We start from the raw sequence: 57671 nt of genomic DNA on the forward strand, positions 1-57671 counted from the left end.
GTGCTTTCTTGATTTCGTCAATTCCGATTTCATCATCATCATTATACTGGTACTTATGCAGACTTTCCGGCCATTCACCATTATTAATAAGATTCCAATAGTAATTTTCAAGCAGATCGTCATCTGTCCCAGCTAAAATTTGGGATTCAAAGCCTGTATACTCGGATTCAAATGGATAATGTACTGCTGCTTTAATTTTTTCCAACTGGGCAGGGTCTTGTTTGTCAAAAACAGCAAAAACAATTTTTCCCAACGACCTAAAGTATTCCCCAAAGTTGGCGATTGCTGTATCCGATCCCGCATCAAATACAGCTATTCCCATCTCCTCAAGTGAGGAGTATTTATCACCTTTTAACTCATTCAATCTTCGGGCTGCAGCGCCGTAGCCATTAGCTTCTGTCGTACCTTCCGTTAAAAGTATACGTTTTGCCAATAGCGATTCAGCAAATCGCAAACGAAACTCCCTGCTGTATTGCTTGGGTTTGATATTTTTAGGAAAACGTATAAACTGACTTTCCACTATTCCATCGTGGGAACGTTGTATAAGGACGATTTGCTTAGGGGGAAATTCTTCCAATACAAATGGTGAGTGGGAAGTAAATATTGCTTGGGAGGATTTATTCTTGATACTATCAACAATCCTCTTTTGGGTGTATGGTGGAATGGCTATTTCCGGTTCTTCCATAGCAAAGATTACATTCTTTTTCAATTCAGCTATCATTGATAACAAGGCAAGCACCATTGTATTGATCGTACCGGTACCCTGATGATGAAAAGGTGCATGATAAGACCCAGGACCAGTTGACATAAACACAGTGAGTGTTTTACGCAAATGTTCCCGGGTCAAATCGGAAACCCTAAGAATGGGCTCGGAGCCCCAGTCAGATGGCACATATTCCTTCAGTGCGTTTTGTACTCCCTCCAGAACACCTTTAATGCCAAGTTCAGGGTCTTCCGCCACTTCAGTATGCCTCAACTGCGACAGGACATTTTCCCACATTTTTGGGCGTATTTCCTTGATACGTAAAATAATATCGAGCAGTGAACCGCGCTCCATACTCAACGCTCTTGAACCAGTCCGCAGTGCCCGTAGATACAGGAATCCGCACTCTCTTTTATCGCCTTTTGCAAATTTTGTCAGCGTATCATCTTCATTGATAGGCCAACAAAAAAAAGTTTCACCGCTAAAATCATCATCGTCGACATTGTAATACCCTACGAATTTAACCCGCAACGCAGGAACTATATGTGGGAGATCTACCTCATCAATGGAACCTGGTTGCAGAATAATTTTACTGTCTTTATCCCAAAACTCTGTATGATTTTTAAACCTGTTGTGCTGATCGGGTTCCAATTCTGTTATGACCAATTCTATTTCGATCTTGGGGTTGTCGCCTTCTTCAACGAAATATCTTCCATTAAAAAAGTCATGTTCATCGATGACAGGTAATCTACTTAATCTATCGGGTCCTAAAACCAAATCAATGGCTTCAAACACGGTGGATTTTCCGGCGTTATTGTCGCCAATTAAAACTGTGTGGCTATTAAATTCGATTTTTGCCTTGGCGATTCCTCGGAAATTGGTTATGTCAACGTATTCAATTCTCATACTTAGTTTATTCTGCTTAAGTGGGTTAAATATGCTGGATTAATTGGTTTCTAAGATAATCAGAAACATTAAAAAAACATTGAATAATAACATTTTACGATGATTTATTATTTTTCAGTTTCCCTTCCTCACCACCAAGTGGCTCAATCCCGGATCGTTCAGCAGCCGTTCCATTTCCGACTGGATAATGTCCTGCACGTCCTGTTTTACCTGTAAATAATTGCGCTGTACCATGCCGTTATCCAGCTTACGGATGACGGCAATATCCTGATAGCCGTCCTGCTCTTTCTTCAACGCTTCGTGGTCGTTGATGATCTCGCAATGAAAGGCTTTCAGGTCAATCTTATTGTCCGGGTCATCAGCCACCATGCCCACGAACTCGCCGGAACTCAATCCCGAAATCCGGGACGGCGGTATAGCGGCCTCCAACTGTTTAGAGCGACTGATGGACGTATCACCGCTATTAATAGAATAGCTTTCCCTGTCCTGCATGATCTTCCCGAAACGCTCGGAAAGCTGCTTGGCGGTGTCGCCCGTAACCTGTCCGGCAACAATGTTTCCGGTGATGTTCATGATGACATCGGCCTGTTCACGGCCATAGTCCTTGCGAAGCTGGCTAAAGTCCTGTATGCCCAGACAGGTGGACACCTTATTGCTCCTTGCGGTAGCAATAAGGCTGTCCATGTTGTTCAGGTAAATGGTCGGGAACTCGTCAAAAATTAGGCTGCTCTTAACCTTACCTTTTTTGTTCACCAGCCTGACCAGACGGGTCACGTACAGCGATAGCACGGCCCCGTAAATCTGTATCTTCTGCGGATTGTTGCCCATGCAGACGATCTTCGGATCATCGGGATTATTGATGTCCAGATTGAAGTCATTGCCCGACAAAACATAATACAACTGCGGGGATGAAAGCCGGGCCATCGCTACTTTTGCAGCGGCAATCTGTCCCTCCAGTTGTTCCATCACATCATTGAGGTAGGCGTTCACAAAAGGGTTGATGAGTACCTCGATTTCTTTCTCGGTGCGGAGCAACGTAAACAGGCTGTCATAGTCCGTCTGCATCAGTTCAATGACATGAGGCAGGGTGCAGAACTCCCCGTCCTTGTACCGCCGCAGGTACCATATGACCGCGGTCAAGAAATTGATGGGGCTTTCCACGAAAAAATCGCCCTGACGCCTGATCCACTCCCGGTTCAGCCCCATTAAAATCGTCCTTGCGCTTTCTGCCGCATCGGTGATGTCGGTCATGGCGGACGGTTCCAACGGATTGCAGCGATGGCTGCGTGTCAGGTCGTCAAAATTGATGACGTAAAAAGCCGGTGGTTTGCTGTATCTATGCCTGTTCTTCAACCAGGTATTGTAGGCGATTTTAGATAGGTCGTCAAACTTAAAATCGTACACGAACATCGTAAATCCCTTGCGGATATGCTGTGTGATGACATGCCGTATCACGAAGTAGGATTTTCCCGAACCCGGTGTGCCCAATACCATGACGGCACGGAAGGGATTGATGATATTGATCCAGCTTTTGCGCACTTTGTTTTTCAGCAAATACCTTGCGGGCAGGTTAATGGAATACTCGTTTTCCAGCAGCCGTTCCTCCTGCGGGAAGGTTTCGTTTTCCTTATTGAAAATATCCTTGTTGTTGAACTTGTTTTTAATGATGCGGGATAATAAGGTGCCGCCCGAAAGCACCAGCAAAAAGCCGATGGAAGTGATGCCGATATAAATGGCCGCCTTTTCCCGAATGCCTACCTTCAGCGCCAAAGAAAGATAGCTAACAAAGTACAGCAGCAAGCCCGTAAGGATATAGGCAAAGGCCGTTCTGTAATTCAACTTTTCATCCTTGCGCCCTCTTGCCCCCAGCAACGAAATGGCCAGAAAACCCAATGCGATCAGCTTGGAGCGATGGAAGCTGCTGAACATTCCGGTATTGCGGATATTGCCCAGCAGACGGTCTGAAAATTCGCTGACCAGTCCCCATGCGGCAAATGCGCCATAGCAGTAATAATAGAAATGGATGACTAAAATCACGATGCCGATCAGCCTGGTCATGTCCAGAATTTTCCTGAGCGCCTGTTCGTTTTCCCCTGTCTGCATAGCCATAGCTTTCAAGTTTTATTGGTTATTGGACTGGTGCTGCTTTTTCTTCTTCCTGCGCTTCCGTTTCAGCTGATTGGCCAGATAGTCGGCAGCCTGTTCGGGCTGCATCAGCGCATCAAGCAGGTTGCCGGTAGCCGCTGGCAATGCCTGTGGCTGCAGGTCGTTGGAAACGGCTTTGGTTTCTGCCGTCGCCCCGGCGAAAGGCTGTAACCCAATGTCCGGTTTCAGGGCTGGATGCGGCAGCGATTCCTGCGCTGGAACCGCTTTCCCCAAGCATCTTTCCGTTATCGCCCTTGCGCTGTAAGCCTTTCCCAATGCGCTGCCGTTGAATACACATTGCGTACGATGATCCACATAGGTAATCCCATAGAGCAGCCCCTCTTCATTTTTCCGGAGTACCATATCAATGCCCCGCTTCTTTAATACCTGTACCAATTCCTCGATGGGCAGTGTTGTTTTATGGAGCAAAGCCATGTCAACGGCATTCTTTACCCTTGCCCGGTGCGGCAGCCGTCTGGCTTCGTTGCCCTTAAATTTTGTTTCCAGAAATTTCAGCGTAGGCTTGTTGTAAAAGTCGCTGGCCTTAATAGGCACACCGATGGGATTGCCCTGCTCGTCCAATACCCGATAGACCAAACCGCCACTTGTAAAAATCCTCGAATTTTCGCCGCCCCGGTCGGCCAGCACATTGTACTGGCGAAGGACGGCATTGAGTTCCGGCAGGCTGGTATAGCGGTATCTTTCCAGCACCGCATCCAGTACGTTTGTGATCGCCCGGCGGGTGTCGGTACGGCCGTACTGCACCTTGCGCACATCGACCGGTTTCAGGCGGAAAGCCTCCCGTTTTTTACGGTCATCGGCCACTACCAGGCCGAAGGATTTTTCGATCTCTTTGCGTGCCTTTTCCGACTGGTTGCGCCCGATGTTCTGCGTGTCGATGCGGCTGCCGTCCTCCCTTACTTTCACGCTGACCAGATGGATGTGCGGATGCCCCGCATCGAAGTGTTGGTATACTAAATACGGCTGGTCGCCAAAGCCGATTTTGCGCATATAGGTATCGGCGATTTCCATCAGTTTTTCTTTGGTCAGTCCGGTATCCGAAGCATCAAAATTCAGCGAAACATGCACGCTGTTACGTGTTACGTTCTCGTTCAGTGCGGCCTGTTTCAGCAGGCGGTTCAGCTTCATCGTACCGTTCATTTTCTCTACGTCCACCGGGTAATTTCCGGCACCGATGCACTCGGCCACGCCCTCCTTTACCTTGTTCTCGTTATAGTTGAAAATGCGGTGGATGGAGTGCCCGGTTTTAATTACTGTAACCATGTTTCCGACATTTTCTGGATGCGGTTTTTGACCTCATCCACCTTATTGAACAATGTTTTTTTCTCCACTTCGTAGGCAATCAGCCAGCTTTTAAATTCGGCAATCTGATGGAGCGTGTGCAGCTTTTTTACGGCCTGGTTGAAGTTGTTTCCGACTGCGTTCAACTCGCCCCGAAGCCGTATCATCTCTGCCATAAAGTCATCGAGGGAACGGTTGCGATAGGTCGTCACGATGGGCTTTTCAAAGAGGCTCCGCCGCACATATTCACTTAGCTTGCGGCAGGTTGAAGCCCGCCATTTCTTTTCGATTTTCGCATACTCATGGGGCGTCAAACGCAGCCCGATGATGCGTGTCCTGTTTGCATTCTCCTTTTCCATCACTTGTCATTTTATCACATTTACAAACTGTATTTCTTCCCATCAGCAAAGCCAGCGAGTTCCTAGCAAAAGGGCTTATAAAATCGGTTGTTAAACAACCGGACATCTTGCCGATTGCAGGAACGGTGCAATCTTTCAGCCTTTTCCATGTTCCAGAGGACTTTAAATAGGTTTTAAAGTGTTCCGGGAGGTAGCAAAGCCTTTCAGCTTGCGGGAACTTTTCCGCTGGCACCATCTTCATAACTTTGGCTTTAACTGTTTCTTTACCGGCTTGCCGAAATTCACTGCCCAATCATTAAAGTCTTTGTAGTGCCGGTACAGGCTGCTTTCGTCCCTGTATTTTTCGCTCAACGAAAGAGCGTAGCGGCTGTAATTCTGTCCGGCCGTGTCCCTATCCAGATAAAGCCGGATGGCCTCGTGCCGTTCCATGAACGGGCGGGCTTTTTCAAAAAACGAAACGGAGTTGAGCACGGCAAAATCAAAGCGTTCTTCCGGCTCATTCCGGTGGATGCTTTTGAACGAAAGGAAGTCCGTGAAGCCCTCGAAAACAACGACCTCATCCGCATCGTTGTCAAAGGTGGTCATGCCCTTTGGGGAGCTGCTTGCTTTGAAGTAGGCGTTGCGGATTTCGTAGCCGCCCAGATCGTTTTTGAAGCCGATGCCGTAATAGGTTTTTCCGCCGAGTTCATAATGCACCTCCCGGCAGTAGCGGTCGGCAACCTCAACGGATATGCGCCGCTGGCTGAGGTAGTGCAGCAGGGCATACGATGAGAGCGTACAGTCCCGCAGGATCGTGATCCGGTTTTCGGCTTCTTCCACCTTTAACGGTTGGTGGAAGACAGGCTTTTGAAGGGAAAGATTACCGCTGAGGCTTTGCAGCAGTTCACCTACGGTACAGCCGTGGTAGCGGATGGCAAAATCAATGAGGTTGCCGCCCTTGCCCAGTCCGTGATCGTACCAGCGGTTCAGCTTCCTGTTGACTTTAAATGAGGGTGTCTTTTCGTCCCGCAACGGGGACAGGTACCAGAAATCATTGTTCCTGATTTTTGAAGGCTCGTGGCCCAATGCGGACAGGTAATTTACCATGTCCATTTCTTTGGCTTCTGCAATGGAAAGCCGGTTGCTTCTGAAATCCATAACCGCACGTATTCGTTCTACACTGTTCAGTTTAACAATGCGAAGTTAAACAGCCGTTACGGCATCTGCCCATCCTCTACATATTTTGAGGGGGATGCAGGTTTGGTGATAAGCAAAAAAAGGGCTATATCAGCCCCTCGTCCCGGAATGAATAATAACCCTCCGGCGTTACGATCAGATGATCCAGTACCTGGATGTCCAGCAGTTTCCCTCCTCCGGCTATCTTTAAGGTCAAACCTTTATCGGCCTCGCTGGGGTTCAGGTTGCCCGAAGGATGATTGTGGGCGAGGATAATTCCCGAAGCGTTGGCTTTCAGTGCGGCCGAAAATACCAGCCTGGGGTCAGCCACTGTAGCTGCTACCCCTCCCGTAGAAAGCTCGTAAATTCCCAGCACCCGGTTTGCCGTATTCAGGAGCAATACCTTGAACTGCTCGACAAACTCGATCCGTTCTTCATCCCAGCCAGCAAGCAATACTTCATAGGCGATACGGGATGAGGTTACCTTTGGCCGTAGGGATGGCTTAACGGCAGTCCGGTAAACGAGGGCGATTTCTGCCACGCTGTACAATTCCTGATTTTTGATAACGCTTTCCATAATTGATAACTTTTAAGTGAACGAAGAATTAATTATGGTGCGTCCTGCGGCAGGTGGCGAGCAAGTCCAAAAAGCAACGCAATAAATGAAGGGCATGTGTGCCGGCCATGTGTTTATGGCGGAATTTTTTGGAACGCCCCCGAAGCCACGCTGCCGAACTTTGTAGCGGAATTAAGGCTTATCAACTGTAAGCATGGCAGCGAACCTATCCCCTACATATTTTGAGGGGGATGCGAAACGGTCTAATGGTTAGCTTTGTAGCGTGAAGAATGGTTTAATTTAAAACGTGTGCTATGCTTACAACGAATGATGTGGCCAGGGTGTACGATACGATATTGAGTATCCCCGGCATGAACGAAACAGTGAAGATTGATCTAAGGATTTCACGTAAGAACGTCCTGCTCTTGAACCAGGTCATTGAACGTGGCCTGTCGGCAAAGGACGATGACAAGGGTGCCGATCTCCTGGGCAGTGTGCCCAAAGAAAACCTGGAGGAGCTGAAGGCACTGGCGGACGACTGCCTGCAAAAAGCAGGGCTGACCGACCTGAGCGATAAGCTGAATGCGCTCGGTGCAGGTAAGTAACCGGAATGGAAGTAACGCAGCCCTACTGCGTTACCCATCCATCCAGTTTGCGGATGTCGGGGATATTGTGGGCGGACAGCCATTCCCGGAAATCATCGGGATCATTGGCCGTAAAATGTACGATGTCCCCATCGTCCAGCAGGATGGTAAAATAATTGGAAGCGGCAATAAACTGGTACAGTTCCTTTGCAGCATACTTAAAGCCAGGATAGCGTTGCGAGGTGTCCATATTTTTTTATCTAAACAGTTTTTGTTCTTCCCAACCTCCGCCAAAAAAGAGGCGCAGGCAACGACTTACCGAACTGAGGTCTTAGGATAACCCGGCAACAATAAGTGCGCCCACGCCATAGCTGGGCGTCTTTCACTTATTATCCCATTGCCTTTGAAAGTTCCTAAGTTTCAGTCCGGGATTTAAAGCAAAAACGCTTTACAATATTTTTATCCGCACAAAAATATCATTAATCACATGAAAATGATAACGGAATTCGCATTTGTCCGTTCATCCATACGCTTTTTTGCACCCACAAAGCCAGATTCGCTTTACGTTTACAAAAAATTAATATTTGGGTAATATTTAAACTGCAACTTTGCACTGGTTAGTTATGTTCCGATGAATTATAAGCAGGCATCAGATATAGAGTTGTGGCAATCTTGTCGGAAGGACGACAAGAAAGCACTTGCTGAGTTGTTCGACCGCTATTTCCCGAAGGTCTATGCCCTCACGTCACGCAACATAAAAGATAGCATGGCCGCCGAAGAACTGGCGATGGATCTGTTCTTCAAATTATGGCAGAAGCGGGAACAAATCACCATCACGGATAACGTACCTGCATACCTGCTCCGCTCGGCCAAAAACATGGTCATTAACCATCTTCAGAAACAAACCATCGTCTGCGTACCTGTGGATGCCCTGCATGAAGAAAGCCTTGTCGCACCGGTACAGGCCGATCAAGGTATCCTGACCACGGAAATCGAACATAATTACCGCAATGCCCTTGATGGGTTAAGCCCGCAGCGCCGGGAAGTTTTCGTTTTGAGCCGGGAGGAAAACCTGACTTATTCCGAAATCGCCGAACGCATGGATTTGTCCGTCAATACCGTAAAAAACTATATTACGGCTGCGCTTACGGATATGCGCAAGAGCATGAGCGATTACACCGCCGTCACGGTATTGCTGATCGGACTTCTGTACGCTGCCTCCCTTTAAGCCACAAAAGGTTTTTTTCATTCATCTTTCTCTTGCTTTTTTGAAATTTTTATTACTCATTTTCAATAGCTTACAGTTATTTTTTGTTTTTTTTAATTTTTCCATAGGTAGGGGTACTTGCTTTTCCCTGTCATATATAGTAGAAGCATAGCACAACTATGGACGAATTTGAAAAAAAACAGTTGCTAAGAAAATATCTGGACGGCGGGTGTTCGGAAGAAGAACTCCGGCAGGTGGTGTTGCTTCGGGCACAACCCGGCATCGAAAAACTGTGGGACGAACTCATCACGGAACGTTCGGGTAGCGACTGGGCTTCGGTAAGCCAGCCCAGCCAGCGCATACTGGATATTACCGCTAAACGGAAAGCGGAGCTACTGGCCAAAATTGACGAAACCGAAGACATCGACCGGAAAAAAAATGATGAACGGCCGTTAAGGAAAATCCGTATTCTACGTTATGCTGCAATTTGGGCAGGCTTTATCATGTTTGCATCAATAACACTCTGGCAGGTAAAACGATCTTCTACCGGCAGTGAGATTGCCGCCACCATCGAAAAAACAAACCCGCAGGGCGTCCCGGTACGGTATGTACTGCCCGATAGTTCAGAAGTGTTTTTAGGGGCAGGCAGTACGCTCCATTACCCGGAATACTTTATTGGTGATGCCCGTGAAATCCAACTGGCAGGGGAAGCATTCTTTCAGGTAGCCCACAATCCGGACAAACCTTTCATCATCCATACCGGACACATCAGGACAAAGGTACTCGGTACATCGTTCAAGGTGGAGGCTTTAGATGGTCAGGAAGTGATGGTGGCCGTTGCCACCGGAAAGGTCGATGTAAGTTCGGTAGCGGACGGACAAACCAAAAGCCTTGCGCTGCTCACGCCCGGACTGAAAGTAACCTGGAACGGACAAAACGGTAAAGCCGTGCAGAGCAAAGCGGACATCGCAAGCCTCGAACAATGGAAAGCCGGGGATATGATATTCGATGAACAGCTATTGGGACGTGTGGCCGGAGAACTGGAAAGACGCTACGGCGTACAGATTGTTTTCAGGGATAAGGATTTGGCAAACAGCCGTGTGGGGGGAACATTCTCTGCGGGGGAACCAGTGACCAGCATCCTGAAAATGCTAAGCGTGGTTGGTGAGTTCAGTTACGAAAACAAAGACGATAAAACATTTACCATTTATAGATAAGTATATGCGGAAAAAACAATAACGACAATATAAAAAGCGACCCCGACGGCAATCGGGATCGCTATTAAAAAACAAAAAGCCGGAAGATTTTGCGGATCAAGGCGGCTTCATGCAGAAATCCTATCCCGGTGATTACCGGAACAGGGTATAATGAATTATTTAAAGAATAAATAACCCATAATTATTACAAACATATGCAAAAAGTAGTACAACTACTTCGTATTAAGCGATTTTTAAAGTTACGAAAGCGATCATTCATCTTTTTGCCATTGGTTTTCAGCCTGTTTGTTTTGCAGGTCAGTGGTCAGGACATACTGGATAAAAAGATAAACCTCAATCAGCAGGATGCATCCATCAAAGATGCGCTGCTCGATGTCCAGAAACAAAGCGGCGTTAAAATCATTTATGGGGAATCAATCAATGGATACCCCGAAGTTAAAATCACCGCCAAGACCGACAATATTACGGTAAGGGAGGCCATAGAACTGATCCTGAAAAAAACCAATCTTCAGTATGAAGTGACGGGAACCCACGTCATGATCATCGAACGGAAAACGCCTAAACCTACTACCAACCCAAACGGCGCGGCCGGTCAGGGGCAACAGGGAAGCGGAACCCTTAAAGGCCGCATCGTGGAGTTTGAGACTTCACAGCCCCTGCCCGGCGCATCTGTAAATATTGTAGGCACATCCATCGGCGGACAGTCGAACGAAAGCGGTTACTACACGCTCACCGGCGTACCGGTTGGAAACCGGACACTGGAAGTATCCTTTATCGGCTACCAGACAGAGCGTATTTCGGTTAATGTAAACGCAGGCCGCGAGACGACCTATGATGTACGTTTGCAGGGTGACGATAACTCGTTGGAAGAGATAGTCGTATCAACGCCACGAAGCACGTTTACCAGTGAGCGGCAGCTTATTGACGAAATTAAGCAGTCCAGAACAATTATTTCTGGAATTTCGAACGAGCACATTTCCCGTTTGGCGGATCGTAACATGGCCGATGTGGCAAAACGCATTACCGGTGTAACGGTTGTGGACGACCGATTTATCGTAGTGCGTGGAATGGCCCAACGTTATAATATTACATATTTGAACAACAATATTGCGCCGTCGACAGAGCCCTACAGCCGCGCTTTTGCTTTTGACTTGCTCCCCACACATATTGTAGATAAGGTTATCGTAAACAAATCACCAGTAGCCAACCTTCAGGGCGACTATTCGGGTGGAGCAGTTCAAGTATTTACTAAACAAACAGCAAATGCCAAAGGGCTTAATATAGGCATTCAGACAACAGCTCGGTCGAATTCTACTTTTGGTAATGGAATGATGTACCGGCAAGGTGGGTTAGATTGGTTAGGCTTTGATGATGGCTCTCGCCGTTTGCCGCAAAACAACTTGGTCAAAAAAAGCGAGGGTGCTCAGTCGATCGAACAGGAGAACATCGGTTCATTTTCGGATAACTGGACTTACGGTCCGCGCAAAGTCACTCCCGATATACAAGCTTTTGTCAATTATTTTGATAATTGGCAACTGGGCAGTTGGCAATTGTTTAACCTTTCTTCATTGGTTTATACGAACGAGAACCGTTTTGTTAAAAGAAATGTACAGGTGGGCAACACCTGGTCCTATCAAATCGGTCCAATGCCCGTAGCGGTAGAACAGAACAATACCCAAGGGGTTGAACAGATAAGCGGGCAGACCGCTAAAATCAGTGCCATGCAAAATTTTGCTTTACGCATTCATGACGGGCTTCGGTTAAACTGGAACAATTTTTTTCTTAATGAAGGACGCGGTTCAACCGTGTTATACTTTGCGAATCCGAATATTCACCCGGAATTGCGAAATTCAGATGTCCGCCGAGACCAAAAAAGAACATCTTTGATTTTTGAGCAGCGATTGCTTTACAATGGCAATTTAGGCGGCAGCTGGGAGTTTGATAAAAACAAGGAGCAAAGGCATCTTATCGAATGGAATATGGGCTACACGTATGCCAAACAGTATTCCCCCGATCTACGCATAGCCAATTACCAGCGTCAGAAAAATGAAGATAATTCAGATAATGCCTGGGAGGTCAACTTTGGAAGCGATGCCTCGCTTTACTTTGGTATGTTGAGCAGACTCTTCATCTCCAATGACGAACAGATTTATAATATTTCAGGAGATTATGCATTTCATGCCGGCAAAAATTTTGTTTTCAAATTGGGTACGTTTCATCGGTATAGTCTGCAGAACGTGGATCGTCGCTTTTTCAAGGTTTTACCTGGGTTTATGACCGGAAATGAAGTGACCATTGGTGGATGGGGTTACGAGGAGTTCGCAAGAAATATGGCAAAAATCAGCCCCCAACTTTTGCGTTTCGGGGAGCAGGATCTGGCCTGGCTGTGGGATAAGCGGTACTTTCCCGAAGACGGAACCGGATTGAAATTATATGATGTCTCCAGTCCGGTGGATCGCTATAAAGCGAGCGAACAGAACAACGCAGCGTACCTGTTGGGCGAATGGAATTATGAAGAAAAGCTGATTGTTAATGCGGGGCTGCGCTTTGAATATAACCTGAAGAAGGTAGGAGGTTCCGGAAACCGGGGAACTCTTTACTTCCCCATTCCTGTCCGTTTGGAAACTCGGAATTGGCTGCCTTCGGGTGCTGTCAACTATTGGTTTACTCCCAATATCGCCGTTAAGGCAAGTTTGGGAAAATCCATTAACCGGCCCGAATATCGGGAGATATCCCCATTTTCTGATTTCAACTTTATTGACAATGAACAAATCAGTGGTAATGTGACTCTTAAAGAAGCTAAAATAACCAATTATGATGTACGGGTTGAATATTATCCGGAGCAACACCCCAATGAGATGATCAGTGCCGGCCTGTTTTTTAAACGCCTTAAGAACCCTATTGAACGGCTACGTTTCGAAAGTACCGGATCCGTTAACGCAGCGGCCTCAATCTTCCCTTCCATTTCGTTCTTTAATCCGGATAAAGCCCGGGTTTACGGTCTTGAAATTGATATCAAAAAATCGCTTGAGTTCATTCCGCTCAGTTTTTCAAGAAATCTGTCGGCTGTGCTCAACGGGGCATGGATACGAAGCAGCGTTTCCAATACCCTGATAGAACGGACAGAAGAACAGCGGAGGCAATATGGAGCGAGTTCTGGGTCGGAACTGGGTACCTTTTCCGGTCGTCCGCTGCAAGGACAGCCTCCATATGTCATTAATGCCGGCCTGTTTTACGAGAATCCCGGGAAGGGTACTAAGGTGGGACTAATCTATAATCGGTCAGGTGATAACATCTACGCTATTGGGAACGGGAACAGGGACACTATACAATATCTAAAAGACCGGTTGCTGAGCGGTGAACAGCTGTCAAATACTGAGCTGGTTAAGCTGAGCAGAAGGCCGGGATTAATGGAATTAGCCCGTCAATCCCTAGATATCACTTGGACTCAACGCATTGTGAAAAGTATGCAACTCCGTGTGACGGCTCAGAACATTACCAATACAGCTGTTCGAATTGTCGAAGACCAAAACTGGAACTACCGATATGAGCCTGAAATCGAGAAAAAAGCGAATAATAACCGATCGTATTACGAAGGAGATAATATTTTCCGCTCATTCAAACCGGGTGTAACATTCAATCTTTCCGTAACCTATTCATTTTAATCAATATGAGATTTCGTTTTATACACGTTAGTCGAATGGAGGTGGATAAAAATTTATCCCCTATATTTTATTTACTGTTTGTATTGGGAGCTATTATCATTGGTGGCTGCTCGAAGGCCGATTTGATACCCAAACCGGAAGCAAAATTAAGTTTTTTCAATGGCTCTTTCCGTCTGATTGAAGAGGTGAAATCAAGCTATAATAAACCGGCCTTCATTCATCTATTGGACGAGTATGGTGAGCGCACAAAAAACAATGAGGCGCGTTTTGATCAGATTGCCTGGGATGTCTTTCCGAGTGGCAGATTGACCATTAAAGATCCTTTATGGCAGACTTTTATGCGCATTGATCCTGGAGATTATAAGGTTCTTTTTCACGACACCGATTCCATTCCTTTGGTTTCCACAGATATCCGGTTGAATGACCAACAAAGATACATGATATACTTGGTGGACAGTCTGCGACATTGGCGGACCTATGTAACCGATGATAACATACTACCTGAGAACGGAATTATACGACTGCGCATGGTGCATTTGTCGCCGGATGCAGGACCGATATGCATACAGATTAATAAAGAAACCGTCTGGTGTACCCAACATTACCTGGATGACAGCGGCTTTCTAACCATTGTCCCGAAGGCGGATTCTCAACGCATGCTGATTGAAGTGCTGGCTGCAGATGATTTAAACAAACGTTATGCCCGATACACCAGTGAATTTTACTCCGGACATAATTACACAGCAGTTTTTATGGGACATTCCAATCAACATCCAGCGCATGATCAGCAAGCTGATGCACAAATATCCATCATCCGAAACAATTAAAGAATATCATGAAGAGAACATTGTGTTTTTTTATCTGGTCGATCTGCTTTTTGACTTCCGCCTGTAAAAAGGTAGATGAGTATATAACCCAGTTGGATGAATCGCCGAGCATTCAGCTTGAACAGATGTCTTTATGGGATTTTCCTAAGTCAGGCGATATAACACGCGTGTATTACCCTTCCAAGGTAACACCGGGTGAATCGGTCACACTTGCCGGTCGAAATATCTCTTCTTCGGGAACCCGGATTTTTCTTGGCGATTACGAATTGTCGTTTTCACTCGTTGGCATCGATACCGTATCCGATTATACAAGTCGTTATGAAATAGCGGTGGAGGTTATCCGGTTTTCCGTCCCCTACGATATTGATGCAGGCCTCAAGGCACTTTCTGTCCGTAAACCGTCAGGAGAGCTTTTTAATTTCCCGGAAATAGATGTTGTTTCCATCGCCCAGGTAGGGGGGACGGACACCTTGCTGAGGGTCTCCTCTGTATTTGATGATATCATACCGGACTTTGAAATGCGATATGCTCAGCAAACCTCCAGCCGATATATAACGGCTTCGTCGGTAACAGGCGATGGGACCATCTATATTCAGACCAAACTTGACGTTTACCGGCTCAAAGAGGGGGTGCTACGAACTGTTATTCGTTCAGGAGAACTAATTTACATAAATGGAAAAGCGTTGCAGATACGTGAAATCCTTGGTTTTCATGCCACTAGGGATGGAGGAGAATTTTACCTGTCTGTTGATGCGGTGGACAGTAATCAGTCGGATTATGACGGATGTTGGCTTTTGTTAAAAGGTTCAACGTCATCATTTCCCTTGAATTTTTCACCTTTAAATATCACCTATTATCGCAATAGAGGATCGGCTCAACTAGCCGCATTGCCCTCATCAAATGCTCTGAACGGAGCAGCAGAACTACAGGCTATAAGGGCAACTTATCTGTCCGAAGACCTGAGCGGGAATCTTTATTTCATCCGTCAGACAGGAACCTCCGCTTATGACGCATACCAACCGGAAATAGCCCGACTTGATTCTTCGGGAGAGATGACCACCATATTGGCGGCCCGTAACGGATTGGAGTATTGTGATGTCTTTTTAGGCTATGCGCCGGATGGAAACAGTTGCTACTTTACCCATGAACGGCAGAACAGCTACCCGTACAGCTCAGGACTCACTTACTATGATTTGGCTTGGGAAATTCCGCTGGCCATGGCACCTTCGCGGACTGAATTTCAGCAGGTCTCTTTTGCCAGCGACCCTTCCCTAGGATTCACTTCGCCGTTTAAGATTTTTAACCGTGTACTCCCATTATACAGCGAAACCTACTACTACGGGAAGTTCATGGTTATGCCCTCCGGTGAATTGTTAATGGTTGATGATCGGAGTTTGCTCGCCGTGAATGCGGATAAACGTTCTATTTATGTCTATGCAGGAAGAGAGCGGTCGATGTCTAGTCAACGGAACGAAACGGGGTCGGCACTGGACGTGAATTTTTATGATGTACAGTTGCTAGGGATCGACGATCAGCATAATCTGTATTTCGCTCGGGAGGGAGGTTATCGTCAGGGTGTTCCGCTCCCATTCAGAGTATTTAAGTTAAGTCGCTAATTGTCAAAAGAAGTAAAAATTGGTTTAAAAAAGAAATTATTAAAATTAAATGGTTATGAAAAAAACAGTCAAATTTTGCTTGGTAGCTTTTTTATCGTTGTCTTTTTTGGTGACATCTTGTAATAAAGATAGTCCGTCTCCTCAGGAGCAGGAAATTCCTGAACGAATCAGCATTGAAAAGTTGAAAACCGACTTTTCGGGAAAGGGGATCATCTCTTCTGATTCCAGATTTTTTGTTACCGGCGTAGTGATAACAGATGCTCAGGAGAAGAACATCGAAAATAACAGGTTTATTGTACAGGACGGGAATACAGGGCAAGGCATTGTGGTGGAGACACGATCCGCACACGGATTCAGTTTCGGCGACTCGGTCAAAATCAGCATTGCCGGAGGCGTTATCGAAGCGGCTAGCGAGGAAATATTCAAGCTTGCATCCGATCAGCGGGCTGAAAAGGTCGGAACGGGTACTATCACGGCCAGGTCGGTTACAGTGGAACAGCTTTTGTCCGGCACCCAACCTTGGCAATCTACTCTAGTTAAACTCGGTCCCGGTTCCTTTTCGGGGGGCGAAGGTTACTATTCCGGAAAACTAACCTATGATGATGGGACTGGCAGTGTTCAGTCGAATATTATGGATGAAGCGGCTTTTCGGGGACGGGTCTATCCGTTGAGCGTTGTACAATTTACCGGGGTGGTCAGGAAAATAGCAGATGAATGGCGTGTCGATATTGTCAGGCAATCACTTGTAGAACAACCAAATGACTTACCGGGCATCACTTACATTTATACCGAGAATTTTCAGGAACTAGAAGCCGGAACATCTATTGCCGGTAACCGACCTTTTGAAGGTCTTTCGTTCATAAGTGGCAATAGTAATAGTTGGCTCATGAATTACGGGAATATGGACTTCCGTGTGACAGGGGGAAATAGCGAACCATCTGATCAGGCTTTTCTAGAGAATAATCGGACGTACTTGTACGGCGGAGTAGTCGGAAGGAGTTTTACCACAGAGTCAGGTGGACCGCTATTTGTAAACATAGAAAAGCTTAAAGGCGCAAAGATGATTGCCATCAATTTGGCGAACAGTTTTAAGGATACTTTCGACGATTTCCCGGAAACGTTGGATCTCTTCGATCCGGAGAAACATGCACTACGAGTAGTAACGATCGGACTTACTGGAAATTGGGGAAAAATTGTCTCCCTGGGAGATACCGTACGGATTAATGATCAGGGAAAATTCCATCGGATCATGACCACTATACCGGATAAAGAAGGACTGATCGAGTGCGGATTTACGGAGTCCGAAGCGGATGCTTTCTTGTCAAATCCCTGGGTAGGTTTTCGGTTAATTACATCGTTGAGGAGTACGTTTACAACGGGAGGTATTAGACAAATGACCACACCGGTAGTGGTAAAAAGTATAGAAATCGGTTATGAGCAGCGTCCGGATTGGGCAAACTAAAAAGGATCATAAATGCAGCCCCTAAGCGAACGGAAACACAAAGCCCTGATATCGGCCTTGCAGCAGTTGCACAGATTGATGGAGGAAGACCTCGGCCTTTCCAAACTCCGCAACTTTGGAAAGGGAACGGATGACATTCGGCAACTGGAAGAACTGTATGACCGTTATCAGCAGCTGATGGCCGAGCTTGGGGACTGCATTGGCGCGTACCATGATCTTTACAAGGACTTAAAGATAAACGTACTCGCACCGCAGGTGCGCCATATCCGGCACCGGATGGATCAGCGTTCGGCGGAGTACCATACCTTGAAGACGCACCTTGTAGCGGTCAGGTCGTATTGATATTGTAGGGGCTACCCTTGCGGTCGCCCATGATAAAAGGAGTTTTCATTATCTCCATCATATATTTCCACCAATCTCCCGATTGCCAGAATAGGCATCGTGGGTTGGTTTTTAAACGCAACAGGTTTATCTATTCGTATATGAACATAACATTACTTTTAACCGGGATAGCTGTGCTGGACGTGCTGATGGTCTGCTATTCGTTCCACCTCGACCGGCAGATCGCAAAGCTAAGGAATACCGGCTTCATAGCAGTGGACAACGATCTTCCCGCAAGGATGGGCCGGTTTGAGCGTTTCGTGCACAGTCCGTTGGGCATAATGGTTCTGGTGCTGGGCTTTGTGGGTGCGCTGATTTTGGTAAAGGAGGCCGACAGACGGCAGGAAAACAGGGATATTGGGTAGGGTACCGTATTTCCGAAAACACATTCCCATATAGCACCGTCCGGCAGCCTGCCGGAAATATCATTCGGAAAATGGCTTGGGGTATGGTAAATGGATCTGCCCATAATAAAACAGCAGACGGCGCACCGGTTGTGAATATACGGTACTGCCCGAAATGCAAGACCGGAACACTGTACGAACGTGTACCACGGGCATGGTGGGTCAAGACGTTTCTGTTTTTCCTACCGCTCAAACGGTACAAGTGCTACAAGTGCGGGCGCAAGCCCTACCTGTGGGAATGGAAGGGCAAACAGCCCAGTGAGGATAAAAGGAGCGCCAAGATCATCCCGTTGCTGCTTTGCTTTCAGCTGGTCATGGGAACGGCAAATGCGCAGCAGGGATACCCAAAGGTAACAGGCTATGCCAGCTTCACGCATCCCATAGTCACATTCGACAGGGATGGTGCAAAGATGAATTTTTCGGACAGCTACACGGTCATATTTCCGGTCGGGCTGAATTTGATGAAAAGCGAACGGTTCGGGTTTAGTTTTGAGCTGTCTCCGGCAATCCGGTCGGACAACAGCGGTGCAAAGGTTAGTTCGGTACTATTCCATCCCGGTGCAGTGTTCCGCTTTGATAAGGGTTTCGGTATGGCCGGACGGCTGGCATTCGACACCAGCGGACGTTTCGGTTTTACGACCGTATTCAACAAGGTGCTTATAAAAAGGGAGACGCACAATTATTGGGTAGCGGTTCCCTTTCCGGTACGGTTCGGCAATAGCCAACCGGCTTCCATCGGAGCAGGGTTGCAGTTTGGCGTGGGCTTCTAAGGCAGCGGGTAAGATAGTTTACTTAGTGGTATGATATAATCATATTGCCTATGATATAAAGCTACTTAACAATTATATTTCTACAGACAAAAGCTGGTGGTTTTGAAGAAAGACAGGACACATAGTACCCATCAATCCTACCCGCTGGAATGGCTCGACCTGATCATCACGGTCACGCTCAACCCGGCAAAGACCAACGTGGAAACCATCTCCCCGGAGCAGGCAGGTGGGCTATGCGCCAGGATGGACAAGGAAGTCTCCCATCTCAAATCCCTGCTGAAGAACAGGGTATTCTCCCTTACCAAACAACGCAAGATAAGGCTGATCATCCGGCATTATCATTCCACGCTCATCGTTCTTTTAGACCATGCCATCGACAACGGCAAACATCCCGTATTCATCCGTGAAGACCTCAAAGCCGTGCATGAGCAGACCGTTTCGGCACTGGACGAACTGCTCTCATTTATCGAAACACGTTTTGCCACATACCTGGGCATGGACGAACGTGTCCCGGTCACCTATCTTGCCGTAGCGAGGGAGGAACTCGGCCAGAAGCTGGCAGCGGTGAGAAAACGGCTGGTACCCTCCATCGGCGAACAGTACCTGCTGGACATCGCCATAAGGTGTTTGGAAGATTTTGTATCGGGGGAAGAAAAAGAAGAAAGCGATCCGGTTACGTTCCGTGATGTACTCTACCATCGGGAGCTGCTCAAAAGCCTGGAACAACTCGAAGAAAGCGACCGTGTTTCCAGCCATTACACCCTGCTGGAAGAAACGCTCATCGGCCTGAACTTCAACCACCGTTCTTTCATCAACGCCTTTACCCAAAAGACCGCAGACCGGGTAAACATGCAGGGCGACCTCAAAGACCGTATCAACCTGCTTGCCCTGTACCAGAAGGAACTGATGCAGCTGGTGCCGGAGCCGGACACGGCCTACCAACCCGGGCAGCCGCTATTGCATACCACGCTGGACAACTGGTTCAGCCAGGAACTGTTCTACCTCGAAAAGAAGCTGCACCTGGACATCGTGCCCATCGGTACGGAAAAGGAAGGTACGGATGAACGGAAAAATACCTACAAGCTGCTCTGCACACTCAGCGAAGACCAGCTGGGCATCCTGCTCAAATCGGCGGACGACCTGAAGATCATCATTTCCCGTTCTTTGAGCAACATCTTTAACCAGCTGGTGCCCTACCTGTCCACGCCCTATAAGGAAGACCTATCGCCGGAAAGCATGCGCAGCCACACCTACAGCATCGAGGAAAGGGACAAGCAGATCGTGATCGAAACCCTGCAAAAGATGATCGATAAGATAAAGGAATATTAGGATAGTAGTATAACCAAAATAAAACAAGGCCATGAAAGCAATCAAATCCATCTGTATAGCCGCCGTGCTGTTGGTAGCGGGATGCGGCAGACCGGAACTCGACAAGGCAACCGCCCTCGACCTGCTGAAAGCGGAAAACAGCTATCCCCGCATGGTGGACTATGACATCTATCGTGCCGACCCTGCCCATGCAAAACGGGTGCTGGATGCCGGGCTGGAAGAAAAAGGGATGCTGACCGTGCAGCGTACCCAAAAGATGGGCGACATGGGCAAGCCGCTCATCCATTTTACCGATGCGGCAAAACCCTACCTGCTGCCCACGCCCGAAAAGGATCAGCAACTGGATGTACAGAAAGTGAAGCTGGCGGAAGAAGTGCTTGAAGGTATTGCTTCGGTAACCACTGCCGATGACGGCAAAACGGCGACCGTTGAATATACTACCCGCTATACCAACTTTACCCCTTTCAACGTGCTGCGTACGGCACCCAAAGACGAAAAGACCCATACCGTCCGCTTCTCCCTGACCGATGAGGGCTGGAAGATCGAACGTAAACGATAGACGAAAAACCGGGAAATATCCACTTAAAAGCAGGGCTGATGAATTTTAGCCTTGCTTTTTCTTTTCACGGTCTGTCCGCTTCCCTTTATCGCATACAGAAAATGCAGGGGTACAGGAAAGTACAAAAAGGTACGACTTTATCTCGCACTTGTAACCGCTTCTTTTCCATCGTTCCTTTGGTATGAGTAATGTAAACAACCCGACTATCAGAGCCGGATTGGAGATTAGTGTAGAACGATAAAATGAGAAGCGTATGTTTACAGACATTTCATGGACAGACTACCTTACAGCGGTCTTCCTGCTGCTGGCTATTTATTATGTGTATGTAGGGGTACGGTATTATTCCGGCGACCTCAAAGACCTGCTTTCCGGTAAACGGAAGCTCAACTTCAGGGCAAGCCCGGCAGACAGCCCCGGCGGCCCATCCCCGCTATTCATGGACAACAAAGACCGCCCGGCTGCTACCGCATTCGGGGAAACCACGGACGATGACTATACCGAAGTGGAACACCTCATCGGCCGGCTGAAAGAAGTCATTGCCGATGCAAGCCAAAGGCAGCTTATCCTGCAGGAGTTCAGGCATTACCTGCGCCTTACCCTCAAAGAATATCCCGCCGTAAAAATATCGGCACTCCGTGCATCGGTCAATAAACTGATCGTGTCGGAATGCGAAAAGTATGGGGCTGTTACAGTGAGTGCGGAGGAAGTGGATGTGCTGTGGAATGATGGATTGTAACAGTCCCGGCGGAGCGTGTTTCCCCGTCCGTCCCTGTGCGTAAGGGCAAGTGGAGAAGGATCAAGGGAACAGCGATGGCGAAGCCGCTCCGTTCTTATTCCCCTCAACAGGATTTCAAGTTTCAACAAAGTAAAAGTGTGTTATGGAAAAGTGCAGAAGGAAAACTACAATCAACCGTAAACGGCTGCTTGCGCTGGGCGCAGCCTTATTGCTGACCGCCCTCCGTTTTGGCGCAATGGCGCAGGACGGCATCCAGGGCATCAACGAAGCCAATTCAAAAGTACGCAGCTATTTCGATGCAGGCACCAGCCTCATGTATGCGGTGGGGGCCATCCTCGGACTGATCGGTGCGGTCAAGGTGTACCAGAAATGGAACCACGGCGACCAGGACACCAGCAAGATAGCGGCGGCATGGTTCGGAAGCTGTGTCTTCCTCGTGGTTGTGGCTACGGTCATCAAATCATTCTTTGGCGTTTAAACCTTCCAGTCTATGCAAAGTGTGCTCAAAGAAAAGCTGTGGGCGTACATCGTCCACCACAACCCCGACCTGATGTTCCGTCTGCAGGAAGATTATTCGGTTACCCGCTACCTCGAAGAAAAGGTAGCGGGCATCCTGCCGATGGCAGCGGAACTCCTGTCGGAAAACAGGCCGATATATATCATCGAGGAACTGTGCCTCAATGCGATGACCGAAGACCTCAGACCCTCCCGCTACCTGTACATCCGTTCGGTACTGGAGGAGGAGTTCAGCCCGGACTATGAGCGGCTGAAAGAAAGCGGAACGCTGACCTACGAACTGTGCAACCTCATCGAAGCCTGCAAAGGCATCTTTGAGGAGCTGGGCTTCAGCAGCGAAAACGAAGAAGACAGGTACCTGCGCTATGCCGTCATCCGGCAGGTACACGAGTACCTGAACTGAAAAGACAAGCATGTGGATGGATGCCGTTCAGGCAGCCGCCACATGGGCATAAAGGAATGAGTGAAGAAAGATAAAGTGTGGTTATGGCTTACCAGATTTTCCAAAAACTGAACGAAGAAGCCGTGCTGGTAGCGGCACGGGCCGCAGAACGTTCCCGTAACCGGATGCGGCTTTGACCATAAACATAGCAAGACATGGCAAACAGTGTATATCAGATCAACAAGGGCATTAACCAGCCCATAGAATTTAAAGGTTTAAAGGCGCAGTACATCTGGTACCTGGGCGGTGGTGTGGTGGTGCTGCTCGTCCTGTTCTCGATCCTGTATTTCATCGGGCTGCCCTCGCTGGTGTGCGTGGGCATCATCGGCGGCGCAGGGACGCTGCTGGTCATGAAGATATACGGCATGAGCAACAAATACGGCGAACACGGACTGATGAAGGCACTTGCAAGAAAGCAGGTGCCGAAAACCATCCGGTCAAGGAGCAGGCGGATTTTCCTGCGCAAGAAATAAACAAGGTTTTTTTAAAAGGTAAACAAGTGGGGTTATGGAAAAAGTGCTGGATGAAATTTTACCGGTCATGGATGTGGAGCATGACTGCATCCTGAGCAAGCAGGGCGACATCACGGTGGTATTCAGGGCAGACCTGCCGGAACTGTTCACCCTCTCCGACCAGGAATACGAAGCGTTCCACCAGGCATGGGTAAAAGCCGTCAAGGTTTTGCCCAAATATACCGTACTGCACAAGCAGGACTGGTTCATCGAAAGTGGCCACCGGCCGGATTTCACAAAGGACGACACCAGTTTTTTGAGCCGTGCCAGCGAGCGTTTCTTCAACGAGCGTCCCTTTCTGGATCATAGCTGTTACATCATGCTGACCAAAAAGCCGCAGGGCAGGAAGACCGCCAGTTCGCTGTTCTCCAACCTGCTGCGCACTTCCATCGTACCGGAGGAAACATTGAAGCCCGCACTGTTGCAGGATTTCCTGGACAGCACCGGGCAGTTCCGGCGCATCATGGAGGACAGCGGCTTTGTGAAGCTGACCCGGCTAAGGGAAAGCGAACTGCGCAGCGATGCCCGTAAAACGGGGCTGATCGAACGGTACTGCTACCTCTCGGAACGTGATAACGGTTTTGTGATGAACGACATCACCTTTGATGAGGGCCTGCAGGTGGGCGACCGACATTGCCAGCTCTACACGCTGGGCGATGCCGCCGACCTGCCCGCACTCTGCGGCAGCCGTATTAACTACGACAGGTACAGCACCGACAAGACCAAGTTCAGCGTGGGCTTCGCTTCCACGCTGGGGCAACTGCTGCCCTGCAACCATATCTACAACCAGTACCTGTTTATCGAGGATGCGCAGAAGACCATACAGAAGCTGGAAAGCAAAAGGCTGAGGCTGCAATCCCTTTCGGCCTACAGCCGGGAGAACATGATCGCCAGGGATGCGACCAACGATTTTCTGAACGAGGCCATCGGCCAGCAACGCCTGCCGATAAAAGCCCATTTCAACGTACTGGTATGGGCGGATGAAAAGGAACGGCTAAAGGATCTGAAGAACATGGTGTCCTCTGCGCTGGCGCAGATGGACGCCGTGGCCAAACAGGAAACCATAGGCGCACCGCAGATATTCTGGGCGGGCATTCCGGGCAATGCCGCCGACTTCCCCATGAACGATACGTTTGATACGTTCGCCGAACAGGCGACCTGCTTCCTCAACCTGGAAACGGGCTACCGCTCCTCGATCAGCCCGATGGGCATCCGCCTGGGCGACCGCCTGACCGGAAAGCCCGTGCATGTGGACATATCGGACGAACCCATGAAAATGGGGATCTGTACCAATCGCAACAAGTTCGTCCTGGGGCCGTCCGGCAGCGGCAAATCTTTCTTTACCAACCACATGGTCAGGAGCTATTACGAACAGGGCACGCATATCGTGCTGGTGGACGTGGGGCACAGCTACAAAGGGCTGTGCGATATGGTAAACGGCTATTATTTCACGTACAGCGAAGACAACCCCATCCGCTTCAATCCCTTTTACATCGGCGAAGGCGACAGCCTGGACACGGAGAAGAAGGAAAGCATCAAGACGCTGTTGCTTGCGCTCTGGAAAAAAGACGATGAGCAGTTCAAGCGGAGCGAATACGTGGCGCTGTCCAATGCCATTACGGGATATTTCCAGTTCCTGGAAAAGCATAAAGAAGTATTCCCCTGCTTCAACAGTTTCTATACGTTCCTGCGGGATGACTACACCCGGATACTGGAAAGCGACCGGGTAAAGGAAAAGGATTTTGACATCGACAATTTCCTGTACGTGCTGCGCCCGTATTACCAGGGCGGCGAATTTGATTACCTGCTCAACGCAACGGAGAACCTCAACCTGCTGCAGGAGCGGCTGATCATCTTTGAAATTGATGCGATCAAGGATAATCCCATACTGTTCCCCACGACCGTCATCATCGTGATGGAAATCTTCATCAACAAGATGCGAAAGCTGAAAGGCGTACGCAAGATGATACTGATAGAGGAAGCCTGGAAAGCACTGATGGCAGAGGGTTTTGCGGAATACATCAAATACCTGTTCAAGACCGTACGCAAGTTTTTCGGGGAGGCCGTGGTGGTTACGCAGGAAGTCGAGGACATCATTTCCTCGCCCATCGTCAAGCAGGCGATCATCAATAATTCGGACTGTAAAATCCTCTTAGACCAGTCGAAGTACCAGAACAAATTCGACCAGATACAGGAGCTGCTGGGGCTTACCGAAAAGGAAAAGGCACTGGTGCTGTCGGTCAATAAGGCGAACGACCCGACAAAGAAATACAAGGAGGTATTCATCTCGCTGGGCGGCATGCTCAGCAAGGTGTACCGCACCGAAGTGAGCCTGGAAGAATATTTAGCGTACACCACCGAGCAGACCGAAAAGGTAAAACTGATGGAATACGCAGCAAAGTTCGGCGGGGACATCCGCAAGGGCATTGCGGCGATGGCGGAGGATATGCGCAGTAAAAGCAGTTGAAAAACTTAAAGGGAATAGCAATGAAAAAGTATGTAAAAATAATCACGCTGGCGTTCTGCCTGTCTTTCACGGTCATGCCCGTCCAGAAAGCCGAAGCGCAGGTCGCCATACTGGAAATAATCAAGGCGGGCATCAAAAAGGTCATCAAGGCGGTAGACCTGAAGATACAGCGTTTGCAGAACAAAACGATCTGGTTACAGAATGCGCAGAAGACATTGGAAAACACGCTGTCCAAGCTGAAGCTGGACGAAATCTCCGATTGGACGGAAAAGCAGAAAGAGCAGTACCGCAAGTATTACGAGGAACTGGCAAAGGTCAAGGCCATCATTTCCTATTACCAGCGCATCCGGGACATCACGCAGAAGCAGGTACGGCTGGTGGAGGAATACCAGCGTGCCTGGGGCCTTGTCCGGCAGGACAGGCATTTCACGGCGGAGGAAATCGAGTACATGGCACTGGTGTATTCCGGCATACTGGAGGAAAGCCTGAAAAGCATCGACCAGATCAGCCTGATCGTAAAATCGTTTACCACGACCATGAGCGATGCCAAACGGCTGGAGCTGATCAATGATGCCGCCGACCAGGTGGATACCAACTACTCCGACCTCGTGCAGTTCAACAGGCAGAACATGCTGCTGAGCCTGCAACGGGCAAAGACGGCGCATGAAGTGGAAGTGGTCAAAAAATTATACGGACTGGATTAAACGAAAAACGATGAAAAAGATACTAACGATAGCCGTGCTGCTGCTCGCCGTTTCCGGCAGCCTGCAGGCACAGACTTTCAAGGAGTGGTTCCGGCAGAAGAAAACGCAGAAAGAATACCTCGTCCAGCAGATTGCCGCTTTACAGGTGTATATCGGTTATGCGAAAAAAGGCTACAGGATCGCCAAAGACGGGCTGAACACCATCGGAGGTTTTACGAGGGGGGAATTTGACCTGCATGGGGAATTTATCGGTTCGCTGAAAAAAGTCAATCCCGAAATCAAACGCTATGAAAAGGTGGCGGACATCATAGCCATGCAGGTCAGGATCGTGCAAAACCATAACCGGACATTGCGGCAGCTCCGCCGGAGCGATGCCCTTTCGGGCAATGAGCTCGCCTATGTCGGACGTGTATTCGGTCGCCTGCTGGACGACTGCGAAAAGACATTGGACGAACTGATCGACCTGACCACCGACGGCAGGCTGGAAATGAAGGACGATGAGCGCATGGCGAGGATCGACCGGCTCTACCTGGACATGCGGGACAGATACACGTTCACGCAGGGTTTCGGAAACGATGCCCGGATGCTTGCCGCCTCCCGGAAAAAGGAGCAGATGGATATACTGACCAGCCGGGAATTACAGGACATTAAAAAGGAACAGCCATGAAAAAAATGATCGTGATTACGGCGTTGGTGCTTGCCGCACTGCTGCCAGCGGGAAAAGTATCGGCGCAGGCCAATGAGATCGCACAGCTACTGCTGAACGTAGAGAAGCTGGCGCAGTTCAAGCAGATATTGAGCGACATGAAAAAGGGCTATGAGATACTGAGCGGCGGCTACAATACGGTGAAGAATATCTCGGAGGGCAATTTCAACCTGCACAGGGTATTCCTGGACGGACTGATGGAGGTCAGCCCCACGGTGCGGGGCTACCGCCGTGTGGCGGACATAGCGGACTATCAGCTGACGCTGGTCAGGGAATACCGGAACGCCTACAACCGCTTTAAAAGGGACGGCAATTTCAACCCGGAGGAACTGGCCTACCTGGGGCGTGTGTACGACAAGCTGTTCAGAGAAAGCCTGCGCAACCTCGATGAACTGCTCACGGTGGTGACGGCGGGAAAGGCAAGGATGAGCGATGACGAACGCCTGCAGGCGATAGACCGTATCTACCTGGATATGCAGGACAAACTGATGTTCCTGCGCCATTTCAACAACAACACGACGGTACTGGCCGTGCAGCGGGCAAAGGAAAAGAACGATGCGCGCACCATGCGCAGGGTATATGGAACAAACGAATAAAACGGGATTATGGCAAAGTGTGTAAAGGCCGCAGTGATTGCGGCAGTGTGTCTGGGATTGCCTTTTTTGGGTCATGCGCAGGACATAGCGGGCGAGATGAAAGGGATGCACGGTGTGCTGGAAAGCCTGTACAACCAGATGATGCCCCTGTGTGGGCAGCTCATCGGCGTAGGGCGTGGACTGGCGGGATTTGCCGCCATGTGGTACATTGCATCAAGGGTGTGGGGACATCTGTCCAGGGCCGAGCCGATAGATTTCTATCCGCTGTTCCGGCCGTTCGCCATCGGCTTCTGTGTGCTGATGTTCCCCTCCGTTCTGGGCATCATTGGCGGCGTGATGAAGCCCACCGTAACGGCAACTTCAGCGATGGTGGAAGGCTCCGACAGGGCGATTACCGTGCTGCTGCAACGGAAGGAGGAAGCCATCAAAAAGTCCGATGTATGGCAGATGTATGTGGGCGAAAGCGGCAGCGGCGACCGGGATAAATGGTATAAATATACACATGACGGCGAAGATCCGTCGGGTGAAGGCTTCTTTGAGGGCATCGGCAACGACATCAAGTTCGCTATGTCGAAAGCCTCCTACAATTTCCGCAACTCGGTCAAGGAATGGATGAGTGAAGTGCTGCGCGTGCTGTTTGAGGCGGCCGCACTGTGCATTGACACCCTGCGGACTTTCCAGTTGATCGTGCTCTCCATTCTGGGGCCGCTCGTGTTCGGCCTTGCCGTCTTTGACGGTTTCCAGCATACCCTTACCGTATGGCTTGCCCGCTACATCAACGTGTTCCTATGGCTGCCCGTGGCCAACATCTTCGGCAGCATCATCGGCAAGATACAGGAGGAAATGCTCAAACTCGACATTTCCCAGGTGCAGGAATACGGCGACACCTTTTTCAGCCGGACGGACGTGGCCTACCTCGTCTTTATGATCATCGGCATCGTGGGATACTTCACCGTTCCGTCCGTGGCCAACTACATCGTACACGCCGGGGGCGGCGGCGCACTCGGACAGAAAGTGACCAGCCTTTTCGGCAGCAGTTCCCGAAGTGTGGTGAACACAGCATCGGCGGGCGCCGGTATGGCGATGGACGCTATGGGCAATGCCGCCAGCAGGATATCACAGAGTATGGCAAGTAACGGTACGACCAATCCCTATTTCGGGGATAGTGGCAAAAGCGGATCGGGTTACATGGGCGATAAGCTAAAAGGCAATTCATAACCAAAAAACGGAGGAAGCATGTTCAAAAAAATGAAAAATATAGATACCGCATTCCGGCACGTGAGGGCTTTTACGATGCTGATCATCGCTGGAAGCGTCGCGATATGCTGCTTTGCCCTGTACAAAAGTTTCAGCCTGGTATCGCAGATGCAGTCGAAGATTTACATCCTGGCCAACGGCAAGGCGCTGGAAGCATACGCTTCGGAACGCAGGGACAATATTCCGGTGGAAGCAAGGGATCACGTAAAGACGTTCCACCACCTGTTCTTCACGCTCGACCCGGACGAAAAGGCGATACAGGCGAACATCGCCAAAGCCCTGTACCTGGGCGACGGTACGGTAAAACGCGCCTACGATGACCTGAGGGAGAACGGTTATTACGCAGGGCTGATTTCCGGCAACGTGAACCAGACCATCACGGTGGACAGTGTGTCGGTGGACACGGGCGAATACCCCTACCGTTTCCGCTGCCATGCCACGCAGCGCATCATCCGGCCGACCAGCATCACGACACGCAGCCTGCTCACGGAAGGCTCGCTCCGCAACGTCAGCCGCAGCGACAACAACCCGCACGGCTTTCTGATCGAGCGCTGGAACACGATTGAGAACAGGGATCTGAAGACAGTGGGAAGGAGATAAAAAGCAGCGATATGAAATTTCTATCCAGGCATAAAAAACAGGATGAGCCGCAGGCGCCCGGAACGGCTGCCGAAGGATTGCGGCTGGCCTATAAGCGGGTTCAGACCGGATGGGCAACATGGATGGCCAGACGTACCGCAGGGTTTTCACGGCGGAAGTGGCAGGTACTGCTGGTGCTGTTCATGTCGGGATTTGGCGGGTACAGCCTTTACCTCACGGTGGACGGCCTTACCGGAAAAGGGGGAAAACCCTTTTCCATCACCCCGATAAAGAAGCCCCGCCATGCCACAGAAACCGGGGAGAGGAACGATAGCCCACAGGTATCCGAAGCGGAGTACCGCCGGATACGGCGGTTCCGGCTGTATATGGACAGCCTTGCCCGAAGTCCGGCGGGGAAAGCGGAATACGACAGCATCATGGCACAGCGTCCCGGACTGATGGACAGTGTGCGCTTTATCGAAAAATATTACGGACAATTCAAAAACAGGTAACAATGGAAAAGCAAACAAAAACAACAAAGGAAATCAGGCAGCGCAAATTCATGCTGGTGCTGCCACTGCTCGTCCTGCCTTTCATGACGATGGCGTTCTGGTCATTGGGCGGTGGCAAGGGCGGTGAAGCGAAAGACCAATCGGGACAGCAAACGGGCTTCAACCTCAAATTGCCGGATGCGGATTTCAGGGAGGAAAAGCCGATGGACAAGCTCGGCTATTATGATCAGGCACGGCAGGATTCCGTACGGTTTCTGGAAATGATGAAGAACGACCCGAATTTCGGGGAGATGGCCTTTTCGGATACGGAGGACTACCTTCCGGACGACATGGAAGAAGGCTACGGCACATCCTACAGACGCGCGGGGCTGAATACCTCGCCCTATGGCGGTGGCGTTTCTTCGGGCGATCCCAATGCGGACAGGATATACCGCAAGCTGGCCGAACTGGACAGGGAAATGAACAGGCCCCTGGAGACAGCGGCTGCGGACGGATACCCTTCCCAGGATATGGGAACCGGGAATACCGGGGCTACCGTCAGCGCGGCAGACATAGACCGGCTGGAACAGATGATGCAGATGATGGGACAGCCCGGAGGGGAAGATCCCGAAATGCAGCAGATCAACGGGATGCTGGAAAAGATACTGGACGTGCAGCACCCCGAACGTGTGCAGGAAAAACTAAGGCAGGTATCCGAAAGCCGCAAGGGACAGGTATTTGCCGTTTCGGCAAAAAGCCATGAAACACCGGTATCCCTGTTGGACAATGCGCAGGAGCAGCCGGCGGCATCCAACGGTTTTTTTTCGCTGGATGAGATGACGGCCGTAGCCGACACGCAGAATGCAGTGCAGGCGGTCATCCACGAAACGCAGACCATTGTGGACGGTTCCACCGTGAAGCTACGGCTGGTAAACGACATCTATATCAACGGCGTCCACATCCCAAAGGACAATTTCCTGTTCGGCACGGCATCGCTGAACGGCGAACGGCTGAATATCAGGATCGGCAGCATCAGGTATGGCAATTCCCTGTTCCCGGTAGAACTGGCCGTGTATGACATGGACGGGCTGGACGGCATCTACATTCCGGGAGCGATTACCCGTGATGTGGCCAAGCAGTCGGCCGACCGCTCCATGCAGGCCATCGGCATGACCTCGCTCGATCCGTCCTGGCAGGCACAGGCCGCAGGTGCGGGCATCGAAGCGGCCAAGACCCTGTTCAGCCGGAAGGTCAAACTCGTAAAAGTTACCGTCAAGGCGGGATACCGGGTGCTCCTGCGGGACGAAAAACAGAAGCAGTCCGATTAATTATCCATTCATTTAAAAATTAAGTACGATGAAAACATTCAGTGCAGCAGTGATGACGGGATTTTTTCTTTTCATCGCCATTATAAGCGGTAAAGCGCAACCGGGCGAAGCCGTTTTACAGACTAAGGCAATCACGCCGTACCACATGGCCATTGCCTATTCAAAGACCACCAATATCATTTTTCCCCACGCGATTGTGAGCGTGGACAGGGGCAGCCGGGACGTGCTGGTACAAAAAGCAAAGGGGGTGGAAAACATCCTGCAGGTCAAGGCGGCAACGGAAGGATTCGGGCAGACCAATCTAACCATTATTACAGCCGACGGCAGGCTGACATCCTTTCTGGTCGATTATGCGGAGCAGCCATCGGTGCTGAACCTTTCGCTGGTTCCCGAAGATAAACGCCATGTTGTCGCTGTTCCATCGGCGGGCATCAACAGGCAGGAAATAGAAGAGCGTGCCGGAGCGGTGCTCGCATCGGGAGAAAGAAACGTTCGTATCAGCGACAAGGCTTTCGGTGTACACCTGAAACTGGACGGTCTGTTCATCCGGGAGGATGTGATGTACCTGCGTTTCCATATCCGCAACAGGACCAATATTCCCTATGATATTGACCAGTTGCGCTTCTACATCCGTGACCGGAAGAAAGCCAGGCGCACCGCCACGCAGGAACTTGAAATATCGCCCCTTCTTGTGCGCAACGGCACCGAAAAGGTCGGGGGCAATGCGGAGCACAGCATCGTGCTGGCCGTCCCGAAATTTACCATTCCCGATAAGAAGTACCTCGCCATCCAGCTCATGGAAAAGAACGGCGGCAGGCACCTGGAACTGCACGTAAAAAACAGAGCGGTCGTAAAAGCTCTTCCGGTTGAATAGGTAAAAGTTGTTGCGGGATGGGAAATGGGAGAAGGAAATACGACATCATCTATGCTGACCCGCCGTGGGCGTATAAGGTATGGAGCGAAAAGACCGCAGGCCGGACGGCCTCCCGGCATTACAACACCCAGTCACTCGGGTATCTCGCCTGTCTGGATATTGCTTCCCTGTGCAACCCCGATTGTGTACTGCTCATGTGGGCAACCTTTCCATGCCTGGCGGAAGCCTTTGCACTGGGCAGGGCATGGGGTTTCCGGTATAAAACGGTGGCTTTTGTATGGGTAAAACGCAACCGGCACAACCATGACCTTTTTCTGGGCATGGGCTATTATACCCGTGCCAATGCGGAAGTGGTGCTACTGTTCACCAAAGGCCGTCCGCTGAAACGCGTCAATAAGGATGTACCGCAGGTGCTGATATGTCCCAAAGGGAAGCACTCGCAGAAACCACCGGAAATACGCCGCCGCATCGAACGGCTGTTCGGTGACCGCAGACGGCTGGAGCTGTTCGCCCGTAGCCGTGACGGTTTCTTTCCCGATACGGAATATGAGGGCTGGGACGTATTCGGCAATGAGGCCAATTCTTCCATCCCGGTCAATCTTAACCAATATTTATTTACGCTGAAAATATAGCATAGCTATGAAGATCAGGAAAGAAGATTACCGGGAGATATTGGAACATCTTGTGAAAAAGCGTTGGCAGGGCGAAGAATATGTGGCTTTTCACGATGGGGATTACCCTCTCGGTAAAGAAGGACTATATACGTTCCGCGGACTGTACGATGTGCAGGAGTTCTGCCATGAAATGGCAACGGACGTGGACAGGTACGATTATCTCGCCATCCGGTCTGCATACAGGGCGATGGCGGAGGCCATGAACGACGGCAGCCTGCTGACGGAACGGAACGGGATTGTCGATGTAGCCCTGATGGTGGCCATGCGCCACCAACGACTGGCAACGGAACAAATAAATAACGAACAAAATCCAAAAGTCATGAACATTAAAAATTTTGAATACCTGCGCGACCAGGTGAAGTACACCGGTTTCGGAGAGGGACTGGAAAACAGCCTCAAAGCGGCCATCGAAAAGGGAGAGCCGGATTTTAAGTTGCAGCACCAGACACAGTACGGCAACGACCGGGTAACGGCGGAACTGTATTTCAGCCAGTCCAAACAGAGCGATATGTATTTCTTCAATAAGTACAGCGTAAGCGTGGAAAGGGGAAGCGGTGCGCAAAACATGGCGCAGACCTTTTACATCAACAAGGGCAATAACATCACGCTCAAAGAAGCCTACAACCTGATGGAAGGGCGTTCGGTCAATAAAGACCTGACCAACAAACAGGGGCAGGTTTACAACGCCTGGATACAGATGGACTTCAAACAGAGCGATGCGGGCGGCAATTTCAAGCTGAAGCATTACCACCAGAATTACGGCTACGACCTGGAAGCCGCACTGTCCAAACACCCGATAAAGGAATTGGGACATGAGGAATATAAGGGCAGCCTGCTGGAGTCGCTCAAAAAAGGCAACAGGCAGTCGGCCACCTTTCAGGTGGACGGTTCGGAACAGAAACATTATATCGAAGCCAATCCCCAATTCAAGACCATCAATATCTATGACAGTGCAATGCAAAGGCTGGACAACCGCCAGTCAAAAAAGGAAACGCAGTCCCAAAGCGAAGGGCAATCTGCCGGGCAGGACAATAAGAAACAAAGGCAGGCACCTGTGGAAGATGACGGCCCTGAAATACCGAAGGCGGCGAACAAAAAAAGGAAAAGGCAATCGCAGTCCGTATGAACCGGTAAACGGATGTCAGACTAAATGGATAAGATATGGATAACCGCATTCCCGTAAACAGGGTGGAAACGGCGCTGAACGGATGGCGTTCGAGGGAGGAACGCTTCAGCAGGCTGTTTTCATTTGACCTATCGTCCAACCGTGCGCTGATGAAGGAAAAGCTAAGCTACTATGACCGTATTGCAACAACCTATAAAGGCACAAGGGATATGGACGAACGCCTTGCATTGAAGCTGCTGAGGCAGGAGCGCAACCACATGGAAAAGCGGCTTTATCCGCACATCATGGTCAGGCTGCTGCGCAGGCTGGTGGTCGTTCCCATCAGGGAACGGATCGCAGTGAAACAGGATAGCCTGCGTATGGAGGAAAACAGGCAGGCATTGGATCGTCAGGTGCAGCGGGCGGGCTTCACCGGGCTTTCGGAAAAAATCGGGGAGAACATGAACCAGGGACAGCAGCAGTTTTCCATCCCGGTTTCGCGCTACATCAATGAAAAGGAACGGCTGGATTATCGCCTGTCATTCGTAAAAGATCATTCGGGCACCTACCGCTTTGATGGGTACAAAGCGGACCTGCACAACGAAAACAGACCGGATGAAAAGCGGCAGCAGTATTTCGGCATGGAAAACGGCCGGGGCGTGAACACGACGGAAGCATACAATCTCCTGTCCGGCCGTTCCGTCCAAAAGGAAGGGCGCTGGCTGCAGCTGGACTTCAACGACAGGGATGCGCTGGGAAATTTCCGGGTAAAGGAGTTCCATGCAGGCTATGGCTACAACATTGATCAGGTGCTGCAACAGCTTCCGCTGAAGGAACTGCTCAACCAGGGCGAAGCGGACAGGTTGCGTGACGCACTCAAACACGGTGAGCGCCAGTCTGTAACCTTTACAAAGGACGGCCATGAGCGGCGCTACTATATCGAGGCCAATCCGCAGCATAAGTCGGTCAATGTGTATGATGAGCATTCCCGGAAGATCACGCTGAATACGGCTTTAGGGAATAAGACGATGGAAGCGGTCAGGGTAGCGCAAAAGGAAAGTGAGCGGCAGCAGCAGGGACAGGCGAAAAGGAACGGTATGCGTGTGATGTAATATGGAGCGGATGGACATAACACCTTTGGGCGATTTCTTTGAAGCGATACAAAACGATGCCCGCATCAGCACGACGCATATAGGTATCTATGCGGCATTGCTGCAATACCGTCTGCTGCATGGTTTCGATAACCCGATACAGGTGTTCAGCCGCGAGATTATGCATATAGCCAAGGTATCGTCGGCCATGACTTACCACAGGTGCATCAGGGAGTTGAGTGAATACGGCTATATCCGGTATGAGCCGTCGTATAACAGGAACAAAGGAAGCCGGATATATTTTGTGGACAAAGGTATGTGAGGGCAATTTAATTATAGTGATGATGCAAAGCCCGTCAGGGCTTTTGCTGTCTAAAAAGGAGGTGTGAGATGGAAGGAAACGTGAAGAACAGGATAACACCCGAAAAAGCATTGGAAATACTCAATAACGGTGGAATGAAAGTAACACTGGAACAGGCAAAGCTGATACTGGATTTTCTGTATAAAATGGCTGAAATCGCTATGGCACAATGCTTTAAAAACCCGTCTTAATTTCGTATATTTACCTGTGTGTAAAAGATTGTACCTCAGCATTTAATACCATGAAATTAGCAGATTTATACATCAGGGTCAGTACCGACGAACAGGCCGACAAAGGTTATTCCCAGCGTGACCAGGAGGAAAGGCTTCGGAAATACTGCGAAATAAATTCCATACAGGTTCGTAAGGTCGTTTTCGAGGATCACTCCGCAAAGACATTCAACAGACCTGAATGGCAGAAATTGCTGTCGGAATATAAAAAACGTAAGGTAAAAACCGATCTGGTGCTGTTTACCAAATGGGACAGGTTCAGCAGGAATGCCGGGGATGCCTACCAGATGATCAGTACATTACGGCAGTACGGGATAGAGCCGCAGGCCGTGGAACAGCCGCTGGATATGTCCATCCCTGAGAACAAGATGATGATGGCTTTCTACCTCGCTGCGCCGGAAGTGGAAAACGACAGGCGGGCATTGAATACGTTCTATGGTATGCGCCGGGCTAAGAAAGAAGGACGTTGGATGGCATCCGCACCGGTCGGATATATCAATAAGGTTTCGGAGGATGGCAAAAAATACATTGCCGTGCATGAGAAAAATGCCGGGATATTGCGGTGGGCCTTCAACGAAATTGCCTACGGTACACTGGCTGCCGACCAGGTAAGAAAAGAGGCGAACAAAAAAGGGCTGAAATGCAGCCGTAGCAACTTCTGGTCGATTATCCGAAACCCGGTCTATTGCGGCAAGATTTTTATCCCGAAATATAAGGAGGAAGAAGCCCATCTTGTGCAGGGACAGCATGAGCCGATCATATCGGAGAACCTGTTCTACATGGTGCAGGATGTCCTCGACGGTAATAAACGTAAGGAGCGCCCGAATACGAAAATAGCATCGGATGAAAACCTGCCCTTGCGGGGATACCTGGTATGCCCGAAATGCGACCGTATGATAACAGGGAGCGCCTCAAAGGGCAAATATTCGCTGTACTATTATTACCACTGTATTTCTTCCTGTGGGTTCAGGCAACGGGCTGACAATGCCAATGACCTTTTTGTAGAGGAACTAAGGAAATTCAAACCCCATCCGGCGGTCGTTGATTTATCGAAGGCGATCATTACGCAGGCCTATCAATACCAGTTCCGGCAAAAGCAGAACAACAGTAAGCAGGTGGTGGAAGAAATAAATAAGCTGAATGCCAAACTTTCCAAAGCACGGGATCTGTTATTGACCGAAGCAATTGATGCAGGGGACTACAAAGAGATCAAAGCCGAATGCGAATCAAAACTGGCGAGACTGGAAGGACAGCTCGCTGAAAAATCCAGCACCACATCAGTAGCCAGTATTGAAAGGTCTCTTGACAAAGCCATTCAAACATTAACCAGAATAGATGTGATGTATGAAAATGGTACGGTAACGGATAAACGCGCAATAATAAGTTCGATATTTCCGGAAAAAATCACTTTTGACGGTTCGCAATATCGAACTCCCCGGCTGAATAGCGTAGTACGCTATATCTATCAGATAAACAATAACTTACATCAAATAAAAAACTGGAAAAGTGAAGATTTTTTTCACCTTTCCGGTCTGGTAGCCCCGAGCAGAATCGAACTGCTATCAAATGTTTAGGAAACATCTATTCTATCCGTTGAACTACAGGGCCATTCGACAAATCAGGTGCTTTTTAGTGGTCGTAACATAGAAAATACACCTATTTGGAACTGAACAAAAGTAATTATTTTTTTTACATTTATCTATAAGAGATATTTATGATTATAATCAGATTTTAATAGATTTTCTCAATATGTTATCAACTTTTTTGATTGTTTCCCGAGCTAGAAATGAGCTATCTTTGTGGCAAACAAAAAGAAAAAATTATTATGAGCTTTACAGGTAAAAATTTTCCAAACATTACAGTTGATGCTATCGATTATCTAGGCGATTACATCTCTATCAACATTTTTGAAAAAGCAAGACAAGAAAATAAAAAAGTCCTTTTGTTCTGGTATCCAAAAGATTTCACTTTTGTGTGCCCAACAGAATTGCATGCATTCCAGGAAGCTGCTGCTGAATTTGCTGCGCGCAACACGATTGTGATCGGCGCTTCGTGCGATTCAAACGAAGTACACTTTGCTTGGTTGAATACTGCAAAAGACAATGGTGGTATCGAAGGTGTAGAATATCCTATCATTGCAGATACAAACCGTAATCTTTCTAGTGTATTGGGTATTTTAGAAATGAAAGAGGTAGAGCATCCTGAATATGGTACATTGGTAGAAGGTTCGGCTGTGTCTTACCGTGCTACTTATTTGATCGATGAGACCGGTAAAGTATTCCACGAATCTGTCAATGATATGCCGCTTGGCCGTAACGTTAAAGAATATTTGCGTTTGATCGATGCGTACACACACGTTCAGAAACATGGTGAAGTGTGCCCGGCTAACTGGGAAGAAGGTAAAGAAGCTATGAACGCTACGCGTGAGGGTGTTGCTTCTTACCTATCAATGAATTAATTAGTTTTCAAGTTTAGGGTTTAGGTTCAATAGTGTAGTACCTTAAACCCTAAACTAAAAGAATCTTAAACTAAGAATCATGCTACAAGAATTAGAAAACGATACATTACAGAAATTGGTTGCTGAAAACGAAACCGTCATGGTTCAATATGCAGCTTCATGGTGTGGCAATTGCCGTATCATGAAACCTAAATTCAAAAAATTGGCTGGCGAAAATGAGAATGTCAAATTTGTAATTGTGGATGCGGAGAAATTTCCGGAATCAAGAAAGCTTGCCAATGTGAACAATTTGCCTACTTTTGCCGCCTTTAAAAATGGAGAGCTGGTCAATCAGGTTCAAACAAACAAAATAGAAGGATTAGTCGATTTATTGAATGAAGTTACCCATAATTAAGCATCTTACGGACTTTATCGAGCAGAATGATGCCGATTTTGTTCTGGAAGCTATCGAGACATTGGAGGCCTTGACCGAAGTACCTTCCCTCAAAGACGAAGAGCTGGATGTAATCGGTGAGCTTATATCCAATATGTATGGAGCCATTGAGGTGGATAAACTCATCAAGGAGGGGACACCCAAAAAAGAGGCGCTGAATGTTTTTATGAAACGTGTTTTGGGTTCTATAGATAAAGGATAATAAAACTTATATTGTCAAGGCAAAGTATTTCCACAAACACAGAATTGTTAACAATCCTGTGTTTGTGGAAATCTTTTTTTATACACCCTTCGTGATTCTATCTTTTTATTTTAACTTTACTCATGGGTTGTTAGGTTGTAAAAATGCTCATAGCATTCCTGCTTTGCCATACTGATTGCGCACTGCTTTAAGACTCAAAAAGATTTTTAATTGTTGGAAGAAGAGCTGTTGCTTGTGACAGCTCTTTTTTTGTGTTGATTTTTGTGCAATCCACCTATTTGTGTATTTTTAGGGCATGTCAAAGCTATATCTGTTTCTTCTCTTTATTATTTGCCTATTTTTCAAGGATCTGTCGGGTCAGCAACAACAATGGGATGCCGGGGATATCAAGGTTCATCTTGACAAGCTCAACACATTGGGCACAGTCTTGTATTTTGCGGCACATCCAGACGACGAGAATACCCGACTGATAGCATGGCTGGCGCAAGAAAAAAAATACAGGACAAGTTATTTGTCCTTGACGAGGGGTGAAGGGGGGCAGAATCTTATCGGTACGGATTTGGGTGTGAACTTGGGATTGATACGTACGCATGAATTGCTGGCGGCCAGACGAATCGATAAAGGGGAGCAGTTTTTCTCTTCGGCGTACGACTTTGGGTTTTCGAAGACACATCAAGAGACTTTTACGTTTTGGGACAAGGAGAAAGTACTCGCAGAGTCTGTGTATATCATCCGTAAATTCCGACCCGATGTGATCATTACCCGCTTCCCTCCGGATAAGAGGGGTGGTCATGGTCATCACCAGGCTTCGGCGATCTTGGCCCATGAGGCTTTTTTGGCGGCAGCCGATCCGAATAAATTTCCCGAACAACTGCAAGAGGTACAGCCTTGGAAGGCAACCCGTCTGGTCTGGAATACAGCCAATTTTGGAGGAATGAACAATACTTCTGACGATCAACTCAAAATAGATATCGGTGCGTATAATCCCTTATTGGGACAGTCGTATGGGGAAATTGCAGCACACAGCCGATCACAGCACAAGTCGCAAGGTTTTGGTGCGGCATCCACACGAGGTCAGCAGATCGAATACTTCGAGCATGTGGCAGGCAAGGAAGCCAGATCAACGTTGATGGATGATGTCAATACATCTTGGAATAGAATTGCCGGGACGGATAAAGTCCAAGCGCTTGTCCAAAAGGTCAATCAAGAGTTTGACGCGAATCATCCGGGAAGAATTGTTTCGGATCTATTTGCTTTGCGTACAGAGATCCAAAGGATTCCAGACGAGTATTGGAGAGCACAAAAAAATAAGGAAGTGGAGGATTTGATAGTGGCGTGTGCAGGACTATGGATAGAGGCTACTGTGAATCAACCCCAAGTGGCCATTGCCCATCAGTTTCCGGTGCATATAGAGGCAATCGTACGAAATCCGAATAATACGGTGGAAATACTGCTTGTGAATGGTCTTCCTCAGCGAGTTTTTTTGTCCGAAAATAAACTTTGGAGAGGCGAGATAACGAGTACATGGAATAAAACGACGCAGCCTTATTGGCTTATTAACTCCTTTTCCGGTGGAAACTATACTATTGATTTGGAGGACTGTGGCTATCCGATAAACAAAGAAAAACCACGCCTGCAGATAGCGTTAAAGGTAGGGAACGATACGCTCCTGCTCAATCGGGATATACAGTTTAAGTCAGTGGATCCGGTAAGGGGTGAGATCCATCAAGATTTGGCCGTTGTACCACAGCTTACTGTCACTTGTAAAGAAAGCAGTATTCTTTTTACCGATAATGAAGAAAAGCAAGTTGAAGTCAGCTTTACAAATAACGATCCAAAGGAAAAAAAGTACAGTGTAAAAATAGACCATCCAACAGGCTGGCTAGCCAGTGACCAAATTGTTGAACTTGATTTTTCGGAGAGCAACATCCTAACGAAACATTTGTCTATCAGGCCAAATGGACAAAAACCGGAAAGAGGGCAACTGACGTTCTCGCGGAATAATGAGCTTTTGAAGTCTGTCAAAACGATAAGCTATGACCATATACCCGTACTTACAGGATTTCCGTCGGCCGGAGTACAGCTACAGTATGTAGACTTGGTCAACCCTATCAAGAGAGTGGGCTATATCAACGGTGCGGGAGATTTGATCCCGCAATCCCTAAATAATATCGGTATTGAAGTAAGTACGTTGAGCAATAATCAGATTGAAGCAGGATATCTCAAACAGTTTGATGCTGTTGTAGTAGGTGTTCGCTATTTTAATGTCAGCGAGCGGAGTGGAGCCTCCCTTGCTCAACTATTGAAATATGTGGAACAAGGTGGTGTCGTATTGATGCAGTATAATGTCAATACAAGACTACAGACAGCACATTTGGGACCTTATCCTTTTCAGCTCTCACGAGACCGTGTGACGGAGGAAGATGCCAAAGTTGATTTTGATCAGAACGATCCTGTATTTAGCTATCCGAACAAAATCACATCGGCAGATTTTGATGATTGGGTACAGGAGAGGGGGCTATATTTTGCGACAAACATAGATACGAAATACAGAACTCCGATACGTATGCACGATAAGGACGAGGCGACAAGCAGTGGTTCTTTGCTGATCACAAAGTATGGTAAAGGCAAATTTGTCTACACATCGCTGTCGTTTTTCAGACAATTGCCTGCCGGAATACCCGGAGCTTATAGATTATTTGTAAATTTGCTCACAATAGAGAAGTAAAAATATATCTTATCACATGGAAAATCAAGTAAACGACACTCAACCCTTGAACGTAAAAGGTTTAATCTTATTAATAGGCACAGTCTTGGGAGCGTTGATCGCTTTTGCAGTCTGTGGTTCTTTCCTTAGTATCATCGGAGGCCTGATCGGTGGTGCATTATTTGCCGTATTCTTCAATGCCTTCTTACTACCTCAAAAAACGCATGATAGATAACAAAGGTTTGCCCCCATTTATCCGTAGCTGGCGACAATTCTATATATGGGTTGTGGTGTGGCTACTGGTGTGCATCCTTCTCATGTATCTGTTCACGCTTTATTATTCTTCATGAGTACTATTGATTGGATAGTACTCTTTGCAACATTGCTCTGTATCGTCCTCTATGGATTGTACAAGAGTAAAAATATCCGTAATATAGATGGTTATCTCCTTGGTAACCGTTCTTTGCCTTGGTATACTGTCGGTCTTTCTGTGATGGCTACGCAGGCCAGTGCGATTACCTTTTTGTCGGCTCCGGGATTGGCATATTCTTCGGGAATGAGCTTTGTCCAATTTTATTTTGGACTCCCCCTTGCGATGATTGTGCTTTGTATTACGTTTATCCCTATTTTCCATAGACTCAGGGTGTTCACGGCTTATGAGTTCTTGGAAAAACGTTTTGATGTGAAAACGCGTGCACTGACGGCTTTCCTGTTCTTGGTACAGCGTGGTATCTCTACGGGTATCACGATCTTTGCGCCTTCTATTATCCTGTCGACTATCCTGCATATTGATGTGACCTATACGACGCTGGCCATCGGAAGTCTCGTGGTGCTCTATACCGCCTATGGCGGTACCAAGGCTGTGTCGTATACACAATTGTTGCAAATGGGGATTATCTTTGGGGGACTGTTGGCCGCGGGAGTTATGGTCATCCATTTGTTGCCGGACAATATCGGTTTTCAGGAGGCGCTGCATATTGCCGGAAAGTCGGGAAAAACGAATGCAATTGATTTTACATTGGATCTCAACAATCAGTACACGGTTTGGACAGGGTTGATCGGGGGATTTTTTTTGCAGTTGTCCTATTTCGGAACAGATCAAAGCCAGGTAGGGCGATACTTAACGGGTTCCTCTATTCGCGATAGTCGTATTGGATTGTTGATGAATGGATTGTTGAAGGTGCCTATGCAATTTTGCATATTGCTGATTGGTATTCTGGTTTTTGCGTATTACCAATATCATACTCCTCCTTTGTTCTTCAATCCAGTGGAGACCCAAAAATTGGAGCAAAGTGGATACAATGAGGCTTATCAACAGATTCTTCAAAAACAGACAGCGCTTAGCAATGAAAAGCAAGTCGTTATAAACGACCTCACGAATAGCCTTGCTGTCAAAGACCAACACCGAATAGATCGAGACCGCGAGCAGCTTGCCCGATTGAACGAACAGGCGAATGGGCTGCGTGGCGAAGTCATTGCATTGATCAAGGAAAACAATCCGGAGGCAGATACCAACGACAACAACTACATTTTTCTATCCTTTGTGACATCCACTTTTCCGATTGGTTTTATCGGTTTGTTGGTGGCGATCATCATGTTGGCATCGATGGGAGCAACTGCTAGTGCGATCAATTCGCTGGCCTCTACAACCGTCATTGATATATACAAGCGATTCGTCAACAAACAGGCGTCTGAAAAAAACTACTTGCTTGCCTCAAGGATCTGTACCTTGGGATGGGGGATATTTACCATTGTGATCGCGCTATACGCCAATAAATTAGGTAATCTTTTGGAGGCGGTCAATATTTTGGGATCTTTGTTCTACGGGACGATATTGGGTATATTCCTCGTTGCATTTTATGTCAGACATGTAAAGGGAAGGGCCGTTTTTTGGGGAGCTGTGCTTTCTGAAATCCTGGTGGTCTGGATATGGACCTTAGATGTCGTTGCTTTCCTGTGGCTCAACCTTATCGGCTGCGTATTGGTTGTCGTGCTGAGTATGATTTTACAGCGATCATTGCCTGCTAAGCATTTGGCAAATGAATAAGCTTGCCGCCTGTGCCTACCCTTCATAAGCACACGCGGCACGTGTGCTATCTTACCATAAACCTCTTTTGTTCTAAATTTTTCCAATCGGGTCCGATTTTCATTTCTTTCTCCAACCAAAAGGCAGGTCGATCGGTATAAAGCCCATTTTTATTTGCCTTTAATATCTTTTCGAGCTTCACAAATCCATTTTCTACTTTAGAGGCATTTGTTTTGTTGTCATGTATGCTTAGGCCTATTGGTTCGGCTTCGTACTTGATGACTGTAGCAACACTCTGGAGAATATTGTTCTTTATAGTAGGATTCTTGGGGACAACGGTACGGGTCATATTGGCTCCTGCACCGATGACAAGCCCTTCGGTACATTCTACCACGATATTGTTTATGACTTGGGCATCCTGCACCTGAAAATATTCGTGCAATTCAGGATTCTCTACTGCGTTCATGAGAGACAAGGCGGAACGCAGTGATTTACCTTTTAGTTTGTGCAAATAATTGTTTTCTACAAGTTGCCTCTCGCCAATGATACGTATCCCACCGGTATTAGCTTTATCATTGCCAATAAAAAAATTGTTGCGGATGATGTTGTCGTTGCCGTGACGGAGTGTGAGTGTGCCATCACATTCGAAAAAGAGGTTGTCTTCGACGATGTTGTGGCAGGATTTGACCGAAATGATCTCCATTTCACCGTCACAACTATCAAAAATATTGTTTTTGACAAGTGTACTGGAGGTATGCATGGACCATTGGCTAGTACCGATGCGTATCGTTTCGCCTCCATTTTTTCCCAATTCCGGACGAGGGCCAAAATAGTTTTTGATAATGTTGTGGTGGTTGGGGGTTTCATTCAGCCATACGACGAGTGTCGTACCTGAATGTGTTTTTCCCGTAAATTCACAATTCTCCACGGTATTGTGCGAACCATGTAAAGAGACCCATTTGTAATCCAGGTCTTTGTCTTGGGGATTGTAGTCCAATATGGCCGAATTTGTCAAGGTACAATAGGAAGATCTTTTCGAAAAAGTAATGACATCCCGACCGTCCGAAAAACCGTTTTTGAAGATAAAGCCATCGGCGACGATATATGTTCCGTCGATAGTTAGGTTAGAATTTTTGGAAAAGCTTGTTTTTTTTGGATCGGCTATACGGATCACGATGGGTTGCTGTGCTGTGCCCGCACCTTTCAGTGTGATTTTACTGTTTTCCCATACATTCCCTATGAGGTAGACTGTATCGCCCGGACGAAGTTTTAAGGCATGGAGTTCCTCTACATTTTTTACTTCGGTCCTTGGTGTAGTATCTGGCTGGGGAATAACCTTTTTGGCAGAACAATTGCTGTAGAGCAAGACCGCGAATAGTAGTGTGAAAGTGAGTTTATAAAAGTTCATGGCTTCCTATGGTTTTATTTTTGTTAAAAGATTGGGGTAGTTTTTTATTCAATTTGGAATAAGGAATCAATGCGGGTAAAAGAGCTGTATTTTTACCGATGTTGTGCGGATAGAACGTGTCGATCTTTCCGGTCTCATAGAAGTTGGAGTTCTCGATCTTGATATCATGGTATCTAAACTCGCGACATTCTATGCTCCTGCCTCCCTGCCCAGATTGATAGATATTGTTGTAGGCAAAACGGATAAACTGTGGACCGATCAATCGTATAGCGGCACCTTGTTCTTTGTTGTCTACTTCGTTGAAGGTGCAATGATAGATCTCCACGAATGGGCCGGTCGTGCTTTCGTCGTTGCCGCCACGGTAAATATCAATAGCGCTACCTAGGATATTGGAAAAAATGCAATCTTGAATAAGTGCATTTTCTACATTATAGATACCTTTATCCTCTTTTTCAGCATTGAAGGCTATGCCTGTTCCGGAAATATTGTAGAAAAAGCAGTTTTTGACGATGAGTGAATCGGCAAAGGAGGATTTTTCAGCCTTAATACCAGCAAAGGAACTTTCGTTGAAATCGGTAAATGTACAGTTCTTGACAGTCAGTTGATAACTTTGCAATACGCCCGCTTTGTCTGTACTGATGCCTGCACCTACATTGCCATAGCTCTCAAATGTGCCGAGGAAGTGGAAGTTTGCGATATGCAAGGATCCGCCGTTGGTGATGAGGATAAAAGCAGGCATAGATTTGAAGGAATTGCTGACAAAGGTATAAGGTTGGGTTGCTATCAGGGCGATAGGCTTGTTGATTTTTAGGGGTTCTTTCAAGCTGATATGCGTATGATTCAGTTGTAGTAGGAGCGTATCATTGGCATGAGCGTCGTCAAGATATTGTTGTAGGTGTGCGGCATCGGTCACCAGATGTTTCACTGGCTTTATCGATCCGTCTACTTGTTTCCGTACAGCCAGAGAACTGCCAAAACGATCAGACGGCATGGCTTTGTTTGTGTATTGATCGGTAAATTTGTTATTCTGGAATATAATACCACCGTCGTTGGTATTGATATACCATTCTTTAGGGTAATGAACAAAGGAGTTGTCGCGGAAAGTAATGTTTTGAGGTGCTACAGAACGTTCGTTGTCATTCCCTGCACCAAAGACCAGGATTTCGGAATCCACAAAGGTATTGTCAAAGATCTCCACGTCCTTGACGGGCATATAACGATTGATCAACGAATTGGGGACACCGTTCATAATGGCGAGTGGTGCTCTGAACCCTTTTCCCCGTAGGTTTTTTAAGGTATTGTTTTTGATGGTATGGCCAGAGTTGACGATGCGGATTCCTCCTGTTTCTTTTTTGAAATTACCGTCAAAGAGGTTTCCATCGACGACATTGTGGTCACCGTGGCGCAGTACAATGGATCCTTCGCACTCCCAGAAAACATTGCGGGCGATATAATTGCTGCCGGATTTGATGGAGACGATCTCGGTTTCTCCCGAGCAGTGCTCAAAATAGTTGTCTATCAGTTGCGTATTCGAATCGTAGATCGAGTATCGGGACACACCAAAGCGCATGGTTTCACCTCCATTGGAACCCAATCGATACCTGTTCTTGAAATGGTTGTGCCGGATGGTATGAAAATTTTGTTGGCTTTTTTCATCCTCTATCTCTACGATAAGCATGGGGCCGGAATTGATCTTTCCGTCAAATGTACACTTGGTCACCGTATTATGTTTGCCATAGAGAACCACCCAATTATCGTTGTCAAATCGATGGGGTTTGTTGTAATGGTCGATGACAAAATTTTCTATAGTACAGTGGTTGGCAAGGTTGTCCTGGCTTGTCCGGAACCGGATAAGATACTTGTCGGGAGCCTGTCCGCGCCGGAAATAGAAATTCCGGATGTGTAGATATTCGCCACCGATGGAAAGGGAAGATATTCCTTCTATAAACAGGGCTTGGTTATCTGCGGTCGTGATCAGTATAGGATGTTCTTTGTTTCCTTTGCCGGAGACTTTGAGCTTCACGTCTTTCCAGGGCGATGTGTTGTCGATGATGATCTTGTCTCCGGGAGCGGCATTCTTCACAGCTTTTTCCAGTTCTTGTGGTGTGGTGACAGCTATCTCCTTGCCCCATAAGAGTACGGGGAGGATGAAAAGTAAGCTGCATATAATATTTTTCATACTGTGCTTTTTAAAAGTTATTTCGGCCTTTTTAAAGTCCGTAGACATCTTGCGGAAGTCTACGGACAGGAAGGAATCTAAGCACACGTGTGCCTTCTTAAATCTAATCCTTCGGCACCAGCAAATCAAATGTTACGGTAGACTGATTGCCATTCGAATTCACGTTCTTAATACGCAATAATACGTTGATGGTTTTGTCCGGGTTGGGTATTCTAGCCCATATCAGGTAGGCCGTTTCGACATTGAACTGACCGGAACTTGTTCCAAGACGTGGTGCACCTGAACTGGGAAGACTTATGCCAGTAAAAAAACCATCATCCAAACTAGGGATATTGTTCGTGTTGTAAGCATCATAAATAGCACTCTGTGTCGAATTCGTCGGATCCAACACCCTAAAGAGTGTCGCTGTCCAACCGGTAACCGGAATAGTGGGTGCATATTGTGCACCGTTGCACCGATAATTACCGATTACACCACCCGAATTCGTCGGCGCATAGAAGGTAGGCCCATTACTTGTATTATAGAAAAAGAAAGAGATACTTGTCTCGTAGTTTGCAAAATTGCACGGGCCTATCAATTGATAAGTAGGTAGTATAATCGCACTGTTGTCGAATGTGACAGTAGTGGTACCTTGTGCACTCATGGTTACATCTTTGTATATGTCGTACGGCAATACAGGTATGCTGATCACAGCTTCTGTTTGCAAGTCGTATCCATCGTACAGTACCAGTTTGAGATTGGCCGTGTTCGGCCGATACGTGTAGTCGTACACAAAGCTATATTGTTGATCATTGTTGACCGTGACCTCATGTACTTTGACGAATGTGCCTTGATAATCATCATACAGTTCTATTTTGGTAATGCCGTTTTGGGACAATGCCGTAGCGGTCACGTGTACGATGTCGTTCTCGTCCGGCTCCAAAGAAGAAGGTACGTTTTCCCATTTCGGTGTAGGCGGGGTAAAGCTCTGTATGCTGATAAAGGCTTGGTCTGAACTATTGTCTGCACGTTTGATCATCAACTTGAGACCCGACACATTTTCCATAGGGATATTGGCGAATTTTGTACCCTCTATGGCGAAATCGAGATTGCGCTTGTCGTCCAGATCTTTAGTGTACAGGATGCTTAATAAAGAATCGGCTTTGCCCTCACGGATCAGATAAGTGTATATCCAACTGATGTCTTTTTGTGCCGTGATCTTTGCTTGGATATTGGCATCCGGACTTAATTGTTTGGTGGCTATATTGTAGGTATAGCTTTTTGTTTCGACGACGTCGGCTGCACCTTTATCGTTAGCAATCAGATCATCCGGTGATTTGCTACAGGCATTCATGCTATACATGAAGCCGAATACGAGTAAGATATTAAATAATGTTTTCATGATAATGATGGTTTAATATCCGGGATTTTGTTCCAGTTCCAATTGATTGTTTGTGGTGATCTCTCTCAATGGTATAGGGAGCAGTAACCGGTCATTCGTCACTTTGGCTTGTAGATCCGGTAGAGGTATCTCGGGTTTTATGAGACCGTAATGTGCTTCATATTCATCGGCAAAATGCTGCTGGAGCACGGTGATGGCTTTGCCGAACCGTACCAGATCGAAGAAACGTTGGTTTTCAAAGGCCAATTCCAGTTTTCTTTCGTTCAATAGGGCATCTATAAAGCTGTTTTCATCCGTGATACTGTTGTTTCCTGCTAAAGGATATTTGAAAAAACGGGAAGAGAAAGCCGAGGTCCCATCGTAATCTACTGCTCCTGCACGTTCTCGGATCTGGTTGATGATCCGGACAGATTCACCGTCAGCACCGTCAAAGCCTTGGGCTTCTGCTTTCATGAGTAATACATCGGCATAGCGGAGGACGGGAAAGTCGTTTTCGGCATCGTACCTTGTCATGACTGCCGACAGGTATTTTCTGACATAAGGTTTTGTCGGGCTGTATATCGCGAGGTTATTGGCATAGCGTTGATCCTTGTCTGTGCTATGGGCGATCGAATACATGCTCATGGCGTGGTTGGTCGGAAAATTGAATCCATCGCCATCGTTGTTGACCACAGCAGAACCTGAGCCTGTCGGTGCAAAAAGATTGGCAAAGGGCGAACCCAGCCCAAACCCACCTGCTTTGTACCGCACGGCAAAAATGATCTCGGCACTCATCTCGTTGCCTATGGAGAACACATCACTGTAACTGTCCAATAGGCGGTGTCCACTAGTGTTTATGATCTCATTCAGTTCATTCAATGCTTCAGCTTTCTTTCCCAAAGTCAGGTACACCTTGGCGAGCAATGCTCTTGCGGCCCAATGCGTTGCCCGACCAAGATCATTTTGATTTTGGTTCTGGTATTGCGTTGCTGGGAGGTACTGTGCGGCGGCAGTCAGATCTTGGCTGATCAAGGAATAGACGTCCTCGAGTGTATTGTAGTTCTTGGCCTTGGCCGTATTGGGATCTACGGGCTCAGTCACCATAAAGATGTTGCCAAATAGCCGGACCATATTGAAATAATGGTAAGCGCGTAGGAACAATGCTTCTCCGACGACTTGCTTCCATTCGCTCTCGGTCATATTGGTATTCCTATTGATCTGATGATTGCCATCGCGGTAGTACACACCCAGATTGGTGAGCAGGTAGTTGATGGCACGGATATTACGGTATGTGTTGATCCAATAGGTATACACCTCGTTGTGGTCTGCATTTAGCGTAAACATGTCGAGCTCGTTTTGTTCCAGTCGAGGGACGGCACTTGTATTGGGCACCCCCTGTAAGGACAGATCCGACCGTAGTTCGGTCATCATCCATTCATTGTGTAAAGGTGCGTGCATTCCTTGGTAACAACCTGTAAGGGCCGTATTGGCTTCTTTGTAGTTTCGGTAGAAGGCTCCTGCACCAACATTGGAAATAGGGTCGATGTCGATGATCCTCTCGCAAGAAGTGAGCGACATAAACAATATGCTGATAAAGAATATTCTTTTCATGGCAATATGATTTAAAAATTAAAGTCTAATCCAAACATATACGTACGCATCAAGGGGAATGCTCCTCGTTGATAGCCGCTTATCAAAGGATTGTTGTAATCTCCCGAAATGGTACGGGCTTCTGGATTGATGCCTCTATATCCCTTGCCCATAAAATAGAGCAGGTTTTCACCGGAGGCATAAAGACGGAGGGCCTTGACGCCGATCTTGCTGAGCGCTTTTTGTTTGAATGTATAGCCCAAAATCACCGAGCGGAGGGATGCATACGAAGCATCTTCGACCACGTAATCGGTCAGCATCCAATTGATTCCGTTGGTGAGGTAAGGTGTTTTGCCGTCGCCCGGATGCATTTCGCTCAACCATCTGTTTTCTACGATTGCCCGATTGAAGCGTTTGGATTCGTTATAGTTGTGATCTCCATTGATCAGTTGGCCTCCTTTTGCTCCTTGCAATAGAAAACTTAGGTCGAAGTTTTTGTATTTCATCGTATTGGTAATACCCCAGGTGAAGTCCGGAAATGGGTTGCCAATGATGGTACGGTCATTTTGGTCGATGATATTATTGTTGTCCACGTCGACGATCTTCAGACCTCCGGGGACAAGGTAGTTGCTGAGATTGGTGGTGAGACCATTGTCCACAGCTTCGTCTATCTGTGCCTGCGATAGCCATACGCCATCGGTTTTGTATCCGAAAAACTGTATTGAAGGTTGTCCGATATTTGCCGCGTACACCTCGTTGCGTTCGCCAAAGCTGTACTGGAACGGTTCACCTCCCAATTCGGTCAACGTATTGCGGTTATGACTGATGTTGAGGTTGGTCGTCCATTCAAAGTTGGTATTGTGGATGTTTTTTGTTGTCAATTCCACTTCTACTCCTTTGTTTTTGACTCTTCCGGCATTATTGATGTATTCGTTGGAGCCACTGAATGCCATCGTGGCTTGATTATAAAGTAAGCGGTCTGTTTTGGAACTGTAGTACTCTACGGTGAGGTTGATGCGGTTGCGCAGAAAAGCAGCATCTATACCTGTATTGGACTCAAAGGTACGTTCCCAAGTGATACTTGGGTTTGCCAGCAATTCGCCGTTGGGTGAAAGCCCCAGATTGACATTGCCCGTACCCGTACCAAAAGAATAGTTTGCCGGATACATCAGATCTTGGAAGGCAAAGCTGTTGATCCTGTTGTTTCCGGTAGCACCATAGCTGGAGCGGATTTTTAGAGAGTTCAGCCAGGAAATACCTTTCATAAAACTTTCGTCCGACAACATCCATCCGGCGGATATCGATGGAAAACTGCCGTATTTCTGTCCTTTGTAAAAGTAAGAGCTTCCATCAACACGATAAGATACAGCGAGCATGTACTTGTTGTCAAAATCGTAAGTGATCCGCCCCAGGTAGGATAGCAAGCCGATTTGATCTTTCAGCGTATAGGTCAGTTCTTGATCGATCTGACCCGCTTGGTTCAAGGTTTTGAAGTCTTCGGTAGGAAAATCCCTGCCCACCATATTGTCATCGTCAATCCAGGTCTGCTGTGTGGTGAAACCTAGCAAACCGGTAAAATTGTGCTGACGGATTTTTTTGGTATAGTTGAGGGTATTTTCCCAAAGGATGTCTTTGTAATGCCTGTTAAAGAGGGTTGCTTGGTTGACGGCTCCATCCTGTCTGGCATCACTTTGTACAAACGTCCGGTTTTGCGTGATGTTGTAATATCCGCCGATAGAGGTCTTGAATATCAGATTTTTGATGATCTCATAGTCCAGGTCCATGCTACCGAGTACGCGATAGTTTAGCCGAGTGTTGTCCGTTCTATTGGCGATGGATAGCGGTGTGTTATTGGTCGTATTCCAAGGATCAATTGTGCCTGTGCTGGTCCATAGCTGTCCGTCCGGCATATAGCCAGAGTAGCTTATACCGTTAAAATGTCTTGCCTGTGCGTAGTCACCGGCTTTTATGTCAGCCCATTGTGGGTTCTGGTTGACAAATGCAGCCGAAAACTCGGTGTGGTATGCCGGTACGTAGGAGAACCACCGGTAGTAGTCGGTATAGTTGACCCCGGGTCTAGTCGTGCTGGAATAGGAGGGGTTGATGTTGAAATTGAGTTTGACTTTGGGACTGAGTATGGTATTTACTTTGGAGCGGATAGACATCTTGTCGTTTTTGCTGTAACGCATGGCTCCGTTGTCCGTTTGGGCATTTCCGGTGAGGAAATATTTTACTTCTTTTTTACCACCGGACAACCCAATTTGGATATTACTGATCGTGGCATCCTGTAGGCCCAGTTGTTGCCAATCGGTAGGCTGTCCGATGACCTGGGTCTCGATGACATATTGTGCACGTTCGTTGTTGTTGAACAGGTTTTTTCTGTTGGCCGGTACACTAGGGTCACTTTCACGCAAGGCAGCTTCTTCGTACATCAGATTGGCATATTCTGTCATCGTCATGATGGGGTGCAGCTTCAATGTGTTTCTGATTCCGGTATAGGCTTTGACAGTGTAGCGCGGGCGGTCAGGGATACCGGATTTGGTCGTGATCAGGATCACTCCGTTTGCTGCACGAGAGCCGTAGATGGCGGCGGAGGCAGCATCTTTCAATACTTCAATGGATTCGACATCCTGTGGATTGACAAAAGATAGTCCGTCCGGCACGGGGTAGCCGTCTATCACGACAAGAGGAGAAGTATTTGTGCTGATGGAATTGAATCCCCTGACCCGTACGACGGGCTCGGCGCCAACTTCGGAGGTAACATTTTGAATGGTTACACCAGCGATTTTCCCGATCAAGGCATTATCTAGCCGGGAGGTCGGTATTTCATCCAGATTGGTATTGACCAACTTGCTGATCGAACCCGTGACAGATGATTTTTTCTGTGTACCGTATCCGATCACAATGACTTCGTCGATTTCCCTGGCTTTGGGCCGGAGGGAGATGACAAGATTCTCGGCATTGGTGATTTGTTTGGCATAGGATGTGTATCCTACGGCAGACACCTGTACGATCTTCCCTCTTTCTACACGTATTTCGAATTTGCCATCCTTGTTTGTTTGTACAGCCTGTTTGCTGTCCTTTATTCCTATGGTGGCACCTACTAGCGGGCGACCCAGCGAATCGACAACTTCACCTGTGACTTTTACCTTGGTCTGTCCGTGTACGGTAGCGGACAGTAAGGAGAATAGCAAGGTGAATAACACGATGTGTATCGATGTTCTCATGATATTTTGGTTTATAATATTTAGATAGCAAATGGACGTTGGTTAGGTGTCCATTTGCTGTTTTTTTCTGTATTATGAAAAACTCAATCCTCCGTTGATATCTACATTTGTACCGGTGACGAAGCTAGCTTCGTCGGATGCCAAATATACTACCAGATCGGCCACTTCCTTTGCCTGCCCTTCACGCCGCAGTGGAGTGGCATTTGCCGTATTGGTACGTGCTTCGGGTTTGGTAAATGTATCGTGGAATGTGGTGGCGATCATGCCGGGAGCAACGGCATTGACACGGATACCTTTGGGACCGAGCTCTTTGGCCAAAGCACGTGTATATGTCATCAACGCTCCTTTGGAGGTCGCATAAGCTGATGCACCTGCTCCACCGCCGTCACGTCCAGCCAAGGAAGACAAATTGACGATGGCTCCTCCTTGAGGCATATAAGGCAGTGTGTTTTTTACAGCCAAAAACACACTGGTGAGATTGAGATCAAGGACATAATGCCAAAAGTCTTCGTCCATTTCTTCCGTTGTTTTGCGTGCGACAAGGCCTCCGGCTACATTGACCAATACATCAATCTGCGAACCGTATTGGTTGACAGCAGATTGTACGAGGTTTTCGATATCTTCCCGTTTGGTCATATCGCCCTTCACGGCGATGGCTTCGCCTCCGGCTTCTTTGATCAATCGCAGGGTCTCTTTGGCGTTGTCTTCATTTCCAAAATAATTGACAACGACTTTGGCACCTTCTCGCGCCAATTTAAGAGATACTTCTCTGCCGATATCTCTTGCTCCTCCTGTTACGATTGCGACTTTGTTTTTAAGTTTCATGGTATAAAATTTTATTTTTTTGAGTAAATGTATTTGATGCTGATCCAGGATAGCGGTACCAGGATGGCCGCTAAGGCAAAAAAGGATATATAGCTTGTCTGCGTAATGATGGGTACGATCCAAGTGGTGATCAGCGTGCCGAGTACAGCTGCTGTACCTCCCATTCCGGAGACTGTGCCGACATTTTTTCCGTGGAAATAATCACTAGGCAGGGTCTGTATATTGTTTATTAAAAACTGAAAACCGAATAGTGTCATCCCGATCAGGCACATAGCTAGCGTAGGTGTATCTTTGAGCGCGTCCAAGCGCAGCAGGATAATGATCAACGATACGATCATCAGAATGGACCCTATGGTGACGGCTTCTTTTCGGGCCTGTACAGCCGGTATCTGCTGACGGATGCGGTAAGAAGAGTAATAGCCCCCTGCCAACGATCCCAAAGCAGCAAATAGATAAGGCACCCAAGCGAAGGCTCCGATCTGCTTGATGTCGAAGTGGAACTGTTCTTTGAGAAAAGTAGGAAGCCAGGTTACGAAGAGCCACCATACCGGATCAATAAAAAACCGGGAAAGAATAATACCCCAAGTATTTTTGATTTTCAAAAGTTCTTTCCAATGTAAGGGCTCTGCGGCAGCGGTCACCGTATGAGGGTCTTGCTGCATGATATGCTGTTTTTCTTCCTCAGTAATGAAAGGGTGATTTTGTGGGATGTTACGGTTGAAGTATAACCAAGGTATAAGCCATATCAGTCCCAGAAAACCAATCAGTACAAATGTGGCTTTCCATCCAAAAGCGATGTACAGCAGGACGATGACCGGTGCGGAGACGACCGACCCCAGACTTGCCCCGGCACCAAAAATCCCCTGTGCTATAGCCCTTTCTTTGGGAGGAAACCACTCGGCATTGTTCTTGGTCGCCCCGGGCCAGTTGCCCGCTTCGAAGAACCCTAAGAAAAGCCGGAAAATACTAAAACTGAGAATCGTTTTTGCAAAGGCATGCAGGGCTATGGAAAGGCTCCACCCAAGGATAGATACCGTCATTCCCAAACGTGTGCCGATGGCATCCATCATTTTTCCGGTGACGGTCTGGCCGATGGCATAGGCAATCATGAAAAAAGTCGTAATCGCCGCCAACGCATTCTTCGAATCGGCTACGTCAATGCCAAAGTCCTCGTGGATATAGGGCCAAAGGATGTTGATTGCACTCCTGTCAATGTAATTGATGACGGTAGCGATCGCGATCAATGTGATGATATACCATCTTAAACCTTTAATCTTCATTGTTTCATTTATTTGTTACCGCAATGTTGGTCAGCCCTTTTTGGGCTCCTTTCTGCGTATTGGTGTTATAGACTATATTTCCTACGGCCTCGCCTTTGCTACTTTTCAACCGGATGTTGATCGCATGACCTGCGGCATTGACCTCTAGCTGATTGTCGGTGAATACATTGTGGCTGCCCCATCCTTCATAAGCACAGTTGACTTGTATTCCATCGAGAAAATTTACATTCGAACCATCGTGAAAGCCTTTATTGTGCTCTATCCGGTAGGTATTTCCCTTGACGTCCAGCCAACTGTCCGCACTGTTTTCACCGGAGATACCCGTCGCATAAAATTCGTTGTGTGCGATCAGGCCATTAGAAGTACCTTCTTTGATGTCGATGCATTCGGCTGTGATGTTTGGGCCGATTGTGTTATGCACCACGGTATTGGCATCAGAGGCATCGGGCTTGCCGTCCGTGTATTTAGCCCAATTGCTGTTTGCGGTTCCGATGTATACGCCTTCGCCGTAACCGGGCCTTTTGAGGCCGGTATCGGAAATCGTGCAATGCTGTATTAGATTGTTGCTGCTGAACTTGCGCAGGTGTAGTCCTTCTTCGCCAACCTGCCGTATGATCAAGCCTTCAAATACATTGAAAGAGGATCCATCCGCCATCAATCCTTTGAGGCCGTTTTGTAGGGCCATGTTCTTGATTTTACAGTAATCTGCCTGTAGGTGAAATACATATCCTGTCTGCGTACTGCCCGCATCTAGAATGGTTTGATCGCCGCTTCCGGTGATGACTATCGGTTTTTTCGTTGTCCCACTTTTTGCCAATACAAATTTACCTTCATATGTGCCGGGAGCCAAAACGATGGAATCACCGGGTTGAGCTTCTGCCAATGCTTTTTTCAATTGAGATACATTCTGTACCTGTACCAAGGTGTACTTGACAGGCTCGTCCTCCGCCGATGGCACAGCAGTATCGGGAGCAAGAGAGGCTGCCTTGCAGGAAATCGCTGAAATCAGCAGAATCAAAAATGCAGGTAGTTTCATAAATGTCGTGTTAGATGATGTTTAGCTTTTTGATGAACTGGATGATCCTTTTACTGATCTCGTTGTTTTCTTCTTTTGGGAATTTGCCATGCAGCCCATCCTTAACGATATACATTTCATTGTACACTTTGGCCTTGTCGAGCTTTCTTTTCAGTTCGTATGACATTTCGATAGATACGGTAGGATCTGCGGTTCCGTGTACGATGAAAACCGGCGGATTATCCTTGTGTACATAGGTGATCGGCGACACTGTATTCATAAATGTGTGGTCCCCAAAGTTGTCGCCGAGCCATTGGTTCAGGGATCTGCTCTTCCAGTCTTTGATGATGCTGATGCCGTACTTGTCAATGATGGCTGCTACACGCATATCTTCCACGGGGAGACAGTTTTTGTCAAATCTCTTGTCATTCCCCAACAGGCCACCCATCAAGGCCAGATGTCCGCCTGCGGAGCCACCCATCACAATGACTTTGTCGGGATCGATATTGAGTTCCTTTGCGTGGTATTTTACATACGCAATGACAGCCCGGACATCTTCTATGGCCGCAGGAGCCGGTGCTATTTGCGAAAGTCGATAACCCATATTTGCCACGGCAATACCGTTCTTAAACCAGGAGCCAAAACCTTTCTGGGTTTCCTTGTTACCCTTGTTCCATCCTCCGCCATGTATGTTGATGACGATAGGTGTAGGTGTACCCGGGTCGGGATGGTAGTAAATGTCCACGAGCCCAGTCCAGTCGTCGACCTTGGCGTATTCTACATTGAGTTTCTTTGTAAAATCTTTTGGATAGACTACAGTGTCAGTTTGCGCAGTGGCGAGTCCATAGGATAGACAACCCAATACAATGTATATCAATTTTTTCATCACCTTATTTTTTAGGTAAAAAATCTTCCCGCAAGGGTGAAAAGACATCGATCAACATGCCCGCTTCCAGACATATACATCCGTGTACAGCGTGTGGAGGTACGTAGTACCCATCTCCTTTGGAAATAATCTGGTCTACACCGTCAATGGTCATTTTGAATTTTCCACTTTCTACGTACGTGACCTGCGCATGAAAATGACTGTGCAGTTCGCCGACTGCGCCTGTTTCAAAATCGGCTTTTACTAGCATAATGGTCTC

54 protein-coding genes and 1 tRNA gene (2 of these 55 cut by a window edge) are annotated in these 57671 nt (G+C 47.7%); 37 read left to right on the top strand and 18 right to left on the bottom strand.

Annotated features, from left to right (window positions below; all coding sequences use genetic code 11):
• The 6 genes from G5B00_RS03400 to G5B00_RS03425 all read right to left on the bottom strand — a co-directional run.
• A protein-coding gene (locus tag G5B00_RS03400; protein WP_163871844.1) for an ATP-dependent nuclease crosses the window boundary here: on the bottom strand, positions 1-1609 show its 5' portion. Its footprint begins 158 nt before the window's first position; the window shows 1609 of its 1767 coding nt (coding positions 1-1609); its start codon is at positions 1607-1609; its stop codon lies beyond the left edge, outside the window.
• Between the two features lie 114 nt (positions 1610-1723).
• Positions 1724-3712 carry a conjugal transfer protein MobC gene (gene mobC / locus G5B00_RS03405; RefSeq protein WP_163871989.1) on the bottom strand — a complete coding sequence of 663 codons (1989 nt, stop codon included), beginning with the start codon at positions 3710-3712 and terminating at the stop codon, positions 1724-1726.
• 18 nt (positions 3713-3730) lie between these two features.
• Complete coding sequence (locus G5B00_RS03410; protein ID WP_163871845.1) at positions 3731-5038, bottom strand: relaxase/mobilization nuclease domain-containing protein; 1308 nt, start codon at positions 5036-5038, stop codon at positions 3731-3733.
• Complete coding sequence (locus G5B00_RS03415) at positions 5026-5415, bottom strand: plasmid mobilization protein (protein ID WP_163871846.1); 390 nt, start codon at positions 5413-5415, stop codon at positions 5026-5028. The genes G5B00_RS03410 and G5B00_RS03415 overlap by 13 nt, the downstream gene beginning before the upstream one ends.
• A 237-nt stretch (positions 5416-5652) precedes the next feature.
• Entirely contained in the window at positions 5653-6552 is a 900-nt protein-coding gene (locus G5B00_RS03420) for a toprim domain-containing protein (protein ID WP_163871847.1), read from the bottom strand.
• Between the two features lie 124 nt (positions 6553-6676).
• A complete protein-coding gene (locus tag G5B00_RS03425; RefSeq protein ID WP_163871848.1) occupies positions 6677-7147 on the bottom strand; it encodes a RadC family protein in 471 nt (156 codons plus the stop codon).
• Between the two features lie 293 nt (positions 7148-7440).
• On the opposite strand from G5B00_RS03425, the gene G5B00_RS03430 reads away from it, so the two are divergent.
• A complete protein-coding gene (locus G5B00_RS03430; RefSeq protein ID WP_163871849.1) occupies positions 7441-7731 on the top strand; it encodes a hypothetical protein in 291 nt (96 codons plus the stop codon).
• 22 nt (positions 7732-7753) lie between these two features.
• On the opposite strand, the gene G5B00_RS03435 is transcribed toward G5B00_RS03430, so the two are convergent.
• On the bottom strand, positions 7754-7960 hold the full coding sequence (locus G5B00_RS03435) for a PH domain-containing protein (protein WP_163871850.1): 207 nt from the start codon (positions 7958-7960) through the stop codon (positions 7754-7756).
• Between the two features lie 411 nt (positions 7961-8371).
• Here G5B00_RS03435 and G5B00_RS03440 point away from each other — a divergent pair, with 411 nt between their 5' ends.
• The 30 genes from G5B00_RS03440 to G5B00_RS03585 all read left to right on the top strand — a co-directional run bounded on the left by G5B00_RS03440 (position 8372) and on the right by G5B00_RS03585 (position 37390).
• Complete coding sequence (locus tag G5B00_RS03440; RefSeq protein WP_163871851.1) at positions 8372-8938, top strand: RNA polymerase sigma-70 factor; 567 nt, start codon at positions 8372-8374, stop codon at positions 8936-8938.
• 158 nt (positions 8939-9096) lie between these two features.
• Complete coding sequence (locus tag G5B00_RS03445; RefSeq protein WP_163871852.1) at positions 9097-10134, top strand: FecR family protein; 1038 nt, start codon at positions 9097-9099, stop codon at positions 10132-10134.
• A 194-nt stretch (positions 10135-10328) separates the two neighbouring features.
• The gene (locus G5B00_RS03450; protein ID WP_163871853.1) at positions 10329-13799 is read left to right on the top strand and encodes a TonB-dependent receptor; all 3471 of its coding nucleotides are present in this window, start codon (positions 10329-10331) and stop codon (positions 13797-13799) included.
• Positions 13800-13834: 35 nt separating this feature from the next.
• The gene (locus G5B00_RS03455; protein WP_090971634.1) at positions 13835-14626 is read left to right on the top strand and encodes a DUF4397 domain-containing protein; all 792 of its coding nucleotides are present in this window, start codon (positions 13835-13837) and stop codon (positions 14624-14626) included.
• 8 nt (positions 14627-14634) lie between these two features.
• A complete protein-coding gene (locus tag G5B00_RS03460) occupies positions 14635-16242 on the top strand; it encodes a hypothetical protein (RefSeq protein WP_163871854.1) in 1608 nt (535 codons plus the stop codon).
• Positions 16243-16297: 55 nt separating this feature from the next.
• Positions 16298-17704, top strand: coding sequence for a DUF5689 domain-containing protein (locus G5B00_RS03465; RefSeq protein ID WP_163871855.1), 1407 nt, complete (start codon positions 16298-16300; stop codon positions 17702-17704).
• A gap of 12 nt (positions 17705-17716) precedes the next feature.
• Positions 17717-18046 (top strand): hypothetical protein, encoded by a 330-nt coding sequence (locus G5B00_RS03470; protein WP_163871856.1) that lies wholly within the window; start codon positions 17717-17719, stop codon positions 18044-18046.
• Positions 18047-18075: 29 nt separating this feature from the next.
• Complete coding sequence (locus G5B00_RS03475; RefSeq protein ID WP_163871857.1) at positions 18076-18450, top strand: hypothetical protein; 375 nt, start codon at positions 18076-18078, stop codon at positions 18448-18450.
• Positions 18451-18521: 71 nt separating this feature from the next.
• The gene (locus G5B00_RS17995; RefSeq protein WP_205966279.1) at positions 18522-19259 is read left to right on the top strand and encodes a hypothetical protein; all 738 of its coding nucleotides are present in this window, start codon (positions 18522-18524) and stop codon (positions 19257-19259) included.
• A gap of 102 nt (positions 19260-19361) precedes the next feature.
• Positions 19362-20588 (top strand): hypothetical protein, encoded by a 1227-nt coding sequence (locus tag G5B00_RS03485; protein WP_163871858.1) that lies wholly within the window; start codon positions 19362-19364, stop codon positions 20586-20588.
• Positions 20589-20619: 31 nt separating this feature from the next.
• A complete protein-coding gene (locus G5B00_RS03490) occupies positions 20620-21147 on the top strand; it encodes a hypothetical protein (protein WP_163871859.1) in 528 nt (175 codons plus the stop codon).
• A gap of 253 nt (positions 21148-21400) precedes the next feature.
• Positions 21401-21883 (top strand): hypothetical protein, encoded by a 483-nt coding sequence (locus G5B00_RS03495; protein ID WP_163871860.1) that lies wholly within the window; start codon positions 21401-21403, stop codon positions 21881-21883.
• A gap of 142 nt (positions 21884-22025) precedes the next feature.
• The gene (locus tag G5B00_RS03500) at positions 22026-22361 is read left to right on the top strand and encodes a DUF4134 domain-containing protein (protein ID WP_163871861.1); all 336 of its coding nucleotides are present in this window, start codon (positions 22026-22028) and stop codon (positions 22359-22361) included.
• A gap of 141 nt (positions 22362-22502) precedes the next feature.
• Entirely contained in the window at positions 22503-22802 is a 300-nt protein-coding gene (locus G5B00_RS03505; RefSeq protein WP_205966280.1) for a hypothetical protein, read from the top strand.
• Between the two features lie 194 nt (positions 22803-22996).
• Positions 22997-23314 carry a DUF4133 domain-containing protein gene (locus tag G5B00_RS03510; RefSeq protein WP_163871863.1) on the top strand — a complete coding sequence of 106 codons (318 nt, stop codon included), beginning with the start codon at positions 22997-22999 and terminating at the stop codon, positions 23312-23314.
• Positions 23315-23348: 34 nt separating this feature from the next.
• Entirely contained in the window at positions 23349-25820 is a 2472-nt protein-coding gene (locus G5B00_RS03515; RefSeq protein ID WP_163871864.1) for a TraG family conjugative transposon ATPase, read from the top strand.
• Positions 25817-26524 (top strand): conjugal transfer protein TraI, encoded by a 708-nt coding sequence (locus G5B00_RS03520; RefSeq protein ID WP_240894366.1) that lies wholly within the window; start codon positions 25817-25819, stop codon positions 26522-26524. Before G5B00_RS03515 ends, G5B00_RS03520 begins: the two co-directional genes overlap by 4 nt.
• A gap of 10 nt (positions 26525-26534) precedes the next feature.
• A complete protein-coding gene (locus G5B00_RS03525) occupies positions 26535-27191 on the top strand; it encodes a hypothetical protein (RefSeq protein ID WP_205966281.1) in 657 nt (218 codons plus the stop codon).
• Entirely contained in the window at positions 27188-27826 is a 639-nt protein-coding gene (locus G5B00_RS03530) for a TerB family tellurite resistance protein (RefSeq protein ID WP_163871865.1), read from the top strand. Before G5B00_RS03525 ends, G5B00_RS03530 begins: the two co-directional genes overlap by 4 nt.
• A 9-nt stretch (positions 27827-27835) precedes the next feature.
• Positions 27836-29044, top strand: coding sequence for a conjugative transposon protein TraJ (traJ, locus tag G5B00_RS03535; protein WP_163871866.1), 1209 nt, complete (start codon positions 27836-27838; stop codon positions 29042-29044).
• Positions 29045-29062: 18 nt separating this feature from the next.
• Positions 29063-29683 carry a conjugative transposon protein TraK gene (gene traK / locus G5B00_RS03540; RefSeq protein WP_163871867.1) on the top strand — a complete coding sequence of 207 codons (621 nt, stop codon included), beginning with the start codon at positions 29063-29065 and terminating at the stop codon, positions 29681-29683.
• 11 nt (positions 29684-29694) lie between these two features.
• Positions 29695-30174, top strand: coding sequence for a hypothetical protein (locus G5B00_RS03545; RefSeq protein ID WP_163871868.1), 480 nt, complete (start codon positions 29695-29697; stop codon positions 30172-30174).
• Between the two features lie 2 nt (positions 30175-30176).
• Positions 30177-31481, top strand: a complete 1305-nt coding sequence (traM, locus tag G5B00_RS03550; protein ID WP_163871869.1) for a conjugative transposon protein TraM — start codon at positions 30177-30179, stop codon at positions 31479-31481.
• 28 nt (positions 31482-31509) lie between these two features.
• On the top strand, positions 31510-32355 hold the full coding sequence (traN, locus tag G5B00_RS03555; RefSeq protein WP_163871870.1) for a conjugative transposon protein TraN: 846 nt from the start codon (positions 31510-31512) through the stop codon (positions 32353-32355).
• A 17-nt stretch (positions 32356-32372) separates the two neighbouring features.
• Positions 32373-32987, top strand: coding sequence for an MT-A70 family methyltransferase (locus G5B00_RS03560; RefSeq protein WP_163871871.1), 615 nt, complete (start codon positions 32373-32375; stop codon positions 32985-32987).
• Between the two features lie 7 nt (positions 32988-32994).
• The gene (locus G5B00_RS03565; RefSeq protein ID WP_240894367.1) at positions 32995-34155 is read left to right on the top strand and encodes a hypothetical protein; all 1161 of its coding nucleotides are present in this window, start codon (positions 32995-32997) and stop codon (positions 34153-34155) included.
• Between the two features lie 35 nt (positions 34156-34190).
• Positions 34191-35246: a hypothetical protein gene (locus G5B00_RS03570; RefSeq protein ID WP_163871872.1), complete on the top strand. Its 1056-nt coding sequence runs from the start codon at positions 34191-34193 to the stop codon at positions 35244-35246.
• A gap of 10 nt (positions 35247-35256) precedes the next feature.
• Positions 35257-35547 (top strand): hypothetical protein, encoded by a 291-nt coding sequence (locus G5B00_RS03575; RefSeq protein ID WP_205966282.1) that lies wholly within the window; start codon positions 35257-35259, stop codon positions 35545-35547.
• 68 nt (positions 35548-35615) lie between these two features.
• A complete protein-coding gene (locus G5B00_RS03580; protein ID WP_163871874.1) occupies positions 35616-35777 on the top strand; it encodes a hypothetical protein in 162 nt (53 codons plus the stop codon).
• Positions 35778-35827: 50 nt separating this feature from the next.
• The gene (locus G5B00_RS03585; RefSeq protein ID WP_163871994.1) at positions 35828-37390 is read left to right on the top strand and encodes a recombinase family protein; all 1563 of its coding nucleotides are present in this window, start codon (positions 35828-35830) and stop codon (positions 37388-37390) included.
• Here the strand turns inward: G5B00_RS03585 and G5B00_RS03590 are convergent.
• A tRNA-Arg gene (locus G5B00_RS03590) sits at positions 37350-37424 on the bottom strand. The two genes, G5B00_RS03585 and G5B00_RS03590, sit on opposite strands and share 41 nt — an antisense overlap.
• 178 nt (positions 37425-37602) lie before the next feature.
• On the opposite strand from G5B00_RS03590, the gene G5B00_RS03595 reads away from it, so the two are divergent.
• The 6 genes from G5B00_RS03595 (at position 37603) to G5B00_RS03620 (ending at position 43663) form a co-directional block, all read left to right on the top strand.
• On the top strand, positions 37603-38274 hold the full coding sequence (locus G5B00_RS03595; protein WP_240894368.1) for a peroxiredoxin: 672 nt from the start codon (positions 37603-37605) through the stop codon (positions 38272-38274).
• A gap of 79 nt (positions 38275-38353) precedes the next feature.
• A complete protein-coding gene (locus G5B00_RS03600) occupies positions 38354-38668 on the top strand; it encodes a thioredoxin family protein (RefSeq protein WP_163871875.1) in 315 nt (104 codons plus the stop codon).
• Positions 38649-38909, top strand: a complete 261-nt coding sequence (locus G5B00_RS03605) for a DUF6952 family protein (protein WP_163871876.1) — start codon at positions 38649-38651, stop codon at positions 38907-38909. The genes G5B00_RS03600 and G5B00_RS03605 overlap by 20 nt, the downstream gene beginning before the upstream one ends.
• A 295-nt stretch (positions 38910-39204) precedes the next feature.
• Positions 39205-41637, top strand: a complete 2433-nt coding sequence (locus G5B00_RS03610) for a PIG-L family deacetylase (RefSeq protein WP_163871877.1) — start codon at positions 39205-39207, stop codon at positions 41635-41637.
• A gap of 16 nt (positions 41638-41653) precedes the next feature.
• Positions 41654-41851, top strand: a complete 198-nt coding sequence (locus tag G5B00_RS03615) for a hypothetical protein (protein WP_163871878.1) — start codon at positions 41654-41656, stop codon at positions 41849-41851.
• A gap of 111 nt (positions 41852-41962) precedes the next feature.
• Positions 41963-43663, top strand: coding sequence for a sodium:solute symporter (locus G5B00_RS03620; protein ID WP_163871879.1), 1701 nt, complete (start codon positions 41963-41965; stop codon positions 43661-43663).
• 46 nt (positions 43664-43709) lie between these two features.
• On the opposite strand, the gene G5B00_RS03625 is transcribed toward G5B00_RS03620, so the two are convergent.
• From G5B00_RS03625 to G5B00_RS03670, 10 genes are all read right to left on the bottom strand, one after another.
• Complete coding sequence (locus G5B00_RS03625) at positions 43710-45050, bottom strand: polysaccharide lyase 6 family protein (protein ID WP_163871880.1); 1341 nt, start codon at positions 45048-45050, stop codon at positions 43710-43712.
• A complete protein-coding gene (locus tag G5B00_RS03630; RefSeq protein WP_163871881.1) occupies positions 45037-47229 on the bottom strand; it encodes a chondroitinase-B domain-containing protein in 2193 nt (730 codons plus the stop codon). The genes G5B00_RS03625 and G5B00_RS03630 overlap by 14 nt, the downstream gene beginning before the upstream one ends.
• Before the next feature lie 103 nt (positions 47230-47332).
• Positions 47333-48610 carry a hypothetical protein gene (locus G5B00_RS03635; RefSeq protein ID WP_163871882.1) on the bottom strand — a complete coding sequence of 426 codons (1278 nt, stop codon included), beginning with the start codon at positions 48608-48610 and terminating at the stop codon, positions 47333-47335.
• 12 nt (positions 48611-48622) lie between these two features.
• Positions 48623-50200 (bottom strand): RagB/SusD family nutrient uptake outer membrane protein, encoded by a 1578-nt coding sequence (locus G5B00_RS03640; protein WP_163871883.1) that lies wholly within the window; start codon positions 50198-50200, stop codon positions 48623-48625.
• Positions 50201-50211: 11 nt separating this feature from the next.
• Positions 50212-53406: a SusC/RagA family TonB-linked outer membrane protein gene (locus G5B00_RS03645; RefSeq protein ID WP_163871884.1), complete on the bottom strand. Its 3195-nt coding sequence runs from the start codon at positions 53404-53406 to the stop codon at positions 50212-50214.
• Between the two features lie 72 nt (positions 53407-53478).
• Positions 53479-54231, bottom strand: coding sequence for an SDR family NAD(P)-dependent oxidoreductase (locus tag G5B00_RS03650; RefSeq protein WP_163871885.1), 753 nt, complete (start codon positions 54229-54231; stop codon positions 53479-53481).
• 11 nt (positions 54232-54242) lie between these two features.
• Complete coding sequence (locus G5B00_RS03655; protein ID WP_163871886.1) at positions 54243-55511, bottom strand: MFS transporter; 1269 nt, start codon at positions 55509-55511, stop codon at positions 54243-54245.
• Positions 55512-55515: 4 nt separating this feature from the next.
• Positions 55516-56547: a right-handed parallel beta-helix repeat-containing protein gene (locus G5B00_RS03660; RefSeq protein ID WP_163871887.1), complete on the bottom strand. Its 1032-nt coding sequence runs from the start codon at positions 56545-56547 to the stop codon at positions 55516-55518.
• A 10-nt stretch (positions 56548-56557) separates the two neighbouring features.
• Entirely contained in the window at positions 56558-57412 is an 855-nt protein-coding gene (locus G5B00_RS03665; protein WP_163871888.1) for an alpha/beta hydrolase, read from the bottom strand.
• A gap of 4 nt (positions 57413-57416) precedes the next feature.
• Positions 57417-57671, bottom strand: the 3' portion of a protein-coding gene (locus tag G5B00_RS03670) for a cupin domain-containing protein (RefSeq protein WP_163871889.1). 90 nt of this gene lie beyond the right edge of the window; the window shows 255 of its 345 coding nt (coding positions 91-345); its start codon lies off the right edge, out of view — the gene reads right to left on this strand; it ends in the stop codon at positions 57417-57419.

The organism is Parapedobacter sp. SGR-10, assembly GCF_011030405.1.
Taxonomy (GTDB): domain Bacteria; phylum Bacteroidota; class Bacteroidia; order Sphingobacteriales; family Sphingobacteriaceae; genus Sphingobacterium.

What these genes read in the sequence shown, in the direction of transcription:
- mobC (WP_163871989.1), bottom strand. Translation starts at nt 3,712, where the DNA reads ATGCAGACAGGGGAAAACGAACAGGCGCTCAGGAAAATTCTGGACATG.
- G5B00_RS03410 (WP_163871845.1), bottom strand. Translation starts at nt 5,038, where the DNA reads ATGGTTACAGTAATTAAAACCGGGCACTCCATCCACCGCATTTTCAAC.
- G5B00_RS03415 (WP_163871846.1), bottom strand. Translation starts at nt 5,415, where the DNA reads ATGGAAAAGGAGAATGCAAACAGGACACGCATCATCGGGCTGCGTTTG.
- G5B00_RS03420 (WP_163871847.1), bottom strand. Translation starts at nt 6,552, where the DNA reads ATGGATTTCAGAAGCAACCGGCTTTCCATTGCAGAAGCCAAAGAAATG.
- G5B00_RS03425 (WP_163871848.1), bottom strand. Translation starts at nt 7,147, where the DNA reads ATGGAAAGCGTTATCAAAAATCAGGAATTGTACAGCGTGGCAGAAATC.
- G5B00_RS03430 (WP_163871849.1), top strand. Translation starts at nt 7,441, where the DNA reads ATGCTTACAACGAATGATGTGGCCAGGGTGTACGATACGATATTGAGT.
- G5B00_RS03435 (WP_163871850.1), bottom strand. Translation starts at nt 7,960, where the DNA reads ATGGACACCTCGCAACGCTATCCTGGCTTTAAGTATGCTGCAAAGGAA.
- G5B00_RS03445 (WP_163871852.1), top strand. Translation starts at nt 9,097, where the DNA reads ATGGACGAATTTGAAAAAAAACAGTTGCTAAGAAAATATCTGGACGGC.
- G5B00_RS03450 (WP_163871853.1), top strand. Translation starts at nt 10,329, where the DNA reads ATGCAAAAAGTAGTACAACTACTTCGTATTAAGCGATTTTTAAAGTTA.
- G5B00_RS03455 (WP_090971634.1), top strand. Translation starts at nt 13,835, where the DNA reads ATGGAGGTGGATAAAAATTTATCCCCTATATTTTATTTACTGTTTGTA.
- G5B00_RS03460 (WP_163871854.1), top strand. Translation starts at nt 14,635, where the DNA reads ATGAAGAGAACATTGTGTTTTTTTATCTGGTCGATCTGCTTTTTGACT.
- G5B00_RS03465 (WP_163871855.1), top strand. Translation starts at nt 16,298, where the DNA reads ATGAAAAAAACAGTCAAATTTTGCTTGGTAGCTTTTTTATCGTTGTCT.
- G5B00_RS03470 (WP_163871856.1), top strand. Translation starts at nt 17,717, where the DNA reads ATGCAGCCCCTAAGCGAACGGAAACACAAAGCCCTGATATCGGCCTTG.
- G5B00_RS03475 (WP_163871857.1), top strand. Translation starts at nt 18,076, where the DNA reads ATGATAAAAGGAGTTTTCATTATCTCCATCATATATTTCCACCAATCT.
- G5B00_RS17995 (WP_205966279.1), top strand. Translation starts at nt 18,522, where the DNA reads ATGGCTTGGGGTATGGTAAATGGATCTGCCCATAATAAAACAGCAGAC.
- G5B00_RS03490 (WP_163871859.1), top strand. Translation starts at nt 20,620, where the DNA reads ATGAAAGCAATCAAATCCATCTGTATAGCCGCCGTGCTGTTGGTAGCG.
- G5B00_RS03495 (WP_163871860.1), top strand. Translation starts at nt 21,401, where the DNA reads ATGTTTACAGACATTTCATGGACAGACTACCTTACAGCGGTCTTCCTG.
- G5B00_RS03500 (WP_163871861.1), top strand. Translation starts at nt 22,026, where the DNA reads ATGGAAAAGTGCAGAAGGAAAACTACAATCAACCGTAAACGGCTGCTT.
- G5B00_RS03505 (WP_205966280.1), top strand. Translation starts at nt 22,503, where the DNA reads ATGGCAGCGGAACTCCTGTCGGAAAACAGGCCGATATATATCATCGAG.
- G5B00_RS03510 (WP_163871863.1), top strand. Translation starts at nt 22,997, where the DNA reads ATGGCAAACAGTGTATATCAGATCAACAAGGGCATTAACCAGCCCATA.
- G5B00_RS03515 (WP_163871864.1), top strand. Translation starts at nt 23,349, where the DNA reads ATGGAAAAAGTGCTGGATGAAATTTTACCGGTCATGGATGTGGAGCAT.
- G5B00_RS03525 (WP_205966281.1), top strand. Translation starts at nt 26,535, where the DNA reads ATGAAAAAGATACTAACGATAGCCGTGCTGCTGCTCGCCGTTTCCGGC.
- G5B00_RS03530 (WP_163871865.1), top strand. Translation starts at nt 27,188, where the DNA reads ATGAAAAAAATGATCGTGATTACGGCGTTGGTGCTTGCCGCACTGCTG.
- traJ (WP_163871866.1), top strand. Translation starts at nt 27,836, where the DNA reads ATGGCAAAGTGTGTAAAGGCCGCAGTGATTGCGGCAGTGTGTCTGGGA.
- traK (WP_163871867.1), top strand. Translation starts at nt 29,063, where the DNA reads ATGTTCAAAAAAATGAAAAATATAGATACCGCATTCCGGCACGTGAGG.
- G5B00_RS03545 (WP_163871868.1), top strand. Translation starts at nt 29,695, where the DNA reads ATGAAATTTCTATCCAGGCATAAAAAACAGGATGAGCCGCAGGCGCCC.
- traM (WP_163871869.1), top strand. Translation starts at nt 30,177, where the DNA reads ATGGAAAAGCAAACAAAAACAACAAAGGAAATCAGGCAGCGCAAATTC.
- traN (WP_163871870.1), top strand. Translation starts at nt 31,510, where the DNA reads ATGAAAACATTCAGTGCAGCAGTGATGACGGGATTTTTTCTTTTCATC.
- G5B00_RS03560 (WP_163871871.1), top strand. Translation starts at nt 32,373, where the DNA reads ATGGGAAATGGGAGAAGGAAATACGACATCATCTATGCTGACCCGCCG.
- G5B00_RS03565 (WP_240894367.1), top strand. Translation starts at nt 32,995, where the DNA reads ATGAAGATCAGGAAAGAAGATTACCGGGAGATATTGGAACATCTTGTG.
- G5B00_RS03570 (WP_163871872.1), top strand. Translation starts at nt 34,191, where the DNA reads ATGGATAACCGCATTCCCGTAAACAGGGTGGAAACGGCGCTGAACGGA.
- G5B00_RS03575 (WP_205966282.1), top strand. Translation starts at nt 35,257, where the DNA reads ATGGACATAACACCTTTGGGCGATTTCTTTGAAGCGATACAAAACGAT.
- G5B00_RS03580 (WP_163871874.1), top strand. Translation starts at nt 35,616, where the DNA reads ATGGAAGGAAACGTGAAGAACAGGATAACACCCGAAAAAGCATTGGAA.
- G5B00_RS03585 (WP_163871994.1), top strand. Translation starts at nt 35,828, where the DNA reads ATGAAATTAGCAGATTTATACATCAGGGTCAGTACCGACGAACAGGCC.
- G5B00_RS03595 (WP_240894368.1), top strand. Translation starts at nt 37,603, where the DNA reads ATGAGCTATCTTTGTGGCAAACAAAAAGAAAAAATTATTATGAGCTTT.
- G5B00_RS03600 (WP_163871875.1), top strand. Translation starts at nt 38,354, where the DNA reads ATGCTACAAGAATTAGAAAACGATACATTACAGAAATTGGTTGCTGAA.
- G5B00_RS03605 (WP_163871876.1), top strand. Translation starts at nt 38,649, where the DNA reads ATGAAGTTACCCATAATTAAGCATCTTACGGACTTTATCGAGCAGAAT.
- G5B00_RS03610 (WP_163871877.1), top strand. Translation starts at nt 39,205, where the DNA reads ATGTCAAAGCTATATCTGTTTCTTCTCTTTATTATTTGCCTATTTTTC.
- G5B00_RS03615 (WP_163871878.1), top strand. Translation starts at nt 41,654, where the DNA reads ATGGAAAATCAAGTAAACGACACTCAACCCTTGAACGTAAAAGGTTTA.
- G5B00_RS03620 (WP_163871879.1), top strand. Translation starts at nt 41,963, where the DNA reads ATGAGTACTATTGATTGGATAGTACTCTTTGCAACATTGCTCTGTATC.
- G5B00_RS03625 (WP_163871880.1), bottom strand. Translation starts at nt 45,050, where the DNA reads ATGAACTTTTATAAACTCACTTTCACACTACTATTCGCGGTCTTGCTC.
- G5B00_RS03630 (WP_163871881.1), bottom strand. Translation starts at nt 47,229, where the DNA reads ATGAAAAATATTATATGCAGCTTACTTTTCATCCTCCCCGTACTCTTA.
- G5B00_RS03635 (WP_163871882.1), bottom strand. Translation starts at nt 48,610, where the DNA reads ATGAAAACATTATTTAATATCTTACTCGTATTCGGCTTCATGTATAGC.
- G5B00_RS03640 (WP_163871883.1), bottom strand. Translation starts at nt 50,200, where the DNA reads ATGAAAAGAATATTCTTTATCAGCATATTGTTTATGTCGCTCACTTCT.
- G5B00_RS03645 (WP_163871884.1), bottom strand. Translation starts at nt 53,406, where the DNA reads ATGAGAACATCGATACACATCGTGTTATTCACCTTGCTATTCTCCTTA.
- G5B00_RS03650 (WP_163871885.1), bottom strand. Translation starts at nt 54,231, where the DNA reads ATGAAACTTAAAAACAAAGTCGCAATCGTAACAGGAGGAGCAAGAGAT.
- G5B00_RS03655 (WP_163871886.1), bottom strand. Translation starts at nt 55,511, where the DNA reads ATGAAGATTAAAGGTTTAAGATGGTATATCATCACATTGATCGCGATC.
- G5B00_RS03660 (WP_163871887.1), bottom strand. Translation starts at nt 56,547, where the DNA reads ATGAAACTACCTGCATTTTTGATTCTGCTGATTTCAGCGATTTCCTGC.
- G5B00_RS03665 (WP_163871888.1), bottom strand. Translation starts at nt 57,412, where the DNA reads ATGAAAAAATTGATATACATTGTATTGGGTTGTCTATCCTATGGACTC.